Below are 57,671 nucleotides of genomic sequence, written 5' to 3'. Positions count from 1 at the left end.
GTCGGGGGCGACGCCGAACTCCTTCGCGAAGCGGCGCTGGAACCCGATCGCGACGTTGCACAGTCCGACGGCGCGGTGTCCGGCCTCGAGCAGGGCGCGGGTGACGATGCCGACGGGGTTGGTGAAGTCGACGATCCAGGCGTCCGGCTTGGCGTGCTTCCGGACGAGTTCGGCGTACTCCAGGACGACGGGCACGGTGCGGAGCGCCTTCGCGAAGCCGCCCGGACCGGTGGTCTCCTGCCCGATGCAGCACGCTTCGTGCGGCCACGTCTCGTCCTGCTGCCGTGCGGCCTGCCCGCCGATGCGGAGCTGGAACATGACGGCATCGGCGTCGGTGACCCCGGCGACGACGTCGTCGGTGACGTGGATCGTGCCGGGGTGGCCGGCGTGCGCGAACATCCGCTTGGCGACACCGCCGACGAGTTCGCGGCGCACCGGGTCGGGGTCGACGAGCCAGAGCTCGTCGATGGGGAGCTGGTCGCGGAGCCGGGCGAAGCCGTCCACGAGTTCGGGGGTGTAGGTGGATCCGCCACCGACGACTGTGAGTTTCACTGGAGCTGCTATCCCTTCACGCCGGTGAGCGCGATGCCCTCGACGAATGCCTTCTGTGCGAAGAAGAAGATGATGACGACGGGGACCATGACGACGACGGTCATCGCCATCGTCATCGACCAGTCGGTGCCGTGCTGCCCGCGGAACGTGGCGAGCCCGTACGCCACCGGCCAGGCGGCCTGGTTCTCGGACGCGTACAGGAGCGGGCCGTAGTAGTCGTTCCACGAGTGGAAGAACATGAAGATCGCCGCCGACGCGATGCCCGGGCGGGCCATCGGGACGACCACGCGCCAGAGCACGCCCCACTCGCTGCAGCCGTCCATGCGGGCGGCGTCGCCGTACTCCTTCGGGATGGTCATGAAGAACTGGCGGAGCAGGAAGATGCTGAAGGCGTCGCCGAGCAGGTTCGGCAGGATGAGCGGCCACAGGGTGCCGGTCAGGTGCAGGTGCGACCACATCACGTAGACCGGCACCGCGGTGACCTGCGGCGGCAGGAGCATCGCGACGATGATCACCGTGAAGATCAGGTTCGCGCCCCTGAACTTGATCTGGGCGAGCGCGTAGGCCGCCGGCACCGAGCTGAGGAGCATGAACGCGGTGGCGAGGACGGCGTACATCGACGAGTTGCCGAACCACTGCGTGAGCGGCAGCTCGGTGAACACCCGCGCGTAGTTCGAGAAGTCGAACGGCCGGGGCACGATCGACGCCGTGAGGGCCTGGTTGCTCGACATCAGCGAGGTCAGGACCACGAACACGATCGGGGCGATGGTCAGGACGCCGAGGGCCACCAGGGCGGCGTGCTCGGCGATCCACACGAGCGTGCGACCGCGCGGCCTGCCGGTGCGGGGAGCGGAACCCCGGGGCGCCCGGGCGAGCGGGGACTGGGACACAGCGGTCATCAGGACTCCTCCGGCCGGAACACACTGATCCGACGCATCGTGAAGACGAGCACCACGGCGGTGATCACGAACAGGACCACGGCCATGGCGGACGCGTAGCCGAACTGGAAGTTCGCGAACCCGTGCTGGTAGAGCAGCTCGGTGTACGTGAGCAGCGAGGTGCCCGGGTAGCCGAGCTGGGCGGCGGTCCCGCCACCGATCGTCGCCTTGCCGCTCGCGACGCCCGAGGCGACGGCCGCCTCGGTGAAGTACTGCAGCGCGGCGATCACCCCCGTCACGGCGGCGAACCCGATCACCGGGGCGATCGTCGGCAGGGTGATGTGCCGGACCTGCTGGACGCCGTTCGCACCGTCGAGCGACGCGGCCTCGTACAGGTCGCGCGGCACGTCGAGCAGCGACGCCAGGAAGATGATCATGATGTCGCCCATCACCCAGACGCCCAGGATCACGAGCGACGGCTTCGACCACGCCGGGTCGTTGAACCACAGCGGGCCGTCGATGCCGAAGACCCGGAGGATCTGGTTCACCGGCCCGGTGCCCGGGTTGAAGAGGAACACGAACGCCACGACGCTCGCGACCGGCGGGACCAGGGCGGGCAGGTAGAACAGCGTCCGCCAGAACCCGGTGGCCGTCTTGGCCCGGCTGAGCAGCCCGGCCACCAGGAGTCCGCACACGATCCGGACCGGCACCAGGATGACGACGAACCACAACGTGTTCACGACCGCGGGCCCGATCTGCGGGTCCTGGGTGAACAGGAACTTGTAGTTCAGCAGCCCGACGAACTCGGGCTCCTGCAGCTGGTTGTAGCGCGTGAACGAGTAGAAGATCGACGCGACGAGCGGGTAGGCGAAGAAGATCACCAGGCCCGCCAGGGCCGGCGCGAGCATCGTCAGGGCGACGAGGCGGCGCCGGGACTCTGCGGAACGGGGCCGACGTCGCGGAGCCGTCGGGGGCACCGGACCGGACCCCGTCGGGCCCGTGGGCCGGGCGGCGCGGGCGAGCCGCGCCTCCCGGCCGGTCGTCTTGGTGGTGAGGCTCATCACGGACCAGCCAGCTGGTTCGCGTTGTCGATGTCGGAGTCCAGCTTCTTCAGCTTCGCGTCGAGGTCGCCGCCGTTCTGCTGGTAGGCCTGCCAGAACTTCGTGAAGGTGCCGATGTAGGCGGCACCGTCCGCGGTGCCCGGCGAGGTCATCGTGTCCTTGTTGCCCGCGACGTCGACGAAGGTCTTGTAGTTCTCGTCGACCTCGAGGTCGGGGGACTCCAGCGCCGAGGTGAGCGTCGGGATGTTCTTCAGACCGTTGCCCATCGTGACCTGCGCGTCGGTGTTGGTGGACAGGTACTTCAGGAGCGCCCACGACAGCTCGGGGTTCTTGGACCCCTTCGCGATGCCCGCGACGTTGCCCGCGATGTACGTCGAGCCGTAGTTGCCGAGGCCGTCCATCACCGGGGTCGGGGACGTGCCGTAGTCGAGGTCCGGCTTCTGGTCCTTGAGGAACGCCGTGCGGTACTCGCCGTCGATCTGCATCGCGACCTGACCGGTCTGGAACGCGTTGTCGGCCGCGAACTCCTGCCCGAGGCCGGACGTGAAGGCCTTGAGCTTGTCGTAGCCGATCTCGTCGACGAAGCCCTTCTGCCAGGTGATGAGCTTCTTCCACGCGTCGGACGTGCCGATCACGCTGTTGCCGTCCTTGTCGAGCCACGAGCCGTCGACCATCGGCGCCCAGTGCTCGGGGGAGTTCTCGTAGAAGTCGATGAGCGGGTTGAAGCCGAGCTGCTTGATGGAGCCGTCGGCGTTGTACGTCGTCAGCTTCAGTGCGTCGGTCTTGAGTTCGTCCAGTGTCTTCGGCGGAGTCGTGATGCCCGCCTTCTCGAGCAGCGGCTTGTTGTACATCAGGGCGCTGACGTCGGCGAGGGCCGGCAGGGTGCAGCGCGTGCCCTTGTACTGCGTGTAGGACTGCACCGCCTTCGGGATGTCGGACAGGTCGACCTTGTCGCGCTTGATGTACGGCGACAGGTCGCGGAAGGCACCCGAGGAGCAGAAGCTGCCGACGATCGCGGTCGAGTACGACAGGCCCACGTCGATGTTCTGGCCGGACGAGATCGCCTTCTGCAGCTTCTCGTCGTCCTGACCGGCGTGGATGTCGACGGTGACGTCGGGGTTGGCCTTCTCGAAGCCCTCGACGGCGGTCTTCACGACGCCGGCTTCACGGCCGGTGAAGAAGTGCCACAGGGACACGGTGCCCTTGAGCTCCTTCGGGGCGCTCTTCTCGATCGAGTCGGCGCTGCTGCCGGAGCTGCAGCCGGCGACGACGAGGGCGCCGACGGCGGCGACGGCCGTGGCGGTGGCGATGCGGCGGAACACCCGGCGGCGCGGGACGTTCGGTTCGGGGAGGGACAAGGCGGTACTCGCTCTCTGGTCTCGCTCCGTCGCCGTCCGTTTCCGGGCGCCGCCCGTTTCCGGGCGCTGCCCGTTTCCGGGCGCCGCCCGTTTCCGGGCGCTGCCCGTTTCCGGGCGCGACGAAGAGCCCTGTGACAGGGCTGGGTGATGGTGCCTCGAGTGGTGCGGGTGGAACGTTCAGGGGCGCTCGACGGGGTCCGGCGTCGGGGCATCGTCACTGATGCGCTCGAGCCGGTCCGCGAGCGCGGTGCGGACGACGTCGATGAGGACGTGCCGCGCACCGTGCAGGACGGGGGTGTCGGGGACGCCGGGCGCGACCACGGCGGTGGACCAGCGCGAGCGGGTCCGGAGCCAGGCGGTCACGGCGGCGGCCAGGGCGGGGCCACCGGCGATCCCGGTCGGGCCGTGCAGGACGACCGTCTCGGGATCGGCCACGGCGAGGGCGGGGAGCACGTTGTGCCCGACGCGCTCGCCGAGGGCGACGGTGAAGGGGTGCTGCTCGGGCAGGCCGGGCAGTTGCGGGAGCACCTGGCGCCAGTCGGCTGCGGTGCCGTCCGGTGCCGTGATCCCGTGCTCGGCGGCCAGGGCGATGATCGCGGGCTCGGAGATGAGGTCCGCGACGATCGTGGCCGTCGGGTCGATGGAGCGTGCGTCGGCAGGCACGCTGAGGTAGCCGATCTCACCCGCGGCACCGGAGGCGCCGGTGTGCAGGTGACCGTGCAGATCGAGGGCCATGCCGAGGCCCTCGGCCATCCAGAAGAGCGCGAACGACCCGGGAGCCCGACCGGCGCCCATGTTGCGTTCGGCGATGGCAGCGAGGTTGGCGTCGTTCTCGACGACGACGTGGACGCCGAGCTCGGCGGAGAGGGTCGCGCTGACCTGCTCACGAGGCCAGCCGGGTAGTCCGTCGGTGAAGATGAGGGTGTCGGTGGCGTGGTCGACACTCGCCTGCACGCCCACGGCGACGGCGGTGACGAGCTCGGGGTCCACGCTGGCCGCGGCGGCTGCGCGGGAGATCGCTGCGGCGACGATGTCGGCGCCGGGGGAGCGCACCTCGGCCTCGGACATCCGGTGCGTGGCGACCGGGAACGTGCGACCGGCGGCGTCCACCACGGTCGACCGGACGTCGACGAGCTGGACGTCCACCGCGACACCGAGGTCGCGGTCGGTGATCGCTTCGTACACGACGGCGCTCGGCCCGCGACGCCCGGCCTGGGTGTCCGTGCCGGCCTGGCGGATGAGCGCAGCCGACTCGAGCCGGCGGATGATCTCGGCCGCGGTGGGCTTGCTGAGCCCGGTGCGCTGCGCGATCTCGTTGCGCGTGAGCGGGCCGTCGTCGAGCAGCAGCTCGAGGGCCGCCCGGTCGTTCAGGACGCGCAGCAGACCGGGCTGGCCGGGGGTGCGTCCTCGTGTGGTCATGTCGAGGACTGTAACGGACAACCTTCTTTACTGAAAGGTTTGTTTACCGATTCGAAACACGCGTTCTGCTGCGCGAAACGTGCCGCCCCGACAGAGGCCCGCCGACCGCCGGCCGGGTGCCCGCGAGCGACCGGCGCCTACGGCCGCAGCAGCACCTTGATCGCCCGGCGCTCGTCCATCGCCCGGTACGCCTCGGCGGCCTCGTCGAGCGGCAGCTCGAGGTCGAACACGCGCCCGGGGTCGATCGCTCCGGACAGCACGTCGGGCAGCAGTTCCGGGATGTACTTCCGTGCCGGCGCCATCCCGCCCGCGACGGTGATGTTCGTGTCGAAGAGGTAGCGCGTCCCGATCGTCGGCACGCCGTGCGGGACCCCGACGAAGCCGAGGTTGCCGCCCGCGCGCACCGAGTGCAGCGCCTGGTCCATGCTCTCCTCGGTGCCCACGGCCTCGACCGCGCAGTCGGCGAGGTCGCCGCCGAGCATCTCGCGGATCGCCGCGACGCCCTCCTCGCCGCGCTCGGACACGATGTCCGTCGCGCCGAACTCGCGTGCCAGCGCCTGGCGATCGGCGTGCCGGCTCATGGCGATGATGCGCTCGGCGCCGAGTCGCTTCGACGCGAGCACGGCGGACAGGCCGACCGCGCCGTCGCCGACCACCACGACGGTCTTGCCCGGACCGACCGCCGCCGACACCGCGGCGTGGTGCCCGGTGGAGAAGACGTCGGACAGGGTCAGCAGCGACGGCACGAGCGCCGGGTCGACGGGGCCGGGCACCGCGACCAGCGTGGCGGACGCGTCCGGGATGCGGACGTACTCGGCCTGCGCGCCGCCGACCGGGTCGCCGTACGCGTCCTTCCCGCCGAAGCCGGACAGGTGGTCGCAGCCGCTGGTCATCCCGTGGCGGCAGGCCTGGCAGGTGCCGTCGTTCATGGTGAAGGGGGAGATCACGAAGTCGCCCTCGTGCAGGTCGGTGACCGCGTCGCCGACGGCGACGACCTCGCCGACGAGTTCGTGCCCGATCGGCCGGGGCTCCTTCGTCTTCGTGACGCCGCGGTACGGCCACAGGTCCGAGCCGCACACGCACGCGGCGACGACCTTGACGACGACGTCCTTCGGCGTGATCAGGTCGGGCTGGTCGCGGTCCTCGACACGGATGTCGTTTGGGGCGTGGATGATGGCTGCGCGCACGGGAGGCCTTCCGTCGAGATGGTGGGTGTCGGCGCGGTCGACGTCGTCCGGGCCGACGTCGACAGTACCCTCGTGCGGGTGGACGACGACCGGTACGGCGGGGACGTGCTCTCGGGAGACTGGCGCTCCCGCGGGGTGAAGAAGGTGCGGCAGGTGCCGCTCGAACGCGACATGGTGCTCGAGGACCCGGACTCCGGGTGGGCCGGCGCCGTCGTCGGACTCGAGGCGGGCAACATCGCGCTCGAGGACTGGAAGGGCCGCACCCGTTCCTTCCCCTTCACCGGGCAGTTCCTGCTCGAGGGCGAGCTCGTCACGCTGGGCCGCCCGCAGGCGCCGGTCGGCCGGTCTGCCGCAGCCGCTGCCGGCTCGCCGGGTTCGCTGGGTTCCGTTCACTCGGACTGGAGGCCCGGGGCAGCGCCCGCCGTGCGGCAGGCGTCCGACGGTGGTCGCCTCCGCACCGCGTCCGGATCCTTCGCGGTGGAGTCGCAGCGTGCCCGGGTGGCCCTGCCCTCGCGCATCATGGTCGAGGGCAAGCACGACGCCGAGCTCGTCGAGAAGGTCTGGGGCGCCGACCTGCGCGTCGAGGGCGTCGTCGTCGAGGAGCTCTCCGGCGTCGACAACCTGGCTGACGTCCTCGACGAGTTCCAGCCGACCCGTGACCGTCGCGTCGGCGTGCTCGTCGACCACCTGGTGCCCGGGTCGAAGGAGTCCCGCTTCGCCGAGGCAGTGATGCGCGGCAAGTGGGGCGCGCACGTCCTCGTCGTCGGGCACCCGTTCGTCGACGTCTGGCAGTCCGTGAAGCCCGCACGCGTCGGACTGCAGGCGTGGCCGACGATCCCGCGGTCGATCGAGTGGAAGAAGGGGATCTGCCAGGCGCTCGGGTGGCCGAACGCCGAGCAGGCCGACATCGCCCGGGCGTGGCAGCGGATCCTCGGTCAGGTGCGCACCTTCGCCGACCTCGAGCCGCAGCTGCTCGGCCGCGTCGAGGAGCTCATCGACTTCGTGACGGAACCCAAGGCCTGAGAACCCGGCCGATCTTGGTCGGCGAGCGGAATGAGCGGGTGATCCGCGCCTCCGCTCCGTATCGTTGGGGCATGGACGGCATCGACGGACGCGTGCGCAGCGCTGTCGACGTCTGGCTGCGCTGGCTGCCGCGCTGGCAGATCGGGACCGCGCGCCCGCGCACCCGCATCTGCCGGAAGTGCACCGGATCCCCGATCGCGAGTGCCGCCGGCTTCGGGCAGGACGTCCCGCACGCCGTCCAGCACGCGCTCATCGGCCGGATCTCGACCATCGTCGAGGACGCCGTCGACGACTACACCGCCAAGAACCTGCCGCTGCTGCAGCGCGAGCTCGAGCGTGCGGCGGCGCGGAAGCGGCACGCCGGGTACCAGCCGGCGGAGGGGTTGTCGCCCGAGTTCCAGGGCCTCGACGTCGATCCCGAGCCCTCGCCGGGTTCGCCGTTCCTCTTCACGCTCGGGGAGCTGGCGGGGACGGGCGCGGGGGAGCAGACACCGCGGGAGCCGCTGTCGGACGAGGCGAAGGCGGCGCTCCGGCACGAGATCGAGCTGTCCGATGAGTGCGCTCGCTCGACCGGGACGGCGGTGTGCCTGGCGCTCATCGACCACCGGCCGCGCATCGCCGAGGCGGTCGAGCGCCTGGTCGAACCGCAGATCGAGGCGCTCGTGTCCGACATGTTCCGCGGGTTCGACGGTCCGGACGAGGGGCCGCGCAGCGGGCTGTTCTGAGCGCTGTGCGTCGTGCGTCTGGTGCGAGGTTCCGGCGTCCGTGCGAGGCGCAGCACGGTGCACCGAGTACGGAACCTCGCACCGTTCGCGCAGGCTCCTCGCACGGTGCGAGGTCGGCGAGGTCCGTCACTCAGCGGGGGAGCAGGGTGCGGCCGGGCACGACCGTGCCCCGGAGTGAGCGGTGCTCGACGGCACGCGTCGGGTCGTCGATCCGGCCGATGACGAGGTCGATCGCCTCGCGGCCGATGCGTTCGATCGGCTGCTCGAGCGTCGTGAACCCGATCCAGTCGCTCGCGAGGGGGTACACGCCGTCGAACCCGGTGACCGACAGATCGTGCGGGACCCGGACACCGCGGCGGGCGAGCGCCTCGCACACGTCGAGCATGAGCCGGTCCGTCGGGCACATCACCGCGGTCACGTCCGACTCGTGCATCGCGTCGACCAGATCAGCGGCGAGGTCGTCGGGCGGCCGCACGAAGCTGGCGTCGATGTCGATGACCCGGACACCACGCGCGCGGAGCCGTTCGACCATCGCCGTCGAGCGGGCGTGCTGCGTGATCGCGTTGTCGAGTGGGACGGTGAGCACCGCGACCGTGCCGTGGCCGGCGTCGGCGACGGCGTCGGCGATGGTCGCGCCACCGTCCACCTCGTCGCAGTACACGCTGGACAGTGCCGGGTGGAGTTCGGGCCGACCGGCGACCACGGTGGCGATCCGCGGGGCGAACTCGGCGATGTCGGCCGACGGCATCAAGCCGCTGCAGACCACGAGGCCGTCCACCCGCATCGACACGAGTGCGGCGAGTGCGGACTTCTCGTCCTCGACACGGCCGACACCCGTGGTGGTGACGACGCGGTAGCCCAGCTCGGACGCGCGGCGCTCCATCACGGCGTGCAGTGCGGTGTAGACCATCGACGACGCGTCGCGGACGAGCATGCCGATGGTGTGCGTCCGACCGCTGACGAGCCCGCGTGCCATGGCGTTCGCGACGTACCCGAGCTCGGCTGCGGCGCGCTCGACCCGCTCACGGGTCTCGTCGGAGAACCGTCCGGTGCCGGAGAGGACACGGCTCACCGCGGACTTCGAGACGCCTGCTCGTGCGGCGACGTCGAGGATGGTCGGCTGGGACCCGCGGCTGCCGTTCACGCGGCTGCCGTTCACGCCTCGGTCGCGGCGGCGTCCTGCCGGGACCGCGACGCGGTGAAGCGCAGCACCCCGCGGGCGATCGCGCGCCATCCGAGGAGGAACACCCCGAGCACGATCGTGGCGACGATGACGAAGGAGATCGGCAGCGGGTTGCCGTCGACGTCGCCCTGAACCGTGGCGACGCGGATCGCCATGCCGACGAACACCGTGAGGATCCAGACGACGACGCCGGTCGGCCAGAAGCGCAGCGGGCGGGCCCAGGCTCCACTCGTCACGTACCCGATCGCCCAGCCCGCCAGGAACGGGTAGACGGTGGTCCAGATCCCCAGTGCGGTGTTGCCCTCGCCGTGGGAGGAACGGCCGATGAGCGCGAAGACGACGATGAGGACGACGTCGATGACGGCTGCGAGCCAACCCCAGGTGCGTGTGTTCACCCGGACAGTCTCGCAGCCTCCGGTGGTGGGACTCATTCCTCCACACGGCCTGCGGGCGATGATCCGTCCACAGGGCTCGTGTCCGGCGCTGCGTTCGTCCACCGGGTTCCCGACCATCGGGGCATGTCGATGAACCTCAAGCTCGCACCAGTCCCCGAAGTCCTCACCTACCGAACATCAGCGCAGCGGCCTGACGAGTCCGACGTCATCAGACGACGGGCGGCGGCAGGAGAGCTCATCCGGGTCGCACGCGGTCTGTACGCGGAGGCCGCTGGATGGGCAGCACTCCGGACCACCGAGCAGCACCACGTCCGCGTGCGCTCGTTCGCCGACCGCATTCGGCCAGGAGACCTGGTGTCCCACGTGTCCGCGGCGGTGGTCTTCGGCGTGCCGCTCCTGACCCCGCCACCGACGCGGATCCACGTGACCTCGAGCGGCGGCGACCGGCGGACCACCAACGCGACCTTCATCGTGCACGCGGACCTCGACCCCGAGCGGAACCGACGAGCAGTGACGACACCGGATGGGCTGGTGCTGTGCGGGCTGGAGCGGCTGGCGACGGATCTGGCGCTCACGCTGCCCTTCACCGATGCGATCGTCGCCCTTGACTCGCTCCTCCGCCGTGCGGTGGAGCGAGACCTGGTCCGGTCGGCCGTGGAGCGGCGGGGACAGAAGGGCCGGCGGCGAGCACTGCGGGCCGTCGACTTCGCCGACGCCGCGTCGGACTCACCCGGGGAGTCCTACGCACGCGCCCGGTTCGACCAGTTCGGTACGCCGACCCCCGTCCTCCAACACCGGTTCCGGACGGCGGGCGAGCCGGACATCGTCGTGGACTTCTGGTTCCCGGAGTCCGGGGTGGTGGTGGAGTTCGACGGTGCCGTCAAGTACCAGCGCCGTGAGTACCTGCGCGGGCGTACCCCTGAGGAAGCACTACTCGACGAGAAGATCCGAGAGGACCGTCTCCGCGCGTTCCCCGAGGTCCGGATCGTGCTCCGGCTGACCTGGTCCGACCTGCGGAACGAGTGGACCCTGCGGGCGAAGCTCCGTCAGGCTGGCGTGCGGATGTCGCGCTGAGACCGCTCGACCGCGCACCGTGCGACTTTGTTCCGGCCCTGCAGGCGGCGCACGGTGCGAAGTCGCGCGGTCGGCGGCAGGAAGTCAGCTCGGTACGAGGTCATCGGTGGGTCCGACCGACTTCGCACCGTGCGCCTTTCGTCGGTCGGGGGTGCGTTGCCCGCTTGGTGCGAACTTGTAGGCGGGCACGGAGCGGTCAACCTCGCACCAGGTGGCGAGGCCGGCACGGTGCGGGCGCGCCGCCGCCGACCCCGCCGCCGCCCCCGACCCCGCGCCCCCGCCGCCCCAGCCGGCCACGCACCCCCGGAGTTCACCCGGCGGCGACGCCCGCGGCACCCGGCGTTCACCCGGCAGCGCCACACTCGACCTCGGCGCGGGAACGTTCCCACGCGGCCAGCACTACCCCCACCCCGCACGACCCCCACCCCACGGAACAGGGAGAACCCACGTGAAGACCCGAGTCCTCGCCGGCCTCGCCATCGCGGCGGCCGCGACCGTCGCACTGTCCGGCTGCGTCCAGAGCGCCAACGCCTCGAACGCCGCGGACACGAGCGGCGGCACCACGAACCTCACCGTGTTCATCAGCGGCGACACGAACGTCCAGGACCTCTGGGACAAGTCGCTCATCCCCGCCTTCGAGAAGGCGAACCCGAAGATCCACGTCAGCACGAGCATCGACCTGCACGGCGAGCACGACGCGCAGACCCAGGCGAACCTGGCCACGGCGGTCAAGGCCGGCAAGTCCGTCGCGTACGACCTGGTCGACGCCGGCTTCGTCTCCACCGCGGGCAAGGCCGGACTGCTCAGCACGGTCAGCGACAGCACGATCCCGAACCTGAAGGACGTGCCCGAGGCCACGAAGCAGCAGGGCGGCGACAGCGCGATCCCGTACCGCGCCTCGAGCGTCCTGCTCGCCTACGACTCGAGCAAGGTGACGGACCCGCCGGAGAGCCTCGACGACCTCCTCGCCTGGATCACGGCCAACCCCGGTCAGTTCGCGTACAACTCCCCGTCGTCCGGCGGCTCCGGCGGCTCGTTCGTGGCCACGGTGCTCGCGAAGTACCTGACCGCGGATGAGCAGGCGACGATGCAGACGACGTACGACAAGTCGCTCGAGTCGAAGTGGGACAAGGGTTTCGCAGCGCTCAAGGACCTCGGCCCCTCGACGTACCAGAAGGGGGTCTACCCGAACGGCAACGACCAGGTCGTGCAGCTGCTCGGCAGCGGCCAGATCGCGATGGCGCCGGTGTGGAGCGACCAGTTCATCACCTCGCAGAAGACCGGCGTGATCCCGAAGACCGTCAAGGCGATCCAGATCACCGACCCGTCGTTCACCGGCAGCGCGAGCTTCCTCGGCATCCCGAAGACCGAGCCGAAGGCCAAGAAGGCCGCCGCCGAGCAGCTCGCCGACTTCGTGCTGAGCTCCAAGGGGCAGCAGCTCGTCGCGAGCGCCGTCTCCGGCTACCCGGTCATCCCGCTCGACAGCCTGCCGGCGTCGGTCGCGGAGCAGTTCGCCGACGCGAACCCCTCGCAGCTCCGCCTCGGGTTCCAGAGCGACTTCGCCGCCGACATGAACGCGGCGTGGGACGCGAAGGTCCCGCAGTGACCCAGACCGTCCAGGACGGCCCGGCGACCGACCGGGAGGCCCGTGGCGACTCCGCCACGGGCCTCCCGCCCGTCCCGTCGCCCGCCCACGGCACGGCGGACACCGCAGGTCGGCTGTCCGTCCAGGAGCGGCTCGACCGCCGTCGGCGGTGGCAGGGCCTCGCCCTCGTCGCGGCGCCCGTCCTCGTCGTGGTCCTGTTCGTCGGCGTGCCCGTCGTGAACGCCGCCCTGTTCAGCCTCGGGTTCACCGGCGGCCTGAACCAGGCACTCGCAGACATCGGCGGCGACACCGTGCGCGGCTTCTCGTTCGCGGTGTACGGCACCCTGCTCGGCAACGCCACGTTCCTGCGCGACCTCGTCGCGACGCTCGGGGTCACCGCGTTGTCGACCGGCCTGACCGTGGCGCTCGCCGTGGCGGTGGCGGTGATCCTCCGGCTCCGCGGTGGTTTCCTCGGCAAGAGCCTCAGCGTCCTGGCCGTGGTCCCGCTCTTCGTGCCGGTGGTCATCGCGAGTTGGTCGGTCCTGACGTTCACCGATGCGCAGGGCTTCCTCCGCAGCCTCGGTGCCCAGTTCGGCCTCGACGTCCCGGTGTGGGGGTACACCCTCGTTGCCGTGGTGTTCGGCAGCGTCTGGACGAGCCTGCCGTTCGCGGTGCTGATGATCGCCGGCGCGCTGCAGGGCACCCCGGACGCCCTGGTCGAAGCTGCGAAGGACGCCGGCGCGAGCACCTGGCGGGTGGTCTGGCAGGTGCTCCTGCCGATGGCGGCGACCCCGCTCGTCATCGCGACGACGTTCACCGTCATCGGGGTCCTCGGGTCGTTCACGGTGCCGTACTTCACCGGTCCGAACGCCCCGACGATGCTCGGTGTCGACATCTCGAAGTACTTCCAGGCCTACAACCGCCCGCAGCAGTCGACGGCGATGGCGTTCATCGTGTTCGCCTTCGCCGCGGCCGCGAGCGTGTTCTACCTGCGCTCGACGGTCCGGGCGAACGCCGGCGAGCTGCGGAAGCAGCAGCAGAAGCAGGAGCAGCCGTGATCAAGCGACTCACCGGGAACACCCTGGTCTGGGCGACCGCCGTCGTGCTGGCCGTCTTCGTGCTCGGTCCGCTCCTCTGGCTGGCGGCTCGTGCCTTCGCCACGACGTGGACGTACCCGAACCTGTTGCCCGACGGCTGGACGCTGCAGTGGTGGGGCACCGTGTTCGAGGACCGGAGCCTTGCGGTCGCCGTCCAGAACTCGCTCGTCCTCGCCCCGCTGACGGTCCTCATCGCCGCGGTGGTCTGCCTGCCGGCCGCGTGGGCGATCAGCCGCATCGAGTTCCCTGGGCGACGGCTCGTCCTGGTCGGGCTGTTCGCCACGAACGCGTTCCCGAAGATGGGCCTCTTCGTCACGATGTCGGCCATGTTCACCGCGCTGAACCTCATGAACACGGTCACCGGCATCCTCATCGTGCACGTCCTCGGGTGCGTGGTGTTCATGACGTGGCTGCCCGCCGCCGCGTTCTCGGCCGTGCCGCGGTCCCTCGAGGAGGCAGCACGCGACGCCGGAGCGAGCCGCTGGCGGACCTTCTGGCGGGTGACGTTCCCGATCGCGTGGCCGGGGATCCTCGTCGCGATGGTGATGTCCTTCCTGGCGTCGTTCGACGAGGCGCAGGGCACGTACCTGGTCGGCGCCCCGACGTACATGACGATGCCGACGGCGATGTACTCGCTCGTCCTGAACTCCCCACGGCAGGTCTCGGCGGTGTTCGCGATCGCGCTGAGCATCCCGTCCGTGGTCCTGCTGCTCCTCGCCCGGAAGCACATCATGGGCGGCCGCCTGGCGGACGGCTTCCAGATCCGATGACCCGGCCGCAACCGACCGAGCTGACACCCGGACCGACACCGATGACCACCACCAGCACGAAAGGCGACCAGATGACGGACGCAACGCTCGTCGCGGAACGCACCACGGGCCTCCCGGCCGACGGCAGCACGACCGACCGGTCCCGCACCGGCGGACTCAGCATCCGCGGACTGCGCAAGACGCTCGGCGGACGCGACGTCGTCGCCGGCATCGACCTCGACGTGGCGAAGGGCGAGCTCGTCTCGCTCCTCGGGCCGTCCGGCTGCGGCAAGACCACGACGCTCCGGATGGTTGCGGGGTTCCTGCCCGCCGAGGGCGGCGTCGTGACGATGGGGGACCGCGACGTCACGTCGATCGGTCCGGAGCGTCGTCCGAGCGCGATGGTGTTCCAGAACTACGCACTGTGGCCGCACATGACGGTGACGCAGAACGTGGCGTTCCCGCTGCGGACCAGACGCGTGCCGAAGCAGCGGGTGGCGGAGCGGGTGCGCGACGCACTCGAGCTCGTCGGTCTGAGCCACCACGCCGTCTCGAAACCGACCGCGATCTCGGGCGGTGAGCAGCAGCGGGTCGCCCTGGCGCGGGCGATCGTGCAGGAGCCCGACGTCCTGCTCCTCGACGAGCCGCTGTCGAACCTCGACGCGAAGCTCCGGGTGAGCGTCCGCGACGAGATCCGGCGCATCCAGCAGCGTCTCGGCATCACGACCGTGATCGTGACGCACGACCAGGACGAGGCGCTCAGCATCTCGGACCGGATCGCGGTCATGCACGACGGCCGCATCGAGCAGATCGCGACGCCCACCGAGCTGTACGCCCGCCCCGCCACCGGGTTCGTCGCGTCGTTCATCGGGTCGACGAGCCCCGTCACCGGCCGGTTCCTGGCCGGCACGTCGGTCAGCCCCACCGTCGCGGACACGGTCCTGATCCGACCCGAGCAGGTCGTGCTCACCGACGACTCGCCGATCCGTGCGACCGTCGCCCGCGTGCTGATGCGCGGGCACTTCGCCGAGGTCGTGCTGGCCGCCGACGGCGCCGAGCTCCGCGCGTTCGTCACCGGAGCACCTCCGGCGGTCGGCACCGAGACCGGGGTCCGCCTCGGCGAGGTGCTCGTGTACCGCGACGGCGCCCTGCTCGAGGGCACCCGATGAGCGCCCCGGTGTCGGCGCCCGCCGACCAGGTGGTCGCCACCAGCCCGACCGGGAGGCCCGGCCTGCGTCCGCCACGGCTCGTCGCCCACCGCGGTGCGCCGCGGGTCCGGCGCGAGAACACCCTGCCCGCCATCGCGGTCGCCGAGGCGCTCGGCGCCGAGGTCATCGAGGTCGACGTCCGTCGCACGGCCGACGACGTCGCCGTCCTGCTGCACGACGAGACCCTCGGCCGGATGTGGGGCGACGCCCGACGAGTGTCCGACGTCGCCTGGTGCGACGTCGCCCGGCTCGGCAACGGCCTCGACCGGATCCCGCGGCTCGACGCCGCACTCGAACGGCTCGACGGCTGCCACTCGGTGCTGCTGATCGACCTGACGGACGCGGCCGACGGACTCGTCGCTGCCCGCACCGTCGCGGGGTCCACCGCGTCCACCACCGTGGCGTGGTGCGGAGCGCCGGCGGCGATGGCCGCGGTCCGCTCGGTGCTGCCCGACGCCGACGTCTGGCTCGCGTGGGAGTCGCTCGACCCGCCCGCTCCGGCAGACCTCGAGGCGTTGACCCCGTCCACCCTGAACCTCGACATCGCGTTCCTCACCCCGCGCACGATCGAGGCTGCGCACGCCCTGGGGCTGCGGGTCGCCGTCTGGACCGTCGACGAGGCCGAACCGGCGCTCTGGGCGGCACGGCTCGGCGTCGACTCGATCACCACGAACGACGTCGGTGCGATCGGCGCCGCGCTGTCGTCGGCGGAGCGGGACGGCTGGCCGGAACGGGACCGCGAACCGACCGAGACCGAGGTCGCCTCGCGCGCCCAGGCCCTGGCACACCGCGTCGCGCACGAGGTCATCGCCTTCACCCGCGAGCACCCCGTCAGCGAGGTGCGGACCAAGGCGAACCCCGCAGACCTCGTCACCGACGTGGACCGACTGGTCGAGCAGCACGTCCGGTCCCGCGTCCGGATGGCGTTCCCGACCCACGGCTTCACCGGCGAGGAGTACGGTGACGCACCCGGCGACCGGCACCGCTGGTACCTGGACCCCGTCGACGGCACCACGAACCTGGCGAACGGCGTGCCCTGGACGTCGATGTCGCTCTGCCTGACCCGCGGTGGTCGGCCGCTCGTCGGGGTCGTCGCGGACCCGTGGCGGGGCGAGGTCCTCGAGGCGCGGCGCGGACGCGGTGCCACCCTGCGCGACCGTCCGCTGCAGCTGGACGACACCCCGCGACCGCTCGCCGGGGCGGTCGTCGGCACCGAGCTCGACGGGCACCGGCCGTGGCCCGGGTTCGGTGCGTTCCTCGACGCCCTGGCCGACCGGTCGTGCACGCTGCGGGTGCAGGGCTCCGGCACGTTGACCATCGCGCAGGTCGCGGCCGGCCGGGGGATCGGCGGGTGCGTGTCGGCGTTCAACCCGGTCGACCACGGGGCCGCCGTGCTGCTCGTGCACGAGGCCGGCGGGATCGTGCTGACCCGCTCCGGTCCGGTCGAGGGCTTCCCGCCCATGGGGGAGCCGTTCCTGGTGGCGCACCCCGGGGCCGCGGACGAGCTGCACGCGGTGTGGACGGCCGCGCTCGCCGTGGGCGCGGCGGCGCACGGCGTGGGCGCGGCGGCGGGCTGAGCCGGCGCGTGCGCGCGGCAGGTGTGGCCGGCGCACGGTGCGGGGTCCGCGTTCTGGTGCGGGGTTGGCCGCTGGGTGCGGTGCTGTAGGCGCGCACGGTGCTGCCAACCCGGCACGGGTCGTGCAGGTGCGCACGGTGCGGACTGGAGGCGCGGGTCGGGTCGGGTACGGGCCTCCCGTCGGGTGGGTGGTGCGCACGGTGCGGGGTCCGCGTTCTGGTGCGGGGTCGGCCGCTGGGTGCGGCGCTGTAGGCGCGCACGGTGCTGCCAACCCGGCACGGGTCGTGCAGGTGCGCACGGTGCGCCCGCGGGCGCGGCGGCGCACGGCTGACTCTGAGCGGGCGCTCAGTCAGCGGCCGACCGCGCTCCATAGGGTGGCAGGCCACGGGCGGTCCGACCGGATCACCCGTGCACCCGAAGGAGCATCGACCATGGGATTCCTCGACCGCCTGCTCGGACGTCCGGACCGCGACCGCACCGGTGACGCGCGGCAGTACGACGCGCAGCAGAACCAGTGGGGGCAGCCGCAGCAACCGCAGCAGCAGGGCTACCGGTACGGCCAGCAGTCGTACCACCAGCCCGCGCCGACGGGGGTGCCGGCGGCCCAGCAGCAGGGCGGCCAGTACGGCGTGCCGCAGTGGGGCGGTGCACCCGCGCAGCAGCAGGGCGCGACGACCGACGACGAGCGCGCGGTGGAGCGGTACCGCTACCTGCTCCGCACGGCGCCGCCCGAGCGCATCGAAGAGGTCCACGCCGAGGCGTTCGCGAAGCTGACCGACGAACAGCGCCGCATGGTCTACGACGAGTTCACCCGCACGGCGCCTCCCGGTGAGGCCCCTCGCGGCGACGACCCCCGCTCGCTCGCGCAGTCGGCGACGCGGTCCGAGATCCGCCAGCCGGGCTTCATGGAGCGCTCGCTCGGAGGCGTCGGTGGTGGCGGCCGCTTCGGTGGGCAGCGCGGCGGACCGTCGTTCGGCAGCATGATCGGTGCCTCGATCCTCGGCACCGTGGCCGGCTACGTCATCGGGTCGGCGATCATGAGCGCCTTCCTGCCGGACCCCGGATCGTTCGATGGCGGTACTGACGCTGCGGGTGACGGTGGTTCGGAGGACACTGGAGCCGACTCCGGTGACGGCGGCGCGTCCGATGGTGGCGCGTCCGACGGCGGCGGGTTCGAGAGTGCGGGCTGGGGCGACAGCGGATCCGACTTCGGCGGTGGCTCCAGTGACTTCGGTGGTGACTTCGGCATCTGAGAGACGGCCGTCGCTCCACCGGACCCCGGTACCCACCGTGTCCGACGAAGGAGCGACATGGCCATCATCGAAGCCTCCGGGCTGACCAAGACCTACCGGTCGAAGTCCGGACCGGTGCACGCACTGGCCGGACTCGACCTGTCCGTGCCCCAGGGCACCGTGAAGGCGCTGCTCGGGCCGAACGGCGCGGGCAAGACCACGACCGTGAAGGTGCTCACCACCCTCATCACCCCGGACTCCGGGACGGCCACGATCGACGGCATCGACGTGATCGCCGATCCGCAGGCCACCCGGCGGTCCATCGGGGTGTCCGGGCAGTACGCCGCGGTCGACGAGAACCTGACCGGCTTCGAGAACCTCGAGATGATCGGGCGGCTCTACCACCTGGGCCGGAAGACGTCGCGGGAGCGTGCCCGTGAGCTCATCGACGTGTTCGACCTGGCCGAGGCCGGGGACCGCCCGGTGAAGGGCTTCTCCGGTGGCATGCGGCGACGGATCGACCTCGCCGGTGCACTCGTGATGAACCCGCGCGTGCTGTTCCTCGACGAGCCGACCACGGGCCTTGACCCGCGCAGCCGGTTGGCGCTCTGGGGCATCATCGAGGACCTGGTGGCCCAGGGCGCCACGGTCCTGCTCACCACGCAGTACCTCGAAGAAGCCGACCGGCTCGCCGACGACATCGCGGTCATCGACGACGGCCGGGTCATCGCCGAGGGCACCGCCGACCACCTCAAGGCGCAGGTCGGCGGCCACCGGGTCGTCGTGACCCTGGTGGACGAGACCGACGGTGACGCGGTGACGACCGTCCTGCGGCGCTACGGCGTCGGCGACGTCGAGGCCTCTGGCGACGGCCGCACCCACGCCATCGCGGTCGAAGCCGGCCCCGCCGCGCTGCAACGGGTGCTCGCCGACCTCGGTGACGCCGGCATCGAGCTGCACGACGCGGGCATGCGCCGACCGACCCTCGACGACGTGTTCCTGCGGCTCACCGGCCACGCCGCGACGGAGGACGAGGCCGACGAAGCCGCCGGCACCAAGCAGAAGGAGACGGCCCGATGACCGCCACCACCATCGCGCCGGGTCGGCAGCTGCCCGTCGTCGTCACCTCGCCGGTCGCCATCTGGTTCGAGGACGGCTGGACCGTCACCAAGCGGAACCTCATCAAGATCAAGCGGTCGCCGGACATGCTCGTCTTCGCGGTGCTGCAGCCCATCATGTTCGTCCTGCTCTTCAGCCAGGTCTACGGCGGCGCGATCGCGGTCGAGGGCACCGACTACACGCAGTTCCTGATGGCGGGGATCTTCGCGCAGACCGTCGTGTTCGGGGCCACGTTCTCGGGGTCGGCGATGGCGCAGGACCTGAAGGAAGGCCTGATCGACCGGTTCCGCACGCTACCGATGTCGGCGTCCGCGGTGCTCGTCGGCCGGACCAACTCCGACCTCGTGCTCAACTCGATCTCGATGGCGATCATGATGCTCACCGGGCTGGCCGTCGGGTGGCGGGTGAACTCGTCGCCGCTCGAGTTCCTGGCCGGCATCGCCCTGCTGCTGCTGTTCAGCTACGCGTTCAGCTGGGTGATGGCGCTGCTCGGGATGAGCGTCAAGACGCCGGAGGTCATCAACAACGCCTCGTTCATGATCCTGTTCCCGCTGACGTTCATCTCGAACGCCTTCGTGCCGAGCGACACGCTGCCCCTGGTGCTGCGGGTGTTCGCGGAGTGGAACCCGGTGTCGTCGCTCGTGCAGGCGGCCCGCGAGCTGTTCGGCAACGTCGGGTCGGCGCCGGTGCCGGACATCTGGACGATGCAGCACCCGATCGTGACGGTGCTGATCGGGATCGCCGTGATGCTCGTCGTGTTCGTGCCGTGGGCCGTGAACAAGTACACCCGCATCAGCGCGAAGTAGCAGTCGTCCACAGGGGCCGTCCGGGTGCGCGCGTGCGTCACCCGGACGGCTTAGCATCGTCCACGTGACCGCGACAGACGCCGAGCGGGCCGCCCAGCGCGACGCCACGGAGCCACCCCTCGACCGCAGCACCCGACTGCGTCGCTGGATGCTGCAGGGCGCCCACCAAGGGGCATCCCACCAGGGTCCGCACCAGGTCGAGGTCGAGAAGACCCACCCGTGGTGGCGGGTCATGTGCCTGACCGGCGTCGACTACTTCTCGACCCTCGGGTACCAGCCGGCGATCGCCGCGCTCGCCGCCGGCCTGCTGTCGCCGATCGCCACGATCGTGCTCGTGCTCGTCACGCTGTTCGGCGCGCTGCCGGTGTACCGCCGGGTCGCGAGCGACAGCTTCCGCGGTGCCGGGTCGATCATGATGCTCGAGAAGCTCCTGCCGTGGTGGGCCGGCAAGCTCCTGGTGCTCGTCCTGCTCGGGTTCGCCGTCACCGACTTCATGATCACGATGACGCTGTCGGCGGCGGACGCCACGGCGCACATCGCCGAGAACCCGTACACGCCACACTGGTTCACCGAGATCCCCGTCCCGCTCACCCTCGCGCTGCTGCTGTTGCTCGGCGTCGTGTTCCTCCGCGGCTTCAAGGAGGCGATCGGCATCGCCGTCGGCCTCGTCGCGGTGTTCCTCGCGCTGAACGCCGTCGTCGTGGTGGTCGCGCTCTGGCACGTCTTCGAGCACCCGATGGTCGCCAGCGACTGGTGGTCGGGGCTCACCGCGCAGCACAGCAACCCCCTCGTCATGGTCGGCATCGCGCTCGTCGTGTTCCCGAAGCTCGCGCTCGGCCTGTCCGGGTTCGAGACCGGCGTCGCGGTGATGCCGCAGGTGCGCGGTGACGCGTCGGACGACACGAGTGCCCGGCCCGAGGGTCGGATCCGCGGCACGAAGCGGCTCCTGACCGTCGCGGCCGTGATCATGAGCTCGTTCCTGATCACCTCGTCGATCGCGACGACGTTCCTCATCCCGCAGCACGAGTTCCAGCCGGGCGGCGGTGCGAACGGGCGGGCCCTGGCCTTCCTGGCGCACCAGTACCTCGGCGGGGTGTTCGGATCGATCTACGACTTCTCGACCGTCGCGATCCTGTGGTTCGCCGGCGCGAGCGCGATGGCCGGCCTGCTCAACCTGGTGCCGCGGTTCCTGCCCCGTTACGGCATGGCGCCGCAGTGGGCGCGGGCGACCCGGCCGCTCGTCATCATCTTCACGCTCATCGCCTTCCTGATCACGATCGTGTTCCGCGCGAACGTCGACGCCCAGGGCGGGGCCTACGCCACCGGCGTGCTCGTCCTGATCACGAGCGCCGCGGTCGCGGTCACCCTGTCGGCTCGTCGCCGGCAGCAGAAGAAGCGCACCATCGCGTTCGGCGTCATCTCGGTCGTGTTCGTCTACACGACGGTCGCGAACGTCATCGAGCGGCCCGACGGCGTCCGGATCGCGGCGATCTTCATCATCGCCATCGTCGTGGTGTCGCTCGTCTCGCGGGTGCGCCGGTCGTTCGAGCTCCGCGCGTCGTCGATCGAGCTGGACGCCACGGCCCGGCAGTTCGTCGAGGCCGACGCCGACCAGTTCAGCGCGGTCTGCATCATCGCGAACGAGCCGGGTGCCGGTACCGCCGAGGCGTACCGGGCGAAGGGGCGCGAGGAACGGCGCGACTCCGGCATCCCGGCGCGCGTCCCGACGATGTTCCTCGAGGTGCTGCCCGCCGACTCGTCCGACTTCGAAGAGGACCTGCTGGTCGAGGGGCACGTCGTGCACGGACACCGTGTGCTCCGGGTCCGGTCCGGCAACGTGCCGAACACCATCGCCTCGACCCTGCTCGCGATCCGGGACACCGCCGGGGTCGTCCCGAGCATCTACTTCGAGTGGAACGAGGGCAGCCCGATCCGGAACGCCCTGCGGTTCCTGTTCACCGGGGCCGGAGACGTCGCGCCCGTCACGCGCGAGGTCCTGCGCGAAGCCGAACCGGACGTCCACCGCCGGCCGTCCATCCACGTCTCGTGACGGGTCCCGCCAGCGCGCGCCGGGTCCCGACGCCCGCCGGTGGGCTCGCCGCGGTGGTCGTCGCCGCCGCGGTCTGGGGGACCACCGGCACCGCGACGCACTTCGCCCCGGGCGTCCCCGCCTTCGTCTTCGGCGCGGTCACCTTCGGGATCGGTGGACTCGTGCTCGCCGCCGTCGCCGGACGTGGCACGCTCCGCGCCGTCGCCGAGCGTCGCACGCGGGGGTGGGCGCTGCTCGGCGCAGGGGCGCTCGTCGTCTACGCGGTCGCTTTCTACGCGGCCCTCGCCGACGCGGGCGTCGCCCTCGGCACCACCATCGCCATCGGGTCGTCACCCGTGTTCGCCGGGCTCGTGGAGTGGGTGTCGGACAGGAGGCCCGTCACCGGCAGGTGGATCGTCGCCACGCTGGTGAGCGTGGCCGGCATGGTCGTCGTGACCCTGGCGCGGTCGGAACACGACGGCGGTGGTGGTGCGCTCGCGCTCGGGATCGCCAGTGCCCTGCTCGCCGGGCTCACGTACGCGCTGTACTCGTGGGCGGTGGCGCGGGGACTGCACGCGGCGGCCGGGGCGGTGTCGGTGCCCGGCGGGCCCGGGGTCGAAGCCGTCGCGGCGGGGCTGCCGAACGGCCGCGGGCTCGTCGGCGCCGTGTTCGGCATCGCTGCCGTGCCGCTCATCGTACTGGTGGTCCTCGCCGGCGCACCGTACCTCGGCGAGGGCGGCAACTGGCCGGTGTTCCTGTACCTGGCCCTGGTGCCGACGGTGCTCGGGCACTCGCTGTACGCCGTGGGGTTGCGGTCCGTCGGCGCCGCGGTCGCGACCCTGGTGTCGTTGCTCGAGCCCGTGGTCGCGGCGGTGCTCGCCGTGCTCGTCGTCGGGGAGCACCTCGGCACGACGGGATGGCTCGGCATCGCACTCGTGGTGGCCGGGCTCGCCGTGCTCGCGGTGCCGGGGCGACGCCTGCGCTGACGCGCGTCGGGCACTGACGCGCGTCGGGCACTGACGACGTCAGTCGTCAGTCGTCAGTCGTCGGCGAGGATCTGGTCCCGCACCTTCCGCCGCAGCACCTTGCCGATCATCGAGCGCGGCAGGTCCTCGACCACGACGACCCGACGCGGCACCTTGTACGCCGCCAGCTGGTCACGCGCCCACGCCCGCAGCGCCGCGGCGTCGAACGAGGACGGGTCCTTCGGCACGACGGCGGCGACGACCTGCTCGTTGCCGCCCTGCGTGATGCCGACGACCGCGACCTCCTTGACGCTCGGGTGCTTGAGCAGTGCGTCCTCGACCTCGGACGGCGACACGTTGAAGCCGCCCGTGATGATGAGCTCCTTCAGACGGTCGACGATCCGGACGTAGCCGTCGGCGCCGATCGCCACGATGTCGCCGGTGCGGAACCAGCCGTCGGGGGTGAAGACCTCGTCCGTGGCCTCGGCCTTGCCCCAGTAGCCGCGGAACACCTGCGGCCCGCGGACCTGCAGTTCACCGGGCTCGTCGACGCCGAGCACCTTCGTGCTGTCGTCGGGGTCGACCACGCGGGCCTCGGTGGAGGACAACGGCAGACCGATGGAGCCGAGGCGACGTTCCGGGGACACCGGGTTCGCCATCAGCACGGGGGAGCACTCGGACAGCCCGTAGCCCTCGACCAGGTACCCGCCGGTCCGGGCTTCCCACGGCTCGACGATGTCCTGCGACAGCGGCATGGCGCCCGAGATGCCGATCTCGATGCCCTCGAGCGAGACCTTCGCCGAGTCGGCGGCGTGCTGCAGTCGGGCGTAGATCGGCGGGACGGCGGGCAGGAACGTCGGCGGGTGCTTCTTGATCGCGGTGAGCACGAGCGCCGGGTCGAACGTCGGGAACAGCACGAGCCGCGAGGCCATGCTCATCGCGAAGGTCAGGCACAGCGTGAGGCCGTAGGCGTGGAACATCGGCAACACCGCGTACACGACGTTGTCGCCCCGACGGATCTGCGGCACCCAGGCGCGAGCCTGCGCGGCGTTGGCCAGCAGGTTCCGGTGCGTGAGGACCGCGCCCTTCGGCGTGCCGGTGGTGCCCGAGGTGTACTGGATCAGGGCGATGTCGTCCGTCGACGGGCGCGGGTGCCGCTTCGACAGCTTGCGGGTGTGGACCAGGTCGTCCCACTTCGTCGTGCCGCGCACCGCGGTGGTGAGCTTCGCGCGGGACTCGCGGGCCTTCGCCACCGGCAGGGCCAGGGCGAGCCGGGTGCTGCGGGGCATCGCGCGGGTCAGGTCGACCGACACGATCGCGTCGAGCTTCACGTCGGCAGGGAAGTCCTGCAGCGTCGCGACGGACTTGTCCCAGGCGATCGCGACCTTGGCGCCGTGGTCCTCGAACTGGTGGCGGAGCTCGCGCGGCGTGTACAGCGGGTTGTGCTCGACCACGATCGCGCCGAGGCGCAGGACCGCGTAGAACGCCACGATGTGCTGCGGGCAGTTCGGCAGCACGATCGCCACCCGGTCGCCGGCACCGACGCCGAGTTTGCGGAGGCCGTTCGCCGCGCGGAGGATCTGCTCCTGCAGGTCGGCGTAGCTGGTCGTCCGCTTGAAGAACTCGAGCGCGACCCTGCCCGGGAACCGTCGCGCCGATTCCTCGACCAGGTCGATCAGGGAACCGTGCTGTTCCTCGATGTCGTGCGGGACCCCCGGGGCGTACGAGGCAAGCCAGGGACGAGGCGTGTCGATGCTCACGCGTCCCAACCTAGCGGGCCACCCCGGCGCCCGCTGGGAAGCACCGGCCGGCATCGGCCAGCATCGGGCGCCATCGGGGTGCACGAAGCCGGGCGCGCTCCCAGGGGACGGACGGACGATGACGCCATGCCCTCCGTCTCCGATGCCTTCCGCTCCCGCCTCAACGACACGTTCACCGGTGGGGCGACGAGCAAGCCGGAGTGGATCGACGAACTCGAGGACGGCACCGACGCCGGCTTCTTCGGCCCCGGTTCCGCGACGTGGGCGGTGCACGGCGGCAAGCAGACGATCGTCGCCGGGGTCCGCGCACTCCTCGTGCAGGCCCTGCACCCGGGAGCCCTCGCCGGTGTCGCCGACCACTCCCGCTACCGCGAGGACCCGTTCGGCCGCCTCGCCGGCACCATCCGCTGGATCTACACGGTCTCGCACGGCGACACCGCGACCGCCCGTGGTGCGAGCGAGTGGGTGCTGCGCCTGCACGAGCGCGTTCGCGGCCAGTACGTCGACGGCCACGGCATCGCACGCGACTACGCGGCGAACGACCCCGACCTGGCGCGCTGGGTGCACCTCGCCTTCACCGACGCGTTCCTCCGCGCTGCGCAGCGCTGGGGCGGTCCGATCCCCGGCGGTGCCGACGCCTACGTCCGCGAGTGGGCCACCGCCGGCCGGCTCATGCGCGTCGAGGACGCCCCGGAGTCGGAGGCCGAGCTCCGCGCCCAGATGGACGGGTACCTCGACCGCGGCGAACTGGCCGTCACGGCCCGCACCCGCGACGTCGTCAAGTTCATCAAGAACCCGCCGCTCGCGCTGATGCTGCGGCCCGGCTACCAGGCGCTGTTCCAGGGCGCCGTCTCGACGCTCGACCCCCGCCACCGCTCGATGCTCGGCCTGCGGGCCCCCGCGATCGGCCCCGTCGAACTGCCCGTCGGCCGGGCGACCGGACTCGTGCTCGACGGGATCGGCGGGGTGCTCGGCAACCAGACGGGGACGGAGCGCGCCGCGCTCGTGCGCATCGCGCGCCTCGAACGCGAGCGCGGCGCCGTCGCCTGAAACGTCCGCGTGTCACGTGTCGTGGACGGGACCGGAGACGGACGGGAGGCCCGTGGCCAGTTGGCCACGGGCCTCCCGTCCGCTTGTGGGTGCGTCAGAAACCGGACGGCACCCGGGGCGTGTACGCGGACTCGAGTCGCGTCACCTCGTCGTCGGTCAGCGTGATCGCGGCGGCCGCGACCGCGTCGTCGATGTGGTGCTCCTTCGTCGCACCGACGATCGGCGCGCTCACCGCGGGCTTGCCCGCGACCCAGGCGAGGGCGATCTGCGCCATGCTCACGCAGCGCTCACTCGCGATGGACTCGACGGCGCCCACGATCGCGCGGTTCGCGTCCTCGTCCTGGCGGTAGAGCGTCTTGCCGAACTCGTCGGTGCTCGCGCGCGACCCGGAGCCCTCGGCGTCCCACGGCCGGGTGACCTTGCCGCGGGCGAGGGGGCTCCACGGGATCACGCCGACGCCGGTCGCGTGCGCGAAGGGGTGCATCTCGCGCTCTTCCTCGCGTTCGAGCAGGTTGTACTGGTCCTGCATGCTGACGAAGCGCGTCCAACCGTGCAGGTCGGCGACGTGCTGCATCTGCGCGAACTGCCACGTCCACATGCTGCTCGCGCCGAGGTAGCGGGCCTTGCCGGCCTTGACGACGTCGTGCAGGGCCTCCATCGTCTCCTCGATCGGGGTCACCGGGTCGAAGCGGTGGATCTGGTACAGGTCGACGTAGTCGGTGCCGAGACGGGTCAGCGAGGCGTCGATCTCGTGCATGATCGCTGCGCGGGAGAGCCCTGCGCCGTTCCGACCGGGCCGCATCCGGTTGAAGACCTTGGTGAGGACCTGGACGTCCTCGCGCGGGGCGAGCTCCTTGAGGAGCGTGCCGGTGATCTCCTCGCTGGAGCCGTCGGAGTACACGTTCGCCGTGTCGAAGGTGGTGATGCCGGCGTCGAACGCGCGACGGACGAAGGGGCGGGCCTCGTCGATGCCGACGCTCCACGCGTGCGAGCCACGGTCGGGGGCGCCGTAGGACATCATGCCGAGGATCACGGTGCTGATCTCGAGGCCGGAGGCGCCGAGGCGGGTGGTGTCGGTCGTCGCTGCGTTGCTCGGTGCTGCGTTGCCTGGTACTGCGGTGCTCGTCGCTGCGTTGCCTGGTGCGGCGTTGCTCGGTGCTGCGTTGCCTGATGCTGCGTTGCTCGGTGCTGCGTTGGTCATGCGCTCACCTTGGCATCGCGGCCTGTGACGGCGAGCAGGCGGACCTGGAGTGGGGCGTCTTGGTCGACGTCGACCGGGGCGGCGTACAAGCCGGTAGCCGCGAGGTCCTCGATCTGCGGCTCGAAGTACTCCCACACCGCCTGCACGAGCTCGTCCGGCAGGGACTCGTCCGTGCCGGTCGCCCGCGCCAGGTCCCACGTGTGGATGGTGATGTCGCTGGTCTGCTCGGTGAGGTACTGACCAGCTGGCACGACGTCGGTGCTGAGGTGCACGGGGGTGTCCTGAGGGGCGTTCCGCCAGGCATCGGTCGCCGCGGTCGCGAAGCGCTGCCACTCGGACACGAGGTCGTCGCCGATGGACTCGAGGTCGGCCTCGGCCTGGGCGTAGTCGCACCCGGTGAGGAGCTTCGGGATCCAGCGCTGCTCGTCCACCACGTGGGTGACGAGGTCGCGGGTGGTCCACTCGGAGTCGGGGGTGGCGGCGTCCCAGTCCGTCACGGCGGCGACGCGGCGGCCGAACTCGGCTGCCGCGAGGGCCTGCATCGCGATCCAGTCGGTGGCCATGGTGGTGCTCCTGTTCGTCGGGCTGGCGTGCGGTGCTTCGTGCGGGTCGTGCGGGTGGTGCGGGTGCGTGCGTGCGGGTGGTGCGGGTGCGTGCGTGCGGGTGGTGCGTGTCGTGCGTGTGTCGTTGTAACTCGGGGGCCGGTGTGCGGATTCCCGCGCGTGCGGGCGTGCCCCTGTCCGCTGCCCAACGCTACGCCGAGGAGCCCGGCCGAGCGGGCGAAATGCCGCAGTCGTGCGCGTACCCACCGGACGTTTCCGCCCGTTCACGCCGGCGCGGGGTCGGTGCGCACGGCACTCGCTGACACCGGAGGGGCGTGCCAGCGCGTGGTCCCTGGGCGAGCGGGCGGAATGCCGGGGTCGAGTTCGAGATGAGGCCGGTATTTCGCCCGTTCGCCCGGTTGCGCTCGCGATGGAGCACCCGCGCGCGTCGCAGCGGGCAGCGGGCGGCGGGCAGCGGGCACGCGCGGCCGCCCGAAGCACCGCGGGGACGACGAACGCCCCGGCTCCGTGGGGAGCCGGGGCGCGTGTCTCGGGTTCGGGTGGTGCTGTTCGGTGCCTTCAGTCAGGCAGCGAGTCCGAAGGGACTCAGGCCGCCTGGAGCACGAACTGGACGTCGAGGTTGATGGTCACGTCGTTGCCGAGGGTGAAGCCACCGGCCTCGAGCGCTGCGTTCCAGTTCACGCCGAACTCGGTGCGGTCGATCTTCGTGGTCGCCTCGGCGCCGAACTTGACCTGGCCGTAGCCGTCGGTCGTGAAGCCACCGAGCTCGGCCTTGAGGACGACGGGCTTGGTGACGCCACGCAGGGTCAGGTCACCAGCGATGTGCAGGTCGTCGCCCTTGGCCTCGATGCTCGTCGAGCGGAAGGTGAGCTGCGGGTGCTCCTCGGTGAGGAAGAAGTCGCTCGTCTTCAGGTGCTGGTCGCGCTGCTCCTGGCCGGTGTTGATCGACGCGACGTCGATGTTCGCCTCGACGGTCGACTCGAGGGGGTTCTCGGCGGTGACGACGGTGGCGTCGAACGTCTCGAACTTGCCCTTGACCTTGCTGATGGCGAGGTGGCGGACCGAGAAGGTGACCTCGGAGTGGGTGGGGTCGATCTTCCAGGTGCCGGTCTGGTAGCCGGGAATGGTCGTGGCGGTGAGCGTCATGGTGGTCCTTCTTCCGAACGAGAGTCTGTGGTGCGACGCGATCCATGCGCCTGCATCAACCTGATACTACGCCAGTGTGCACCCTTTTGGTTGAAGCGTCAACCATTGTTCACCGAAGCGTCGCGAAGCGGTGGTCGTGCGGTGCGCTGAGCCCGGCCTGCAGGAGGCGTCTCACACGCTGTACGAATCGATCGACACCTCGGCCGACGTCGTCCGCCGTGGCTCGGACCAACCACCAGTCCACGTCCTTCAAGTGCTCGCCGCGGGTGAGGTCCTTCCGGAAGGTGGCCGGGTCGGTGCGGTGGAGATCGCTCTCGTACTCGATCGCCACCCGTGCTGCGGGGTAGGCGAGGTCCACGCACGCGATCCACCTGCCGTCCACGATCACGTCGTGGTTCAGGGCGGGTTCCGGGAGTCCCTGGCGGACGAGGGTCAGCCGTGCCCTGGTCTCACCCGGGGAACGAGAACCCGGCCTGATCTCGGCGAGAGCGTGGCGCAGCTTCACGACGCCCCGGAGCCCGCGCCGCCGGCCGACTGCCAGGATCAGCTCGTCGAGGGTCGCCCATCCGAGCCACCCGACGAGGGCGTCACCCGCGATGATCAGTTCGTCGAGCGTCAACATCGTGCTCAGCGCGACGAACGTGTCCGCTGGCGTCGTCAGACGCACACCTCGGCTGGTGGTCGCACGGACCCTGCCGTGGTGGGCGCGGTGTCCGACGGCGCCGCGGACACGGAGCGCCTGATCGACCCCGATCGTCGTCACGTGGAGCCGCGGCGTGCCCTCGAACCGGCGGGGGAGCGGGATGCCGAGGATCGCGGCGGCCGTGACGTGGCTGAACACCTGGTCGGGGCGCAGCCGGGGAGCCAGCGCCCGGGCGCGTTCGTCAACGGTTCGCGGCGGAACCGCGGATCGGGTGCCGTGGAACGGGCGGACGAGGTCACGTGCTTCGAGGCGGCCGCGGGACACCCCTCGATGCAGTGCGTCACGGACGCGGAACGAGGCGTCCCGCAGTGCCAACGGGAGGCGGCGTCTGGCGGTCATCTCCACATCGTGGAGCCGAGCGGGCGCGACGGTGGCGAGTCGTGCCTCCAGTGTGGACGGCCCGCGATCCTGGCGCCCCTGTGGAGGAATCTCGCCGCGGTCGAGCGGGCGGAACACCGGGGTCCGGCTGCGTGGCGACCGCGGCATTTCGCCCGCTCGCGGGGGCGCCCGCCGGCGCGGACCGCAGCGCTGCCCGCCCGGCCGGTCCGCGCAGCGGTCGGGACCGCGGCGACGGCGTCAGCCCGCCCGTCGCGGGGAGGTTGCCGCGGTCGCGACCTCAGCGACGACGCGAGCGGGCGTATTGGCCGGGTGTCGCCGTCGGGCACGCCGGCATTTCGCCCGCTCGCGGGACCGGCCCTCGCGAGATCCGCGCTCGCGGCGGCCGACCGCACCGCACCCCGCTACGCACCGCACCCGCCCCACCCCGCGGCGGGCGGCAGGCACTCGCGGGGCCCCTCACGTGTCGGCGGGCTCCAGTAGCGTCGGGACCATGGAATTCAGGTACCTGGGCAACTCCGGACTCAAGATCTCCGAGATCACCTACGGCAACTGGCTGACGCACGGCTCGCAGGTCGAGAACGACGTCGCCTCCCAGTGTGTGCGGGCAGCGCTCGACGCCGGCATCACCACGTTCGACACCGCGGACACGTACGCCAACACCGCCGCCGAGACCGTCCTCGGCGAAGCACTCAAGGGCGAGCGGCGTGCGGGGCTCGAGGTCTTCACGAAGGTCTACTGGCCCACCGGCCCCAAGCAGCACAACGACGTCGGCCTCAGCCGCAAGCACATCCTCGAGTCGATCAACGGCTCGCTGACCCGCCTGCAGACCGACTACGTCGACCTCTACCAGGCGCACCGCTACGACCACGAGACCCCCCTCGAAGAGACCATGCAGGCCTTCGCGGACGTCGTCCGCCAGGGCAAGGCGCTCTACATCGGCGTCAGCGAGTGGAACGCCGAGCAGATCCGCGCCGGCGCCGCGCTCGCGAAGGAGCTCGGCTTCCAGCTCATCTCGAACCAGCCGCAGTACTCGATGCTGTGGCGGGTCATCGAGGGCGAGGTCGTCCCCGCCTCGAAGCAGCTCGGCCTGTCGCAGATCGTCTGGTCGCCCATCGCGCAGGGCGTGCTGACCGGCAAGTACAAGCCGGGTCAGCCGCTGCCCGAGGGCTCGCGTGCCACGGACGAGAAGGGCGGCGCCGACATGATCAAGCGGTTCATGCGCGACGAGGTCCTCGAGGCCGTGCAGCGCCTGCAGCCCGTCGCCGACCAGGCCGGCCTCACGCTCGCGCAGCTCGCGATCGCGTGGACGCTGCAGAACGACAACGTCGCCAGCGCCATCGTCGGCGCGTCGCGTCCGGAGCAGGTCACCGACAACGTCAAGGCCGCGGGCGTCACGCTCGATGCCGACGCGCTCGCCGCCATCGACGAGGCGCTGGGTGACCTCCCGGAGCGCGACGCGGCCAAGACCGTGTCGCCGGCGCAGCGTCCCGCCTGAGACGCGACCCACCATCGGACGGGAGGCCCGTGGCGACGCCGCCACGGGCCTCCCGTCCGCTTTCCTGGCCACCTGCACAGACCGGTCCGGTCTGCACAGACCGGCCGTCTGTACCCCGTGTGAACAGCACGTGTCGTGGAACTGGCAGAGGCCTGGGTAAGCCCGTACCCCACCCAAACCGCAGTCGCGTTACCCCCGAATCGGGGGCATGACCCGAACTGATACCCCCGTTCTGGTGTCACCCGACACCGGTACGGTGCCGACCGTGCGACCCGGCACGGTCTCGCGCCTGCTCGCCACCGCGAGGCAACTCGCGTCGTTCGGCACGATCGGTGCCGTCTGCTTCGTCATCGACCTGGGCATCTACAACCTGCTGCGCGCCACCGTCATGCCCGACGGTCCCATCGCCGCGAAGATCGTGTCGGCCGTCGTGGCGACCGCCGTGGCGTGGATCGGCAACCGCTTCATCACGTTCCGCGCCGAGCGCCAGACCGGCCGCCGCGAGACCGTGCGCGAGGGGCTGCTCTTCGCTGCCACGAACCTGATCGGGCTCGGCATCGCCGCGGCCTGCCTGTTCGTCTCGCACTACGTCCTCGGGTTCACCTCGACCTTCGCCGACAACGTCGCCGGCAACGGCGTCGGCCTCGTGCTCGGAACCGCCTTCCGGTTCGCCGCGTACAAGGCCCTCGTCTTCCGTTCCACCGATGCTCGTCGCACGAAGGGGCTCGCCGCATGACCATCTCCGCCACGCTGCTGACGGCCGCAGGGCCGCTGCTCCAGCCGAACGAGGGGACCGCTCCGTCGAGCGTCCCGAACCGAGGGACCACCGACGTCCCGACCGGAGGCTCCGGTGCCGTCCAGCAGGCCGCGTGGTCGCTGGGTGAGTGGATCGGCTACTCCGCGCTCATCGCGATCTCCGTGCTGCTCACGATCGTCGCGCTGACGACGCTCTGGTGGATGCTGCACGCCTGGCGCTCGCGGGACGCGCTGAAGTCGACGAGCTTCAGCCAGACCCCGCGCCCGGCCGCGCACCGCTTCACCCTGCTGGTGCCCGGACGGCACGAGCAGGAGGTCATGGGCCAGACGCTCGACATGCTCGCGAAGCAGGACCACCCCGACTTCGAGATCATCGCGATCGTCGGCGAGGACGACCCGGAGACGGACGCCGTCGTGCGCGCCGCCGCAGCCCGCCACCCCGAGCTGATCCGCGTGGTCGTCGACGACACCCTGCCGAAGAACAAGCCGAAGGCGATGAACCTGGCGCTGCAGTACGCGACCGGTGACGTCGTCGGCGTGTTCGACGCCGAAGACGAGGTCTACCCGCACCTGCTCACCCTGGTGGACTCGCGGTTCCAGGAGACCGGCGCCGACGTCGTGCAGGGCGGCGTGCAGCTGATGAACTTCAAGTCCAGCTGGTGGTCGCTGCGGAACGTCCTGGAGTACTACTTCTGGTTCCGCTCGCGCCTGCACTTCCACGCCGGCTCGAAGTTCATCCCGCTCGGCGGCAACACCGTCTTCGTGACGAAGGAACGCCTCGACTGGTCGAACGGCTGGGACGCGCACTGCCTCGCCGAAGACTGCGAGCTCGGCGTCCGGCTGTCCGCCGACGGCGCGAAGGTCGTCGTCGCGTACAGCCCCGAGGCCGTCACCCGCGAGGAGACCCCGCCGACCTTCGCCTCGCTGCTCAAGCAGCGGACGCGCTGGAACCAGGGCTTCCTGCAGGTGCTCGGCAAGGGGGAGTGGAAGAAGCTCCCGTCGTTCCGTCAGCGCTTCTTCGCCCGGTACATGCTGACCATGCCGTTCATCCAGGCGGCCACCGGTCTGCTCATCCCGCTCAGCGTCCTGATGATCCTGTTCGTCAAGGTGCCGACGGCGATCGCCCTGGTGTCGTTCATCCCGGTGGCACCGACGCTCATGCTGCTGGCCGTCGAGGTCGTCGGCCTCAACGAGTTCGGTCGCATCTACAAGGAGAAGGTCCGGTTCCGCGACTACGTGAAGCTCGTGCTCGGTCTCGTGCCGTACCAGATCTTCCTCGCCGCAGCAGCCGTCCGAGCCGTCGTCCGCCACGCCAAGGGGCAGAACGGCTGGGAGAAGACGGAGCACACGGGCCAGCACCGGAACGCTGAGCAGCCCGCTGAGGTCGTCGGTTTCGCGTCGGAGTTGACCGGGTCCGGGTCCGCGGGCGCGACGTCTTCTTCTTCTTCGTCTTCGTCTTCGTCTTCGTCTTCCGAGCGTGAGCTCGCCGGCACGACCACAGGAGGGACCCGATGACCGCCAGCATCACCAACACCACCGGCATCCCGATCCGCGGTGCCGTCGCGGGGAACCACACCGGCATCGGCGCCTGGCTCCGCCGGCACGCCGCGAGCCTGACGTGGCTGCTGCCCGTCGTCGCCGTCACCGTCATCGTGCAGGCCTGGAACATGTCCGGCACCCCGCAGCGGATCGACGACGAGGGCACGTACACGGCGCAGGCCTGGGCGATCATGCACCTCGGCGAGATCACGCACTACACGTACTGGTACGACCACCCGCCACTGGGCTGGATCCAGATCGCCGGCTACACCGGGCTGACCGGGGCGTTCGCGCGCTACCCGTTCGCCGTCGAGGCCGGCCGCGAGGCGATGGTCTTCTTCTCCGCCGTCTCGAGCATCCTGCTGTTCGTCCTGGCCCGCCGCCTCGGTGCAGGCCGGATCACCGCTGCCGCAGCCGGACTCGTCTTCGCGCTGTCGCCGCTCGCCCTGCAGTACCACCGCACGGTCTACATCGACAACGTCGCGACGCCGTGGCTGCTCGCCGCGTTCGTCCTCGTCCTGAGCCGTCGCCAGCAGCTCGCCGGGTTCGCCGGCGCCGCTGCGTGCCTCGGCATCGCGGTGCTCTCCAAGGAGACGTACCTGCTCGCCCTGCCGTTCCTCATCTGGATGGCGATCCGTCGCGCCGACAAGAGCACCCGCCGGTACACGCTGAGCGTCGCCGGCGCCGTCCTCGTCATCATCGGCGGCGGGTACCTGCTGCTCGCCGCGGTCAAGGGCGAGCTGTTGCCGAGCAGCGGTCGGGTCAGCCTGTTCGAGGGCATCACCTACCAGCTCGGCTCGCGCTCGGCATCGGGTTCGCTGTTCGACACGGGCAGCCTGGCCAACGCCGCCGCGTCGCAGTGGTGGGCGCTCGACCCGGTGTTCATCGTGCTCGGCTCGGCCGCCGCGGTCGTCGGGCTCTTCATGCGACGGGTCCGTCCGATCGCCGCGATGCTCGTCTTCCTGCTCGCGATGATGTTCCGCCCGAACGGGTACCTGCCGGTGCCGTACGTCATCATGCTCATCCCCTTCGCCGCCCTGCTGGTCGCCTACACGGCCGAGCGTGCCGTCCTGGCGATCGCCGGTCGGGTCCGCACCCGGACCCGCCTCGGCGCCGGGACCCGTCGTGGTCTCGGCATCACCTGGGCCGTCACCACCGCTGTCGCACTCGTCGTGGCGGTGCCGCTCTGGGGAACACAGCTGCGCGGCTTCGTCCTGGGTAACCTCGACCTGCCGATGCAGCAGGCCGAACAGTGGGTCGGGGACAACGTCTCGAAGTCCTCCCGACTGCTGGTGGACGACGCCATGTGGGTCGACCTCGTCGAGGACGGCTTCGCCCGGAACAACGTGGTCTGGTACTACAAGCTCGACACCGACGGAGCCGTGGAGCGGCAGTCGCCCAACGGGTGGAAGGACTCGGACTACGTCATCACGACGGACTCCATGCGGACCGGCGGCAACTCGTCGTCCGACATCCGCCAGGCGATCGAGAACTCGACGGCCGTCGCGACCTTCGGGTCCGGTGACCAGCAGGTCGAGGTCCGACGCATCCACGCCGAGGGATCGACGGCCGCACAGACCGCGATCACCCGGGCCAGCGACCTGCGGAAGACCATGGGCACCGAGCTGGCGTCGAACCCGGCGCTCCGGGCCGATGACGGCACGAAGTCCCAGTTCCGTGCGGGTCAGGTCGACTCGCGAGCGATGATCGCGCTCGGCCAGGTGCTCGCCGACCAGGACGTCCGCGTCGACCGGTTCACCCCGCTCACGGGCGAGACCGGGCAGCCGTTCCGCACCGCCGTCCTGCACACGAGCGACGCTGCCTCGGCGGAGCGCGTGGCCTCCACCCTCGAGGCGATGCCCGATTCGTTCCGGCCGGCGTCGGTCGAGCGTGAGGGCGAACGCCTCACCGTCACCTACACCCCGGCGGACCCGACCACGACCGCGACGAGCGCCTCGTGACCCGCCGCCCCGCCGCCCGGATCGCTGCCCGGATCGCCGAGCGGGCGAAACACCCGGGTGCTCCGGCCGCCGACCCCGGCATTTCGCCCGCTCGCGGGGACGCTCGCACCCACGGCCCCGGGGCGGCCCGCAGCACCACCGCACACAACTCGACCAGCACCACGACCCGAAGGAGCACGACCATGACCGCACACACCCAGCGACGCCGCACCGTCGTCGTCGGCGCACTCGCAGCGACCCTCGTCGCCGCGACCGTCGGACTCGCAGCACCCCAGACCGCCTCCGCCGCCACCGCCGACGAGGGCTGGCTCCGCGTCGGCCACCTCTCGCCCGACACCAAGGGCGTCGACGTCGAACTGTCCAGCCTGTCCGGCGGCAAGACGATCTTCGAACTCGACGACGTCACGTACGGCCAGGTCAGCAAGTACCAGGAGCTCCCGGTGGGCACCTACGTGCTGTCGATGCGGGCCTCGGACGCCCCGGACTCCACGCCGGTGATCTCCACCGACGTCAAGGTCGACAAGGGCGACGCGAGCACGGTCGTCGCGTACGGCAAGAACACCGACCTCAAGACGACGGCGTTCACCGACGACCTGCAGCAGCCCGGCGACGGCAAGGCGAAGCTCCGGCTGGTCCAGGCCGCCACCACGGCGAAGCAGGTCGACGTGAGCACCTCCGAGGGCACCGCCATCGCCGAGGGCGCGAAGTTCGGGACCGCCACCAAGTACGCCACCGTCGACTCCGGCAAGTGGACGCTCGACGTCTCGGGCAGCGGCCAGCAGGGCACCGCCAGTGTCGACCTCGCGGGCAACACGGTCTCCACCCTGTTCGTCCTCGACGACAGCAAGGGCGACCTGACGGTCGTGCCGGTCACGGACGCCGCAGCCACCGCCGCGACGCCGACCGGCGGCGTGCAGACGGGTGGGGGCGGCGCAGCCGCCGACCGACCGATGACGGAGGCCGTCCACACGGCCATCGCAGCGCTCCGCTCGCTGTACCGCTGACGCCCTGGCCGGGAGGCACGGATCACGTGCGCCGACACGCTCACGTGATCCCGGCCTCCCGTCCAGTGCCATCGTCACCATCCACGGAAAGGCAGGCCAGCATGACCCGCAGAACCTGGATACCCGTCACTGCCGCAGCGGCGGTGGTCGTCGCCGTCGGCGTCGCGCTCATCGCGGTTCGCCCGTGGGGGCAGGACACCGAGGCCTCGAGCGGCTCGGTCGCCACCCCGACCTCGACCAGCGCGCCCGACGCGGCGCGCTCCCCGAAGGAGCTCCGCACGGAGTTCCTCGACCGGTACGTGCAGGACGGCCGTGTCGTCCGCACCGACCAGGGCGACGACACCGTCAGCGAGGGACAGGCCTACGGGCTGCTCATCGCCTTCGCGAACGGCGACCGCGACCGGTTCGACGACATCTGGAAGTGGACGAAGACGCACATGCTGACCGACGACGACCTGCTCGCCTGGCGTTGGACGCCCGACGACGGTGTCGCCGACGAGCAGCCGGCCAGTGACGCCGACCTCGACGCCGCGCGGGCCCTGGTCCTCGCCGGCGACGCGTGGGGCGAGGACCGGTACACGGCAGCCGGCAAGCGCATCGCCTCGGCGATCCTGGAACACGAGACGGCGACCACGGAACTCGGCACGATCCTGCTGCCCGGGCCGTGGGCGGACTCCGAGCCGTACCGGTACAACGCCTCGTACGCGTCGCCGGCAGCCTTCGCGGTGCTGGCGAAGGCCACGGGCGACGACCGCTGGACCGCGCTGAACCGTGGGTCCCGCGCGGCGACCGCGGCGGTGCTCGACGAGTCGCAGCTGCCGAGCGACTGGTCGCAGGTGCATGCCGACGGCACCGTCGACCCGATGCCCGCCACCGGTGGGGACCAGCGCGTGCTGTACGGCTACGACGCGATGCGGACGCCCGTCCGCTACGCCGAGGCCTGCTCCGCCGACGACCGCGCCCTGGCCGGGTCGCTCGCCCCGACCCTGCGTCGGACGACACAGCTCGCCGCGCAGCTCGACCTGGGCGGCACCGCCGTGACCGGGGACACGAACGCCCTGGCGTACACCGCCCGGGCCGCCGCCGAGTACGCGGCCGGTTCCTCCGGTGCGGCCGCCGACGACCTGGAGCGGGCCGACCGGACGGCTGCCACCACGCCGACCTACTACGGGGACGCCTGGGCCGCCCTCGGTTCGACCATGCTCACCTCGGACGTGCTCGGCGGCTGCGCGACGACGGCCGGAGGGGCATCGTGACCGGCCGACGGTCCGCCGGGCGTGGTTCGGTGTTCGGACGTCGTGGCGTGGCGATCGGGGCTGTGCTGGCTGCGGTCGTCGTGGGCGGCGGCGTCACCGGTGTGGCGCTCGCGTCGACCGTCGGCAGTGACGGGTCGGACGGTCGGGCCGGTTCGGCGCCGTCGAGTTCGGCGTCGGCTTCGGCTTCTTCTTCTGCTTCTGCAGGGTCGGGCATCGAGGGGTTCCAGGACCCGGCCGTACCCGCTGCCCGATCCGCGGCGACCCCCGTCAGCGTCTCGATCCCCGCGATCGGCGTGCAGTCGAACCTCGAGGACCTGCACCGCGGCACGGCCGGCGAACTCGACCCGCCCGTCGACTGGGACAGCGCCGGGTGGTTCAGCGACGGCATCGTCCCCGGTGAGGTCGGCCCGGCAGTCATCGCTGGCCACGTCGACAGCCCGACGAGCGCCGCCGTGTTCTTCCGGCTCGACGAACTGGTCGCCGGCGACGAGATCCACGTCGCGATGTCCGACGGCAGCACCCGCACCTTCACCGTCGACCGCTCGGAACGCGCCGCCAAGTCGGCGTTCCCGACGAGCGACGTCTACGGCACCACCCCGACCCCCCAGCTCCGACTGATCACCTGCGACGGCGTGTTCGACACCGCCACCGGGCACTACACGGACAATCTGATCGTGTTCGCAGACCTCTCGTCGGACTGACCCAAACACCGACCGATACATTCGATGTGGAGCACGAGGAGCACCATGAGCGAGACCCTGGTCATCATCCCGACCTACGACGAGGCGGAGAACGTCCGTCCCATCGTCGAGCGCACGCTCGCCGCCACCGACGACAACGTCCACGTGCTGGTCGTCGACGACAACTCGCCGGACGGCACCGGTGACATCGCCGATGCCATCGCCCGTGAGACCGACCGCGTGCACGTCATGCACCGCACGGTGAAGGACGGTCTCGGCGGCGCGTACCTGTCCGGGTTCGCCTGGGGCCTCGAGCACGGCTACGCCAAGCTCGTCGAGATGGACGCCGACGGCTCGCACCACCCCGAGTACCTGCCGTGGATGCTCGAGCTCGCGGACACGAACGACCTCGTGCTCGGGTCCCGCTGGATCAAGGGCGGCAAGGTCGAGAACTGGCCCTGGTACCGCGAACTCCTGTCCCGAGGCGGCAACCTCTACACGCGCCTGGCCCTCGGCATCGCCGTCCGCGACGCCACCGGCGGGTTCCGGGTCTTCACCTCGCGGGCGTTCGAGCGGATCGACCTGGCCGGCGTCGCGTCGAAGGGCTACTGCTTCCAGGTCGACCTGTGCTGGCGTGCTCTCGAGGCCGGTCTGCGCGTCGTCGAGACCCCGATCACGTTCACCGAGCGGGAGTTCGGCGTCTCGAAGATGAGCGGCAACATCGTGCGCGAGAGCCTGGCCCTCGTGACGAAGTGGGGCATCGACCGCCGCATCCGCGAGACCCGTTCCCTGGTCAAGGACCACCGGAAGCTGCCGTCCGTGCGCACCAACGCGCACGCCGTGGCCGACCACGCAGCCTGACCCGCTGGGTCGGCGTCGGCGCTCGGGGTCGGGGTCGGGGTCGGCGGCGGTACCGCGAAAGCGACAGTGTCCCGCGAACTGTTCGCGGGACACTGTCGCTTTCGCGGATCGGCCGCCCGTGGGCAAGCCCGGCCGCCCGTGGGCAAGCCCGGCCCGCCCGGACGGCAGTGCAGCGACTAGCGCAGCACCACCACGCCCCGCCCGCGGAACCGCACGCAGTCCGTCGCGACCTCGGCCGCTCCGAACCGGTAGAGCTCTTCGCCGGTGGCACCGGGGACCGGCACCTCGGCAGCGTCGTCGAGGAAGTTCACCACGACGTGCACGGGTGTCACGTCCGGTCCGAGCAGCCCACGCGTGAGCACCAGCCACCGGCGGTCCTCGCTGAACCGCACGGCGTTCGCCTCGTACCGGTGGTCGACGAAGGCCTGGTCGGTCCGGCGCAGGGCGACGAGCACCCGGTAGGCACGCAGGATCGCCGCACCTCGCTCGGAACTGACGTCGGCCCAGTCGAGCTTCGAGTTCGTGAACGTCGTCGGGTCCTGCGGGTCCGGCACGGCCGACTCGTCCCAGCCGTGCTCCGCGAACTCGCGGATGCGGCCCTCCGCCGTCGCCTTGCCGAGCTCGGGCTCCGGGTGCGACGTGAAGAACTGCCACGGTGTCGTCGCGGCGAACTCCTCACCCATGAACAGCATGGGCGTGAACGGGCCCAGCAGCGTCAGTGCTGCAGCGATGACGAGGCCTTCGTCGTCGAGCGTCGCCGCCAGACGGTCGCCCGCCGCGCGGTTGCCGATCTGGTCGTGGTTCTGGTTCGTGACGACCAGGGCAGTCGCCGGGGAAGTCCCGCGGTCGATCGGTTGCCCGTGGCGCCGGCCACGGAACGACGACCACGTGCCGTCGTGGAAGAACCCGTGGTCGAGCACCTTCGCGAGCGCCGACAGCGGTGCGAAGTCGGCGTAGTAGCCGTTCGTCTCGCCCGTCAGCGCCACGTGCACGGCGTGGTGGAAGTCGTCGGACCACTGTCCGCCGAGCCCGTACCCGGCGGCTTCCCGCGGGCGGAATATCACCGGGTCGTTGAGGTCCGACTCGGCGATCAGCGACAGCGGACGACCGACGAAGGAACCGTAGGCGTCCGTCTCGTCGGCCATCTCGGCCAGGACGTGCGGCCGCGTGGTGTCGCGGATCGCGTGCACGGCGTCGAGCCGGAGCCCGTCGACGTGGTGGTCGCGGAACCACATGCGCACGTTGTCGAGGACGTACCGACGGACCTCGGGGTGCTCGACGTTCACCGAGTCGCCCCACGTGTTCGCGAGCCCCTGCACCAGGTACGGCCCGAACAGCGGCAGGTAGTTGCCGCTCGGCCCGAGGTGGTTGTAGACGACGTCCTGGATGACGCCCAGGCCGAGTGAGTGCGCCGTGTCGACGAAGCGGTCGTAGGCGTCGGGACCGCCGTACGGGGCGTGCACCGCGTACCAGGCGACCCCGTCGTAGCCCCAGTTCCACTCCCCGTTCACACCGTTCACGGGCAGCAGTTCGACGAACTCGACGCCGAGCTCGACCAGGTGGTCGAGCTTCTGTGCCGCCGCGTCGAGGGTGCCCTCCGGCGTGTAGGTGCCGACGTGCATCTCGTAGATCACGGCGCCGCGGGCCGGACGCCCGGTCCACGACTCGTCGGTCCACGCGAAGCGCGCGGGGTCGACGACGGCGGACGTGCCGTGCACCCCGTCCGGCTGGAAGCGACTGCGGGGGTCGGGTCGGACCGCGTCGTCGTCGCCGAGGCGGAACCCGTAGCGGGCGCCGACGACCGGCATGATCGCGTCGGTCGACCACCAGTCGTCGTCGCCCCGGGTCAGCGGGTACTCGACGTCGTCGACGACCAGCCGGACACGGTCCGGCTCGGGCGCCCAGACGGCGTAACGGTCGGGTGCGGTCATGCGTGACCCTCCAGGATGTCGATCTCCGCTTGCGCGTCGGACTCGGTCGCCGAGGTGGTCCGGGCGGTCGACCGGGAGGCCCGTTCCGCGTCGGACGCGTCGGTCACCGTGTCGGCGTGGCCGGGTTCCCCGACCGTGGCGGCCCGTACGAGCAGCGCGACCGGGTAGGTGGTGAGCAGGTCCGCGAGGGCGATGCCCCGGTTGGCCGGGAAGGTCCTGCCGGTGAGCAGGTCGACCCGGTCGACGGGGACGGCGTGCACGAGGGTGTCACCCCAGCCACCGACCCGTTCGAGGCCGATCGGCAGTCGCGTGGCGATCGTCACGGCACCGCCGCGGTCGAACGCGACGACGTGGTCCGCCGCGCTGCCCGTCGCCTCGAGCGCGAGGTACCGCGTGAAGAGCTCCGGGTGGTCGCGCCGGAGACGGAGTGCACGGGCGGTCACGAGGAGCTTCGCGGCGCCGTCGATCCCGATCGCCGGGAGGTCCTCGGGGCCGTCGTCGTCCGGGCCGTCGATCTCAGCGAGGACGTGGCGCCGCTCGGCGTAGTCCACGGCTCGGCGGTTGTCGGGGTCGACGAGGGAACGGTCCCAGAACTCGGAGCCCTGGTAGACGTCGGGGACGCCGGGAGCCGTGAGCTGCACGAGCTTCTGCGCGAGCCCGTTCGACCACCCAGCCGCGTCGATCCGTTCGTCGAGGGCATCGAGCACGGCCACCACGGCGGGCTCGTCGAACGCCGCGTCGACGAGGGCGTGCATGCGCTCCTCGAACGCCGAGTCCGGCTCCGTCCAGGTGGTGCTGTCGCCGGCTTCGCGTGATGCCTTCTCGGCGTAGGCGTGCAGCCGCTCACGACTCGCGGGTCGGGCACCGACGATCGCCTGCCAGAGCAGGTCGGCGAACACGCGGTCCTCGAGCGGGACGAGGGACTGCAACCGGTCGAGCGTGTCGGCCCACTCGCTGCCGAGCTCGGCCAGGACCGCGATGCGTGCGCGGGTGTCCTCGCTGCGCTTCGTGTCGTGGGTGGTGAGCGTCGTCATGGTGTGCGGCCAGCTGCCGAGCCGGTCGCGCTGCGCCTGGTGGAAGTCGGCCACGGACACCGCGAACACGCTCGGGTCACCACCGACCTCGCTCAAGGACGTCAAGCGGGACGTGCGGTAGAACGCGGTGTCCTCGACGCCCTTGGCCATCACCATGCCGCTCGTCTGCTGCAGGCGGATCGCGGCGGCGTTGTCCGGGTCGACGAGCGCCGGGGCGATCCGGTCGATGACGTCGTCGAGGTCGGGACGGGCCTCTGCCGCGCGTTCGAGCGCCGCGATGAGGTGGTGGGCGCCCTCGGGCAGGTAGGTGCGGTACACGTCGAACGACGCCACGACCTCGGCGAGGGCGTCGACGAGCCGTTCGTGCGTGATCGCGTCCGCTCCGGCGGTGACCGGCGCGAGCAGTCGGGCGAGTCGCTCGACCTCGCTGCCGAGGATCCCGTCGGCGATGCCGCGGCGGGTGTCGTGCGTCAGCTGCTGCCAGTCGGCGGGCTCCGCGCCCGATGCCGCGGTCAGCGAGGGTTCACCCGCGGGGTCGACGAGCACTCGGTCCAGGACGCCGAGCGCGTCGTACCCGGTCGTGCCGTCGACCGGCCAGGAGCTCGGGAGTTCCTCGCCGGGTTCGAGGATCTTCTCGACGAGGGTGTACGCACCGCCGGTCAGCTCGGCGAGGTCCTGCAGGTAGCCGGCGGGGTCGTACAGTCCGTCCGGGTGGTCGATGCGCAGTCCGTCGACGAGGCCGTCGCGGAACCAGCCGCCGATGACGCCGTGCGACGCCGCGAACACCTCGGGCTCCTCGACCCGGATGGCCGCGAGCGTGTTCACCGCGAAGAACCGGCGGTAGTTCAGCTCGTGGTCCGCACGCTTCCAGTGCACGAACGCGTAGTGCTGCAGCGCGTGCACGGCCTCGACCGAGTCGCCCGGGTGGGCGGTGCCCGGCGCGGTCGGGTACGCGGTGTCGCCGACCCGGAGCACCGGGTGCTCGGCGTCGGACGTGTCGAGTGTGACCGCGTCGAGCAGCCGGTCGTCGAGGACCGGCACCCGGACCTTGCCGTCGCCGGCGTCCCAGTCGACGTCGAACGCCCAGGCGACGGGGGAGCCCTGGCCGAGTTCGAGCAGGGACCACCACCACGGGTTGACCTCTGGGGTGGCGACCCCGACGTGGTTCGGGACGACGTCGACCAGCACACCGAGCCCGACCGCGTGCGCGGCCTCGGCGAGGACCCGGAGGGCCTCGTCGCCGCCGCGGTCGGTGTCGACGTGGGTGTGGTCGACGACGTCGTAGCCGTGGTTCGAGCCGGGCTCCGACTGCAGGACCGGCGACAGGTACAGCCAGTCGGCCCCGAGGTCGTGCACGTAGTCGACGAGGTCGCGTGCGGCGGCCAGGTCGAAGTCCGCCGACACCTGCAGCCGGTACGTCGAGACGGGCACGCGACGCCCGGCCCCCGTCGTGCCGGTCGTCATCGCGCGGTGCCGCTCGGTGCGGTGGAACCGGCCGGGTTGGCCGGGGTGACGGCGTCCTGCGGGGACCGGGGCTCGGGGGCGCCGTCGTGGTGCTGCACCTCGACCGGGGTGACCGAGACCTCGTGGTTCGGCTCGGCACGCAGGACGATCATCGAGCGCGCGGGCACGTCGAGCGGTGTGCCCGCCTCGACGATCTCGTCGCGGGCACCGGGCTCGGCGGTGTCGATGCGGACCGTCCAGCCGGGTGCGTACTCCTCGGGCGGCAGCGTGAACGTCACGACGTCGTCGTGGGCGTTGAAGTACGTGATGAACGCCACGTCGGTGACGCGTTCGCCGCGCGAGTCACGCCCGCGGATGCCGTCGCCGTTCAGGTACATGCCGACGCTCTTGCCGAAACCGGAGTCCCAGTCCTCCGGCGACATCGCGTCGCCCTCGGGCGTGAGCCAGACCACGTCGGGCAGCGGCTCGTCCTGACCGCGGCGCACCGGGCGCCCGTTGAAGTACCGGGTGCGGCGGAACGTCGGGTGGTCGTGGCGCAGCTTGACCACGTCGGCCGTGAACTGGACGAGGTCGTCGTCGGCGGTGTCCCAGTCGATCCAGCTGAGCTCGGAGTCCTGTGCGTAGACGTTGTTGTTGCCGGACTGCGAACGGCCGAGCTCGTCACCGTGGGCGATCATCGGCACACCCTGGCTGAGGAGCAGGGTCGCCAGGAAGTTCCGGCGGCGCTGGAGCCGCAGGGCGTTCACGGACTCGTCGTCCGTCGGACCCTCGGCGCCGGAGTTCCAGGACCGGTTGTGGCTCTCGCCGTCGTTGTTGTCCTCGCCGTTGGCGTCGTTGTGCTTCTCGTTGTAGGCGACGAGGTCGTACAGCGTGAAGCCGTCGTGCGCGGTGATGAAGTTGATGCTCGCCTTGGGCGTCCGGCCGTCGTGCTCGTACAGGTCGGCCGAGCCGGAGATGCGCGACGCGAACTCACCGAGGGTCGACGACTCGCCGCGCCAGAAGTCGCGCACGGTGTCGCGGTACTTGCCGTTCCACTCGGACCACTGGGGCGGGAAGTTGCCGACCTGGTAGCCGCCGGGGCCGACGTCCCACGGCTCGGCGATGAGCTTGACCTGCGACACGATCGGGTCCTGCTGCACGAGCTCGAAGAACGCGGACAGCCGGTCCACCTCGTAGAACTCGCGGGCGAGCGCCGAGGCGAGGTCGAAGCGGAAGCCGTCGACGTGCATCTCGGTCACCCAGTAGCGCAGCGAGTCGAGGATGAGCTGCAGCGAGTGCGGGTGCCCGACGTTGAGCGAGTTCCCGGTGCCCGTGTAGTCCATGTAGAACTTCTTGTCGTCGTCGACCAGGCGGTAGTACGCCGCGTTGTCGATCCCGCGGAACGACAGCGTCGGCCCGAGGTGGTTGCCCTCGGCGGTGTGGTTGTAGACGACGTCGAGCACGACCTCGATGCCGGCGCGGTGGAGCTCCCGCACCATCGTCTTGAACTCCTGCACCTGCTGCCCCTGGTCGCCCGAGGACGAGTACGAGGAGTGCGGCGCGAAGAAGCCGATGGTGTTGTAGCCCCAGTAGTTCGACAGCCCCTTGTCCTGCAGGGTCGAGTCGTTCACGAACTGGTGCACCGGCATGAGCTCGAGCGTCGTGATGCCGAGTCGCTTCAGGTGCTCGATGACCGCGGGGTGCGAGACGCCGGCGTAGGTGCCGCGCTGCTCCTCGGGCACGTCGGGGTGGGTCTCGGTGAGGCCCTTGACGTGCGCTTCGTAGATGACCGTCTCGCCGTAGGGCGTGCGCGGTGCGCGGTCGCCCTGCCAGTCGAAGAACGGGTTGATCACGACGCCCTTCATCATGTGCGCCGCGGAGTCGTCGTCGTTCGTCGAGTCCGGGTCGCCGAACGTGTAGGCGAAGAGCGACTGGTCCCAGTCGATCTCGCCGCTCGTCGCCTTGGCGTAGGGGTCGAGCAGCAGCTTCGACGGGTTGCAGCGTGCGCCGTTGTCGGGGTCGTACGGGCCGTGGACACGGAAGCCGTACTCCTGGCCGGGGCCGACGTTCGGCAGGTACGCGTGCCAGACGTAGGCGTCGACCTCGACGAGGGGGATGCACTCTTCGTTGCCGTCGGTGTCGAACAGACAGAGTTCGACGCGCTCGGCGACCTCACTGAAGAGCGCGAAGTTCGTGCCGCTTCCGTCGTAGGTCGCCCCGAGCGGGTACGGGTTGCCGGGCCAGGTGTGCAAACGGTCCTCCAGGTGATGGTCGCGCCAACATATCGGTGACACCCGTCCGCGTCCGCAGACAAGCACCAGCTGTGTACCCGTGCGCGCGTGGCCCGCCCTGTGGAGGAACGGACGAGTAGCGTCGCGCGCATGGCCAACATCGTCACGCAGATCGCAGACAAGGTACGCCCGATCGGCGTCTCCACGAACTACGGAGACCCCGTCGAGGTCGGCGACCAGACCCTCATCCCGGTGTCCCTCGGCTGGTTCGGCTTCGGGGGCGGCGGGGACGACGAGAACGGCGGCGGCGGTGGCGGCGGCGCGTCGATCCCGGTCGGCGCGTACATCCGTCGCCCCGGCAAGGACCTCGAGTTCGAGCCGAACCTCATCTCGCTCGTCGCGGTGAGCATCCCGCTCGTCTGGGTGACCGGCACCGTGCTCCGCAAACTGGTGCGCGTCCTGAAGAAGTAGCGACACACCGGACGGGAGGCCCGTGGCGGACCCGCCACGGGCCTCCCGTCCGATGTGTGGTCGCGACCCGTCACGTGGTCGCGACCACGTCTAGACTGCTGGGACACACACGGGAGTCCGGGACCGCCGGGCTGAGAGGGAGCGAGTGGCGCTCCGACCGTCGAACCTGATCCGGATCATGCCGGCGCAGGGAGGAGTCCAGCACCATGTCTTCTGGCACGTCATCAACCGTCCACACCGCCCCGCGGCGATCGCTGCGCTGGCGGGTCGTCGACATCGTCGTCGCGAGCGTCCTCGCGGTGGCGCTCGGCGTCGTCTTCCGGCTGTGGGAGTTCGGCTACGAACCCATCAGCGCCGTCATGGACCTCGTCCTCCCGGGAACGAAGGCCCTGTTCGGCGGCGTGTGGTTGCTCGCCGGGCCGCTCGTCGCGATCGTCGTCCGCAAGCCCGGCGCCGCGCTCTACGGCGAGATGGTCGCCGCGTCCGTCGAGGCACTGTTCGGCACGCAGTGGGGGTGGCTGACGCTCGAGGCCGGACTGGTCCAGGGACTCGGCGCCGAGATCGTCCTCGCACTCTTCCTGTACCGCGTGTACCGGCTGCCGGTCGTCGTCCTGGCGGGCGCCGCAGCCGGCCTCGCGCTCGGCATCAACGACACCGTGCTGTGGTACCCGGGTCTCGACGCCGCGTTCAAGGTCGTCTACGTCGTCTGCGCGATCGTGTCGGGCGCCGTCATCGCGGGCGCCGGCTCGTGGCTGGTCGTCCGGGCGCTCGCACGCACCGGCGTGCTGTCCTCGTTCGCGGCCGGCCGGGAGCACAGCCGGCGTCGGCCGCGCGAACTGGTGTGACGGTGTCCGCTCCGTCGTCGACGTCCCCGGATGTCGTCGGCGTGCGCGCCGCGCGCATCGCGTTCCGCGACTGGGGGTGGCGTTACCCCGAGCGTGCCGAGTGGGCCGTCCGTGGCGTCGACCTGACCGTCGAGCCGGGGGAGCGGGTCGCGATCGTCGGGCCGTCCGGCTCCGGCAAGTCGACGCTGCTCCGGGCCGTGGCCGCCGTGCTGCCCGACGAACCCGACCCCACCGACGACACCGCTGCTTCCGTGCAGGGCTCGGTCCTCGTCGACGGTGCCGACCCCCGCGCGGTCCGCGGGCGTGTCGGCCTCGTCATGCAGGACCCCGAGGCGCACACCGTGATGTCGCGGATCGGCGACGACGTGGCCTTCGGGTGCGAGAACCTCGGCGTCCCGCGCGCCGAGACCTGGGCACGGGTGCGGTCGGCGCTCGCGGTCGTCGGGCTCGACCTGCCCCTCGACCGTTCGACCGCGATGCTCTCCGGCGGCCAGCGGCAACGACTGGCGCTCGCCGGGGTGCTCGCGATGCGGCCGGGAGCCCTCGTGCTCGACGAACCCTGCGCGAACCTCGACCCGGCCGGCGTGGCCCAGGTGCACGACGCCGTCCGCGCACTGCTCGACGAGACGGGGGCGACCCTGCTCGTGGTGGAGCACCGGATCGGCACCTGGCTCGACCTGGTCGACCGGCTCGTGCTGCTCGAGCCGGGCGGCGGGGTCGTCGCGGACGGCGCGCCTGCCGAGGTGCTCGGCCGCCACGGCGACGCGCTCACCGCGGCCGGGGTGTGGGTGCCCGGTGCCGAGCCCGAGCGTGGCGCGGCCCGCGGGCGGCCTGCTGCGGCTGCGGCTGCGGCTGCGGCTGCGCGAACGGGCGAAATACCCGGGTCGGCTGCCGAGGGGACCGCGGCATTTCGCCCGCTCGGCGCGGGGGCGGGCTCGGGCGGCGGCGAGGGGGCGGGCTCGGGAGCGGGCGCGCTGCTCGAAGCGCGGGACCTCGGGACTGCCCGGGGCAAGCGACAGCGGGTGGGCAGCGGGATCGACCTCGAACTCCGAGCCGGGCAGGTCCTGGCGATCACGGGGCCGAACGGCATCGGCAAGTCGACGCTCGGCCTCACGCTCGCGGGGCTCCTGCCTCCGGTCGCGGGGGAGCTCGCCGCCACGACGGACCTCGCCGCTGGCGTCCCGCCGGCGCCGCACACGTGGTCGAGCCGCGAACTCGCCGCCCGCATCGGCACCGTCTTCCAGGACCCCGAGCACCAGTTCGTCGCCGGCTCCGTCCGCGAGGAGGTCGAGGCCGGCCCCCGCGCGATCGGTGCTCCGGATGCTGCGGGTCGGGCGGACGTGCTCCTCGGCGAGTTCGGCCTCGCCCACCTCGCCGACGCCAACCCGTTCACGCTGTCCGGCGGCGAGCAGCGACGGGTCGCCATCGCCGCGGTCGTCGCCGCACGGCCGCCGGTCGTCGTGCTCGACGAACCGACCTCCGGGCAGGACCGGTCCACGTGGGACGCCGTCGTCCGGCACCTCGGAGCACTCGCCGACGACGGCACCACCGTCGTCGCCGTCACGCACGACCGCGACCTGATCCGGGCGCTCGACGCCGACGAGGTCGTGCTCGCGGCGGACGGCGCCCGGCGCGTGGAAGGCAACCAAGGGCGCGTGGAACGCGACCAGGGGGGTGCGACGGCGACCACCCCGGAGACGGTGCCGACGACGGCGGGCCGAGCCGCGCCTCCAGGCCGAACCGACCGAGCCGACCGAGCCGCCGTCCAACCGGTGGCCTCGCTCGTCGGCGTCCTCGCGCTCGGCGTGTGCCTCGTGCTGAGCCTGGACGTCGTGTCCGCAGCCGTCGCCCTCGCGGTCGAACTCGCCCTGCTGCCCCTCCTGCGGCTGCCGGTGCGGACCCTGCTGCTGCGGGTGTCACCGGTCCTGGTGGCCGTGCCGCTCACGGCGGTGAGCATCGCGCTGTACGGGCGGCCCTCCGGACGGGAGTGGTTCGACTTCGGCTTCGCCCACGTCACGGACGGGTCGCTCACGCTCGCGTTGGCGACGGCGCTCCGCGTGCTCGCGGTGGGGCTGCCCGCGGTCGCGTTGTTCATCCGCGTCGACCCGACCGACCTGGCCGACGGGCTCGCGCAGGTGCTGCGGCTGCCGGCGCGGTTCGTGCTCGGGGCCCTCGCGGCCATCCGGATGATGACGCTGCTGGTGGACGACTGGCGGCAGCTCGCGATGGCGCGGCGCGCTCGCGGGCTGGCCGACACCGGACGGCTGAGGCGTGGGGCATCGATGGCGTTCGCGCTGCTGGTCCTGGCGCTGCGACGGGCGACGACGTTGGCGGTGGCGATGGAGTCGCGCGGGTTCGGGGCTCCCGGGCGACGCACGTGGGCGCGGGCCGCACGGTTCGCGTGGCCGGAGTGGGCGATGGTCGCGGTGCTCGTCGGGATCGGTGTCGCGTCGATCGCGGTCGCCGTGGCAGCGGGGACCTGGCGTGCGTGAGTCGGCGGGCCCGGCGGACCCGGTGGACCCGGTGGACCCGGCGGACCAGGCGGCCCCGGCGCACCCGGCGGCCCCGGCGGGCGGCGACGGTCTCGCCGCAGGTGTCGCCGCAGCCGCGGCCGGTGCTGCGGCGGCGTCGGGCGGGCGCCTCGTGGTCCTGGTCGACGGCCGCTCCGGCACCGGCAAGACGACTCTCGGCGACCAGCTCGCGCAGCTGCTGGGGGCGCAGGTCGTGCACCTCGACGACGTCTACCCGGGGTGGGACGGACTCCGCGCGGCGGCCGACGCCGTGGTCCGCGACGTGCTCGGGCCTCCCAGCGGGTACCGCCGGTGGGACTGGGTGGCCGACGGCCCGGCGGGGTGGACCGCGGTCGACCCCGACCTGCCGATCGTGATCGAGGGCTGCGGGGCGGTGTCTCGGGCGTCGGTGCCGCTGGCCTCGTTGGCGGTGTGGCTCGAGGCCGACGACGCAGTCCGCTGGGACCGGGCGATCGGCCGCGACGGCGACACCTTCGCGCGCGAGTGGGACCGGTGGGCGGCGCAGGAGCAGGACTTCATCGCCGCCGAGGACCCGGCATCCCTGGCCGACGTGGTGCTGCGGACGTAGCGGACCGCCCGGCGCGGCCAGCTGGCCGCGCCGAGCCTCGGGCTGAGCGACAGTTCACGGACGCCCGAGCGCGAGAACTGTCGCTCACCGCGAAACTCGGCCCCGCGCAGCGCCCTGCGCAGCACCGCCCCGCGCAGCGCCCCGCGCAGCGCCCCGCGCAGCGCCCCGCGCAGCAGCACGGCCCCGCGCGACCGGGTCCACCGCGAACACCGCCGCCACGATGGTCAGCACCGCGTACACCCCGAGGTACCCGCACAGGATCCACGGCGAGCCCCCACCGAGCTCCACGAACACCGCAGCGAGCAGCGGCGTCAGCCCGACGGAGAAGATCGACCCGATCTGGTACCCGAGCGACATCCCCGAGTACCGCCGACCGGTCGGGAACTGCTCCGCGAACCAGGCTGCCTGCGGCCCGTAGATGCTGTCGTGGAAGACGCACATCCCGATCAGCGCCACGAGCGGCAGCAGCACGAGCGGCCCGGCGTCGAGGAACGCGAAGAACGGCCAGATGAGCACGGCGATGCCGACGGCCGACCAGATCGTGAGCACGCGGCGTCCCACCCGGTCGGACAGCCACCCCCAGAACGGCGTCGACACGAGCGACACCGCCGAGATGACGAGCACCGCCTGCAGCCCGGCGTCCGAGCCCGACGGTCCCCGTACGGCCGCGAGGTAGGTCAGCGAGTACGTCGTCAGGATCGAGTACAGCGCGGGCTGCACCAGCCGCAGCCCGGCGGTCACCAGGATCGCGCGCGGGTGGTGTCGGATCGCCTGCCAGACCGGGAACCGCTCGACCCCGCCGGAGGCCCGCAGCTCCTGGAACACCGGAGCGTCCTGCACGCCGAGCCGGATCACCAGGCCGACGGCCACGATCACCGCGGAGAACAGGAACGGCAGCCGCCACCCCCAGGCGAGGAACACCTCGTTGCCGAGCAGGGACCGCACCAGGGTGAACACGCCGGTCGCGAGCAGCATCCCACCCGCCGACCCCATCTGGGTGAACGCCCCGAACAGCCCGCGGTGCCGTTCGGGTGCGTGCTCGACGGACAGCAGCGCGGACCCGCCCCACTCCGCGCCGGCGGCGACGCCCTGCAGCAGCCGCAGGAACACCAGCGCGACGACGGCACCGACCCCGATGGTCGCCGCCGACGGCACGACCCCGATCAGGGTCGACGCGATGCCCATCAGCACCAGGGACGCGACGAGCAGCTTCTTGCGTCCGATGCGGTCGCCCAGGTGTCCGGCGATCACCCCGCCGAGCGGCCGCGCGACGAAGCCGACCCCGTAGGTCGCGAACGACGCGATCACCCCGATCGCCGGCGTCACCGACGGGAAGAACGTGGGCGCGAAGACCAGGGCGGACGCCGTCGCGTACAGGTAGAAGTCGTAGTACTCGACCGTCGTGCCGACGAACGAGGCGAGGGCGACGCGACGGCGGGTCGCGCCCGTCGTCGGTTCGGCACGGCGGACGGGAGGCGCGGCAGCAGTGGTCGGTGTCGGCATGCCTCAGCAGCATGGTCGGCTCCGACGTCCGGTGGAACCAGCCGCGTAACGCGGTGTCACCTCACTGCCCCTCGTGACGGCACCACGGGGAACATGGGGTGCATGAGCGATGCACCGAACCGCCCGCTGCGCTTCGCGGCCTTCGTCATGAACACGACGTCGCACATCCAGCACGGCCTCTGGCGGCACCCGGACGCCCGTCAGGCCGACTTCGACGACGTCACGCTCTGGACCGACCTGGCGAAGACCCTCGAGCGCGGCAAGTTCGACGCGATGTTCTTCGCCGACGTCGTCGGGACCTACGGGCCGGGACGCGGCGACTACTCGACCAACCTGCGCGAGGGGCTGCAGATCCCCTCGAACGACCCCTCGGTGCTGCTCTCCGCGCTCGCCGTGTCGACCGAGCACCTCGGCCTGGCGTTCACGTCGAGCGTCATCCAGTCGCACCCGTTCGACTTCGCCCGCAAGGTCTCCACCCTCGACCACATCACCCGGGGCCGGATCGGCTGGAACGTGGTCACGAGCGCCCTCGACAGCGCCGCCCGGAACTTCGGCGCCGACCGGCTCGAGGAGCACGACGAGCGCTACGTCTGGGCCGAGGAGTACCTCGAGGTCTGCGCGAAGCTCTGGGAGGGCTCGTGGGAGGACGGCGCCGTGCTGAAGGACCCGGTGCGTGGCTACGCCGACCCCGACAAGGTGCACCGCATCGACCACCACGGGAAGCGCTACGACGTGCAGGGGCCGCACCTGAGCGCGCCGAGCCCGCAGCGGACGCCGGTGCTGTTCCAGGCCGGCTCCTCGCCCGCCGGCCGTGCCTTCGCCGCACGGAACGCCGAGGCCCAGTTCATCCTGACCTCGAACCGCGACGCCACCGAGCAGCTCATCCGCGAGACCCGCGACCTCGCCCGGGCAGCCGGGCGTCGGCGAGAGGACATCGCGTTCTTCCTCGGGCTGACCTTCGTCACCGGGTCCACCGAGGCCGAGGCGAAGGCGAAGGAAGCGGAGATCGACGAGTACCTGGCGGCCGACGGCTTCCTGGTGCACTCGAACCTCGGCTTCGACCCGGACACCGGCGAGACCCTCGACCCGGACACCCCGCTGGCCGAGGTCCGCACCCACGCCGGCCAGTCGCACCTGCAGTGGCTCCGCGAGGCCGCCGGCGACCGCGAACCCACGATCGCCGACCTCGCTCGCCTGTCCGCCAAGCTCCGTGCCCGGGTCGTCGGCACGCCCGACCAGATCGCCGACGAACTCGCGGACTGGCAGCGCGTCGGCGTCGACGGGGTGAACGTCATCAACTGGACGCTGCCCGGCTCGTACGAGGAGTTCGTCGACCACATCGCGCCCACCCTGCAGGAGCGTGGGCTGATGCAGTCCGAGTACCGCGAGGGCACCCTGCGCCAGAAGCTCTTCGGGCACGCACAGCTGCCGGACTCGCACCCCGCTCGGCAGTGGCGCGGCGCGTTCGCGGGCGGCGCGAGCGCGACCGTGACGGCGCCTGCGGACGCTGCACGTGCCGTGGAGGTGACCGCATGACGGACGCGACGACGACCGACGGACGGGTGACGGGCCTCCCGGCCGATCGTCTGGCGACCCTGCGCGAACGCTTCGCACCCGTGTTCGCGACCATCCGCGAGGGCGCGGTCGAGCGTGAGCTCGCTTCCGGCAGCCCCGGCGACCGGCCGTTGCCGCACGCCGAGGTCCGCGCACTCGCCGACGCCGGGTTCGGCCGGCTGCGCGTCCCCGAGGACCGCGGCGGGTTCGGCGTGACCCTGGTCGAACTCGTGCAGCTGGTGGCGGACCTGGCGGCCGCGGACTCGAACATCGCGCACCTGTGGCGAGGGCACTTCGGGTACACCGAACTCGTGCTGCTGCGGCCATCGTCGGCCGGACGGGACGAGTGGCTGCAGCGCATCGTCGACGGGGCGATCGTGGGGAACGCGACCTCGGAGCGGACCGGCACGACCCTGGCCGACATCTCGACGACGGTGACGCCTGCTGGCGATTCCCTCCGTCTCGACGGGCGGAAGTTCTACTCGACCGGCACGCTCTACGCCGACTGGATCTACCTGGCCGCGGACCGCTCGGGCGACCGCGTGACGTTCGCCGTGCCGGTCGACGCGCCAGGCGTGACGAGCGTCGACGACTGGGACGGGTTCGGCCAGCGGCTGACCGCGTCCGGCACCACGGTCTTCGAGGACGTGGCTGTCGACCCCACCGTGGTGTCGGCGTACAAGGACGCGCCGCTGTCGCACATCCAGGCCTTCTTCCAGCTGTACCTGCTGGCCGTGCTGGCCGGGATCGGACAGGCGGTGTCCGACGATGCGGTCGCCTTCGTGCGGCCGCGGACCCGGACGTACATCCACGCGAACGCGGCGACTCCGGGGGAGGACCCGCAGGTCCTGGCGGTCATCGGTCGGTTGTCCGCCGGGGCGTTCACCGCGCGGTCGCTCGTCGTCGCTGCGGCGGGGCTGCTCGACGCGGTGGTGGCGACGAACGAGCCCGGGGTCGGGGTCGAACACGCACTGCTGGACGCCGCCGAGAACGCGGTCTACCAGGCGCAGGTCGAGATCGGGCCGCGGGTACTCCGGTCGTGCTCCGAGCTGTTCGAGGTCGGCGGGGCGTCCGCGGCCGACCGGACGCGCGCGCTGGACCGTCACTGGCGGAACGCCCGCGTCGTGGCGTCGCACAACCCGGCCGTCTACAAGGAGCGGCTCGTGGGGGAGTACGCGCTGCACGGGCGGGGGCCGGTGGGCGCGTGGGAGAAGTACCACGAGGTGGGGCCGACGCGGTTCTGAGGGGGCGCTGCCGCGCGCGGCGCGAGTTTTCGCGGTGAGCGACAGTTCTCGCGCTCGTGGGCCCGAGGAATGTCGCTGAGCCCGAAACTCGGGCGCCGGGTGCGCCGGGTGCGCCGGGTGGGCGCCTACGCCCAGCCGAGCTCGTGCAGCCGCTCGTCGTCGATGCCGTAGAAGTGCCCGATCTCGTGCACGAGGGTGGTGTGCACCTCGTCCTTGAGCTCCTCGACGGTGTCGCACTCGGCCAGATGCTGCTTGCGGAACACCACGATGCGGTCGGGCAGTTCGCCGAAGCCGTACTGCCCGCGCTCGGTCGCCGCAATGCCGTCGTACACGCCGAAGAGCTCTTCGCCGTTCTCCGGTTCGTCCTCGACCACGAACACCACGTTGTCGAGCCCGTCGACCATCTCGTCGGGGAGCAGGTCGAGTTCGTCGGTCACGAGCTGCTCGAAGTCGTCGGCGGACATCTCCATCACGCAGGGATCGTCCCACACCGCCCTGACCACTCGCGGCGAAGCCGCACGGCGCCGGAGGCGCCCAGACAAACACAGAGGGAGAGCCCCGGTTGCGTCACACGCAACAGGGGCTCTCCCTCGACTGGGGTGAATAACGGGTCTCGAACCCGCGACCTCCTAGACCACAACCAGGCGCTCTACCAACTGAGCTATATCCACCATGCACACACCGGCGGACCGGCGCGACCACTCAATAGTAGTACATGCTGCGGGCGGTGCCGACCACCCGTGTCGTCACTCGGCTGCGGGCTGCGCCAGGCGCGGTTCCCACTTCTCGACGACCTCGGCCTGGACGGCACGCACCTCGTCGGTGGTCGGCCCCGGCTCGGCGACGAAGCCCGCGCGGCGGTAGTACTCGAGCTCGCGGATCGACTCGAGGATGTCCGCGAGGGCCCGGTGCCCACCGTGCTTCTCCGGCGAGTTGAAGTACACGCGCGGGAACCAGCGGCGGCAGAGCTCCTTGATGCTCGACACGTCGACGCTGCGGTAGTGCAGGTGGCCGTCGACGCGGGGCATGTACTTGGACAGGAACGCGCGGTCGGTGCCGATGGTGTTGCCGGCCAGGGGAGCGGTGCCCTCCGCCGGGACGTGCTCGAGGATGTACTCGAGCACCTGGTACTCGGCGTCCGCCAGGCTGACGCCGTTCGGGATCTCCTCGATGAGTCCCGACGTGACGTGCATGTTCGTCACGAACTCGTTCATGTTGTCGAGCGCGGACTGGTCCGGCTTGATCACGATGTCGAATCCGGGGTGCACGGGCTCGAGGTCGAAGTCGGTGATGACCACGGCCACCTCGACGAGTTCGTCGACCTCGAGGTCGAGGCCGGTCATCTCGCAGTCGATCCAGACGAGGCGGTCATTCGCGGTTGCCATGTGCACGATCCTATTCCCGGCCCGCGCACGCCCCGTGCGCAGGTGGTGCGCGGCCGGTGCGCGGCCGCGTCCGCGGCCGCGGCCGCGTCCGCGGCCGCGTCCGCGGCTGCGTACGCGGCTGGTGCGCGCTGGTGCGCGGTCGCGTCCCCGAACCCGTGAGCGGGCGAAATGCCCGGGCCGCGTCGCGAGGCACACGGGTGTTTCGCCCGCTCGCGGGCGCGGCGGTGCCGGAGGCGCGTGGGGCGGTGGTGGTGACGGCCTGGAGGCCCGGTGGCGGTCCGCTGGGCGGGCGTCGGGCCTCCCGGCTGGTCGCGTCCAGTGCGCAGAGCGCGAGCGGGCGAAATGCCGCGGTTGCGTGGCGGGACGGCGGGGTATTTCGCCCGCTCGGCGAGACGCTCAGCGAGACGCTGGGGAGGGGGCTGCGCTCCGGCCGCTCCGCGCCATCGCGAGCGGGCGAAATGCCCGGGCTGCGTCGGGAGGCACCCGGGTGTTTCGCCCGCTCGCGGAGGCGGAGGGGGCCGTGGTGGTGACTGCCTGGAGGCCCGGTGGCGGTCCGTCGGACTGGTGCCGCGCCTCCAGGCTGGTCGCGCTCAGTGCGCTCAGTGCGCACAGCGCGAGCAGCGCGAGCAGCGCGAGCGGGCGAAATGCCCGGGTCGCGTTGCAGGGGGCCCAGGCATTCCGCCCGCTCGCGGCCAGCTGGTCGGACGACGGCGGGCGCACGTGCGTGCGCCCAGTGCGCAGAGCGCGAGCGGGCGAAATACCCGGGACGCGTCCGGAGACACCCGGGTGTTTCGCCCGCTCGCGCAAGAGGGGGCGGGGCGTGGAAGGGAAGGGCGCGGGGGAGCTAGGACATCTCGCCGGCGCCGATGGCCTCGGCCTCGACTCGCTCCGGCTCGGCACCGTCGTCCACGCGGCGCAGGACCTTCGTGGTGCAGAGGATCACGACGAACGCGACGGCGACGGACGCTCCGGCGAAGACGTACGCGGCCGAGGGGGCGTACGCGTCGGCGAGCAGGGTCGCGACGGGCGGGGCGATGGCGCCGCCGATGAAGCGGACGGCCGAGTAGGCGCTCGAGGCGACCGAGCGGGGCAGGTCCGTGGCCTCCATGACGCACTCCGTGAGCACGGTGTTCAGCACACCGAGCACGAGTCCACCGATGATGACGCAGATGATGAGGCCGACCTGCGAGTCCACGACGACGGCCGCGGCGAAGAGGTCGAGTGCCAGCAGGGGCAGCGCGATCTTCAGCACCGTCGTCCTGCGGAGACGGGCGGTGAGCATCGGGGCGACCCAGACGGAGGTGATCGCGAGACCGAGGCCCCAGCCGAAGAACGTGAAGCCGATGCCGAGCGCACCGAAGCCGAGCGGGAACGGCGTGTAGGCGAGCAGGACGAA

General features: G+C 71.4%; 48 protein-coding genes, 1 tRNA gene and 1 riboswitch (2 of these 50 only partly in view). Of the genes, 28 read left to right on the top strand and 21 right to left on the bottom strand.

Annotated elements, in window-relative coordinates:
- The 6 genes from M4960_RS15025 to M4960_RS15000 form a co-directional block, all read right to left on the bottom strand.
- On the bottom strand, positions 1-552 hold the start of the coding sequence (locus tag M4960_RS15025) for a 6-phospho-beta-glucosidase (RefSeq protein WP_123340745.1). It extends 756 nt beyond the left edge of the window; only the first 552 of its 1,308 coding nucleotides appear in the window; it begins with the start codon at positions 550-552; the stop codon falls past the left edge of the window.
- A gap of 8 nt (positions 553-560) precedes the next feature.
- A complete protein-coding gene (locus M4960_RS15020) occupies positions 561-1,451 on the bottom strand; it encodes a carbohydrate ABC transporter permease (RefSeq protein WP_248704656.1) in 891 nt (296 codons plus the stop codon).
- Positions 1,451-2,491: a carbohydrate ABC transporter permease gene (locus tag M4960_RS15015; RefSeq protein ID WP_200849231.1), complete on the bottom strand. Its 1,041-nt coding sequence runs from the start codon at positions 2,489-2,491 to the stop codon at positions 1,451-1,453. Before M4960_RS15015 ends, M4960_RS15020 begins: the two co-directional genes overlap by 1 nt.
- The gene (locus tag M4960_RS15010) at positions 2,491-3,849 is read right to left on the bottom strand and encodes an extracellular solute-binding protein (RefSeq protein ID WP_248704655.1); all 1,359 of its coding nucleotides are present in this window, start codon (positions 3,847-3,849) and stop codon (positions 2,491-2,493) included. The genes M4960_RS15015 and M4960_RS15010 overlap by 1 nt, the downstream gene beginning before the upstream one ends.
- A gap of 177 nt (positions 3,850-4,026) precedes the next feature.
- Positions 4,027-5,268, bottom strand: a complete 1,242-nt coding sequence (locus tag M4960_RS15005) for an ROK family transcriptional regulator (RefSeq protein WP_248704654.1) — start codon at positions 5,266-5,268, stop codon at positions 4,027-4,029.
- Between the two features lie 137 nt (positions 5,269-5,405).
- Entirely contained in the window at positions 5,406-6,455 is a 1,050-nt protein-coding gene (locus M4960_RS15000) for a zinc-binding dehydrogenase (protein WP_248704653.1), read from the bottom strand.
- Between the two features lie 78 nt (positions 6,456-6,533).
- Here M4960_RS15000 and M4960_RS14995 point away from each other — a divergent pair, with 78 nt between their 5' ends.
- On the top strand, positions 6,534-7,478 hold the full coding sequence (locus tag M4960_RS14995) for a DUF3097 domain-containing protein (RefSeq protein ID WP_248704652.1): 945 nt from the start codon (positions 6,534-6,536) through the stop codon (positions 7,476-7,478).
- A gap of 71 nt (positions 7,479-7,549) precedes the next feature.
- Positions 7,550-8,203, top strand: coding sequence for a spermidine/putrescine ABC transporter substrate-binding protein (locus tag M4960_RS14990; protein ID WP_123294054.1), 654 nt, complete (start codon positions 7,550-7,552; stop codon positions 8,201-8,203).
- Positions 8,204-8,333: 130 nt separating this feature from the next.
- On the opposite strand, the gene M4960_RS14985 is transcribed toward M4960_RS14990, so the two are convergent.
- Both M4960_RS14985 and M4960_RS14980 read right to left on the bottom strand, forming a co-directional pair.
- Positions 8,334-9,347 carry a LacI family DNA-binding transcriptional regulator gene (locus M4960_RS14985; protein WP_194673589.1) on the bottom strand — a complete coding sequence of 338 codons (1,014 nt, stop codon included), beginning with the start codon at positions 9,345-9,347 and terminating at the stop codon, positions 8,334-8,336.
- An 11-nt stretch (positions 9,348-9,358) separates the two neighbouring features.
- The gene (locus M4960_RS14980; protein ID WP_248704651.1) at positions 9,359-9,781 is read right to left on the bottom strand and encodes a DUF3054 domain-containing protein; all 423 of its coding nucleotides are present in this window, start codon (positions 9,779-9,781) and stop codon (positions 9,359-9,361) included.
- A 123-nt stretch (positions 9,782-9,904) separates the two neighbouring features.
- On the opposite strand from M4960_RS14980, the gene M4960_RS14975 reads away from it, so the two are divergent.
- The 11 genes from M4960_RS14975 (at position 9,905) to M4960_RS19810 (ending at position 23,242) form a co-directional block, all read left to right on the top strand.
- Entirely contained in the window at positions 9,905-10,855 is a 951-nt protein-coding gene (locus M4960_RS14975) for a hypothetical protein (RefSeq protein ID WP_159573434.1), read from the top strand.
- Positions 10,856-11,303: 448 nt separating this feature from the next.
- Positions 11,304-12,461 carry an extracellular solute-binding protein gene (locus M4960_RS14970; protein ID WP_131845379.1) on the top strand — a complete coding sequence of 386 codons (1,158 nt, stop codon included), beginning with the start codon at positions 11,304-11,306 and terminating at the stop codon, positions 12,459-12,461.
- The gene (locus tag M4960_RS14965) at positions 12,458-13,498 is read left to right on the top strand and encodes an ABC transporter permease (RefSeq protein WP_131845380.1); all 1,041 of its coding nucleotides are present in this window, start codon (positions 12,458-12,460) and stop codon (positions 13,496-13,498) included. The genes M4960_RS14970 and M4960_RS14965 overlap by 4 nt, the downstream gene beginning before the upstream one ends.
- Positions 13,495-14,307 (top strand): ABC transporter permease, encoded by an 813-nt coding sequence (locus tag M4960_RS14960; RefSeq protein ID WP_123340755.1) that lies wholly within the window; start codon positions 13,495-13,497, stop codon positions 14,305-14,307. The genes M4960_RS14965 and M4960_RS14960 overlap by 4 nt, the downstream gene beginning before the upstream one ends.
- Before the next feature lie 71 nt (positions 14,308-14,378).
- Complete coding sequence (locus M4960_RS14955) at positions 14,379-15,455, top strand: ABC transporter ATP-binding protein (protein ID WP_248704650.1); 1,077 nt, start codon at positions 14,379-14,381, stop codon at positions 15,453-15,455.
- Positions 15,452-17,071, top strand: a complete 1,620-nt coding sequence (locus tag M4960_RS14950; RefSeq protein WP_248704649.1) for an inositol monophosphatase family protein — start codon at positions 15,452-15,454, stop codon at positions 17,069-17,071. The genes M4960_RS14955 and M4960_RS14950 overlap by 4 nt, the downstream gene beginning before the upstream one ends.
- A gap of 430 nt (positions 17,072-17,501) precedes the next feature.
- A complete protein-coding gene (locus tag M4960_RS14945) occupies positions 17,502-18,323 on the top strand; it encodes a hypothetical protein (RefSeq protein WP_248704648.1) in 822 nt (273 codons plus the stop codon).
- A 57-nt stretch (positions 18,324-18,380) separates the two neighbouring features.
- Positions 18,381-19,382 carry an ATP-binding cassette domain-containing protein gene (locus M4960_RS14940; protein WP_173169532.1) on the top strand — a complete coding sequence of 334 codons (1,002 nt, stop codon included), beginning with the start codon at positions 18,381-18,383 and terminating at the stop codon, positions 19,380-19,382.
- Positions 19,379-20,227 (top strand): ABC transporter permease, encoded by an 849-nt coding sequence (locus M4960_RS14935; RefSeq protein ID WP_123294045.1) that lies wholly within the window; start codon positions 19,379-19,381, stop codon positions 20,225-20,227. The genes M4960_RS14940 and M4960_RS14935 overlap by 4 nt, the downstream gene beginning before the upstream one ends.
- Before the next feature lie 148 nt (positions 20,228-20,375).
- Entirely contained in the window at positions 20,376-22,277 is a 1,902-nt protein-coding gene (locus tag M4960_RS14930) for an amino acid transporter (protein ID WP_216834741.1), read from the top strand.
- A complete protein-coding gene (locus tag M4960_RS19810) occupies positions 22,274-23,242 on the top strand; it encodes a DMT family transporter (RefSeq protein ID WP_248704647.1) in 969 nt (322 codons plus the stop codon). Before M4960_RS14930 ends, M4960_RS19810 begins: the two co-directional genes overlap by 4 nt.
- Before the next feature lie 53 nt (positions 23,243-23,295).
- On the opposite strand, the gene M4960_RS14920 is transcribed toward M4960_RS19810, so the two are convergent.
- Positions 23,296-25,035: a long-chain-fatty-acid--CoA ligase gene (locus M4960_RS14920; RefSeq protein WP_254067073.1), complete on the bottom strand. Its 1,740-nt coding sequence runs from the start codon at positions 25,033-25,035 to the stop codon at positions 23,296-23,298.
- 72 nt (positions 25,036-25,107) lie between these two features.
- Here M4960_RS14920 and M4960_RS14915 point away from each other — a divergent pair, with 72 nt between their 5' ends.
- Complete coding sequence (locus tag M4960_RS14915) at positions 25,108-26,031, top strand: oxygenase MpaB family protein (protein ID WP_123673206.1); 924 nt, start codon at positions 25,108-25,110, stop codon at positions 26,029-26,031.
- Positions 26,032-26,125: 94 nt separating this feature from the next.
- On the opposite strand, the gene M4960_RS14910 is transcribed toward M4960_RS14915, so the two are convergent.
- The 4 genes from M4960_RS14910 to M4960_RS14895 all read right to left on the bottom strand — a co-directional run bounded on the left by M4960_RS14910 (position 26,126) and on the right by M4960_RS14895 (position 29,983).
- Complete coding sequence (locus M4960_RS14910) at positions 26,126-27,052, bottom strand: aldo/keto reductase (RefSeq protein ID WP_248704660.1); 927 nt, start codon at positions 27,050-27,052, stop codon at positions 26,126-26,128.
- 176 nt (positions 27,053-27,228) lie between these two features.
- Entirely contained in the window at positions 27,229-27,795 is a 567-nt protein-coding gene (locus M4960_RS14905) for a TIGR03086 family metal-binding protein (RefSeq protein WP_123294035.1), read from the bottom strand.
- A gap of 585 nt (positions 27,796-28,380) precedes the next feature.
- Positions 28,381-28,941 carry a YceI family protein gene (locus M4960_RS14900; protein ID WP_111086826.1) on the bottom strand — a complete coding sequence of 187 codons (561 nt, stop codon included), beginning with the start codon at positions 28,939-28,941 and terminating at the stop codon, positions 28,381-28,383.
- Positions 28,942-29,050: 109 nt separating this feature from the next.
- The gene (locus M4960_RS14895; RefSeq protein ID WP_123294034.1) at positions 29,051-29,983 is read right to left on the bottom strand and encodes a hypothetical protein; all 933 of its coding nucleotides are present in this window, start codon (positions 29,981-29,983) and stop codon (positions 29,051-29,053) included.
- Positions 29,984-30,473: 490 nt separating this feature from the next.
- Here M4960_RS14895 and M4960_RS14890 point away from each other — a divergent pair, with 490 nt between their 5' ends.
- From M4960_RS14890 to M4960_RS14855, 8 genes are all read left to right on the top strand, one after another.
- Positions 30,474-31,478: an aldo/keto reductase family protein gene (locus M4960_RS14890; RefSeq protein WP_131845390.1), complete on the top strand. Its 1,005-nt coding sequence runs from the start codon at positions 30,474-30,476 to the stop codon at positions 31,476-31,478.
- 265 nt (positions 31,479-31,743) lie between these two features.
- On the top strand, positions 31,744-32,214 hold the full coding sequence (locus tag M4960_RS14885; protein WP_243649870.1) for a GtrA family protein: 471 nt from the start codon (positions 31,744-31,746) through the stop codon (positions 32,212-32,214).
- On the top strand, positions 32,211-33,749 hold the full coding sequence (locus M4960_RS14880) for a glycosyltransferase (protein ID WP_248704646.1): 1,539 nt from the start codon (positions 32,211-32,213) through the stop codon (positions 33,747-33,749). Before M4960_RS14885 ends, M4960_RS14880 begins: the two co-directional genes overlap by 4 nt.
- Positions 33,746-35,734, top strand: a complete 1,989-nt coding sequence (locus M4960_RS14875; RefSeq protein ID WP_248704645.1) for a glycosyltransferase family 39 protein — start codon at positions 33,746-33,748, stop codon at positions 35,732-35,734. Before M4960_RS14880 ends, M4960_RS14875 begins: the two co-directional genes overlap by 4 nt.
- Before the next feature lie 182 nt (positions 35,735-35,916).
- Positions 35,917-36,738 carry a DUF4397 domain-containing protein gene (locus tag M4960_RS14870; protein ID WP_123294030.1) on the top strand — a complete coding sequence of 274 codons (822 nt, stop codon included), beginning with the start codon at positions 35,917-35,919 and terminating at the stop codon, positions 36,736-36,738.
- A 101-nt stretch (positions 36,739-36,839) separates the two neighbouring features.
- Complete coding sequence (locus M4960_RS14865; protein ID WP_131921632.1) at positions 36,840-37,994, top strand: glycosyl hydrolase family 8; 1,155 nt, start codon at positions 36,840-36,842, stop codon at positions 37,992-37,994.
- Between the two features lie 47 nt (positions 37,995-38,041).
- Positions 38,042-38,695, top strand: coding sequence for a class F sortase (locus M4960_RS14860; protein WP_248704644.1), 654 nt, complete (start codon positions 38,042-38,044; stop codon positions 38,693-38,695).
- 45 nt (positions 38,696-38,740) lie between these two features.
- Complete coding sequence (locus tag M4960_RS14855) at positions 38,741-39,535, top strand: polyprenol monophosphomannose synthase (RefSeq protein WP_133936836.1); 795 nt, start codon at positions 38,741-38,743, stop codon at positions 39,533-39,535.
- A gap of 176 nt (positions 39,536-39,711) precedes the next feature.
- Here the strand turns inward: M4960_RS14855 and treZ are convergent, their stop codons facing one another.
- From treZ to glgX, 3 genes are read right to left on the bottom strand one after another with little or no spacing between them, the layout of a single operon-like run.
- A complete protein-coding gene (treZ, locus tag M4960_RS14850; RefSeq protein ID WP_248704643.1) occupies positions 39,712-41,466 on the bottom strand; it encodes a malto-oligosyltrehalose trehalohydrolase in 1,755 nt (584 codons plus the stop codon).
- Positions 41,463-43,964 carry a malto-oligosyltrehalose synthase gene (treY, locus tag M4960_RS14845; RefSeq protein WP_248704642.1) on the bottom strand — a complete coding sequence of 834 codons (2,502 nt, stop codon included), beginning with the start codon at positions 43,962-43,964 and terminating at the stop codon, positions 41,463-41,465. The genes treZ and treY overlap by 4 nt, the downstream gene beginning before the upstream one ends.
- A complete protein-coding gene (gene glgX / locus M4960_RS14840) occupies positions 43,961-46,195 on the bottom strand; it encodes a glycogen debranching protein GlgX (RefSeq protein ID WP_123294024.1) in 2,235 nt (744 codons plus the stop codon). The genes treY and glgX overlap by 4 nt, the downstream gene beginning before the upstream one ends.
- A gap of 129 nt (positions 46,196-46,324) precedes the next feature.
- Here glgX and M4960_RS14835 point away from each other — a divergent pair, with 129 nt between their 5' ends.
- From M4960_RS14835 to M4960_RS14820, 4 genes are all read left to right on the top strand, one after another.
- Complete coding sequence (locus tag M4960_RS14835; RefSeq protein WP_111086838.1) at positions 46,325-46,645, top strand: hypothetical protein; 321 nt, start codon at positions 46,325-46,327, stop codon at positions 46,643-46,645.
- Between the two features lie 99 nt (positions 46,646-46,744).
- A riboswitch (TPP riboswitch) is annotated at positions 46,745-46,856 on the top strand.
- Positions 46,852-47,490 carry an ECF transporter S component gene (locus M4960_RS14830; protein WP_123294023.1) on the top strand — a complete coding sequence of 213 codons (639 nt, stop codon included), beginning with the start codon at positions 46,852-46,854 and terminating at the stop codon, positions 47,488-47,490. Its footprint overlaps the riboswitch before it by 5 nt.
- 41 nt (positions 47,491-47,531) lie before the next feature.
- The gene (locus M4960_RS14825; protein ID WP_248704641.1) at positions 47,532-49,982 is read left to right on the top strand and encodes an ATP-binding cassette domain-containing protein; all 2,451 of its coding nucleotides are present in this window, start codon (positions 47,532-47,534) and stop codon (positions 49,980-49,982) included.
- On the top strand, positions 49,975-50,589 hold the full coding sequence (locus M4960_RS14820) for an ATP-binding protein (RefSeq protein WP_248704640.1): 615 nt from the start codon (positions 49,975-49,977) through the stop codon (positions 50,587-50,589). Before M4960_RS14825 ends, M4960_RS14820 begins: the two co-directional genes overlap by 8 nt.
- Positions 50,590-50,673: 84 nt before the next feature.
- Here M4960_RS14820 and M4960_RS14815 read toward each other — a convergent pair whose 3' ends face one another.
- Positions 50,674-52,092, bottom strand: a complete 1,419-nt coding sequence (locus M4960_RS14815) for an MFS transporter (protein ID WP_248704639.1) — start codon at positions 52,090-52,092, stop codon at positions 50,674-50,676.
- A 102-nt stretch (positions 52,093-52,194) separates the two neighbouring features.
- Here M4960_RS14815 and M4960_RS14810 point away from each other — a divergent pair, with 102 nt between their 5' ends.
- Positions 52,195-53,628: an LLM class flavin-dependent oxidoreductase gene (locus tag M4960_RS14810; protein WP_248704638.1), complete on the top strand. Its 1,434-nt coding sequence runs from the start codon at positions 52,195-52,197 to the stop codon at positions 53,626-53,628.
- Positions 53,625-54,890, top strand: coding sequence for an acyl-CoA dehydrogenase family protein (locus tag M4960_RS14805; RefSeq protein WP_248704637.1), 1,266 nt, complete (start codon positions 53,625-53,627; stop codon positions 54,888-54,890). Before M4960_RS14810 ends, M4960_RS14805 begins: the two co-directional genes overlap by 4 nt.
- A 125-nt stretch (positions 54,891-55,015) precedes the next feature.
- Here M4960_RS14805 and M4960_RS14800 read toward each other — a convergent pair whose 3' ends face one another.
- The 4 genes from M4960_RS14800 to M4960_RS14785 form a co-directional block, all read right to left on the bottom strand.
- The gene (locus M4960_RS14800; protein ID WP_123341128.1) at positions 55,016-55,360 is read right to left on the bottom strand and encodes a metallopeptidase family protein; all 345 of its coding nucleotides are present in this window, start codon (positions 55,358-55,360) and stop codon (positions 55,016-55,018) included.
- A 125-nt stretch (positions 55,361-55,485) separates the two neighbouring features.
- Positions 55,486-55,561: transfer RNA gene (locus M4960_RS14795), tRNA-His, on the bottom strand.
- Between the two features lie 75 nt (positions 55,562-55,636).
- Positions 55,637-56,275: an oligoribonuclease gene (orn, locus tag M4960_RS14790; protein WP_123294017.1), complete on the bottom strand. Its 639-nt coding sequence runs from the start codon at positions 56,273-56,275 to the stop codon at positions 55,637-55,639.
- Between the two features lie 844 nt (positions 56,276-57,119).
- Positions 57,120-57,671 carry the 3' portion of an MFS transporter gene (locus tag M4960_RS14785; protein WP_131878453.1) on the bottom strand. Its footprint extends 690 nt past the window's final position, so the window shows 552 of its 1,242 coding nt (coding positions 691-1,242); its start codon lies off the right edge, out of view; its stop codon occupies positions 57,120-57,122.

The sequence above is a fragment of the Curtobacterium sp. MWU13-2055 genome, from assembly GCF_023242305.1.
Lineage (GTDB): Bacteria > Actinomycetota > Actinomycetes > Actinomycetales > Microbacteriaceae > Curtobacterium.
This window is presented reverse-complemented; position numbering and strand designations above follow the sequence as displayed.

Bases quoted from the DNA above. Each gene is read 5' to 3' on its own strand.
- M4960_RS15020 (WP_248704656.1), bottom strand. From the start codon at position 1,451: ATGACCGCTGTGTCCCAGTCCCCGCTCGCCCGGGCGCCCCGGGGTTCC.
- M4960_RS15015 (WP_200849231.1), bottom strand. From the start codon at position 2,491: ATGAGCCTCACCACCAAGACGACCGGCCGGGAGGCGCGGCTCGCCCGC.
- M4960_RS15005 (WP_248704654.1), bottom strand. From the start codon at position 5,268: ATGACCACACGAGGACGCACCCCCGGCCAGCCCGGTCTGCTGCGCGTC.
- M4960_RS14990 (WP_123294054.1), top strand. From the start codon at position 7,550: ATGGACGGCATCGACGGACGCGTGCGCAGCGCTGTCGACGTCTGGCTG.
- M4960_RS14975 (WP_159573434.1), top strand. From the start codon at position 9,905: ATGTCGATGAACCTCAAGCTCGCACCAGTCCCCGAAGTCCTCACCTAC.
- M4960_RS14955 (WP_248704650.1), top strand. From the start codon at position 14,379: ATGACGGACGCAACGCTCGTCGCGGAACGCACCACGGGCCTCCCGGCC.
- M4960_RS14950 (WP_248704649.1), top strand. From the start codon at position 15,452: ATGAGCGCCCCGGTGTCGGCGCCCGCCGACCAGGTGGTCGCCACCAGC.
- M4960_RS14945 (WP_248704648.1), top strand. From the start codon at position 17,502: ATGGGATTCCTCGACCGCCTGCTCGGACGTCCGGACCGCGACCGCACC.
- M4960_RS14940 (WP_173169532.1), top strand. From the start codon at position 18,381: ATGGCCATCATCGAAGCCTCCGGGCTGACCAAGACCTACCGGTCGAAG.
- M4960_RS14935 (WP_123294045.1), top strand. From the start codon at position 19,379: ATGACCGCCACCACCATCGCGCCGGGTCGGCAGCTGCCCGTCGTCGTC.
- M4960_RS14930 (WP_216834741.1), top strand. From the start codon at position 20,376: ATGCTGCAGGGCGCCCACCAAGGGGCATCCCACCAGGGTCCGCACCAG.
- M4960_RS14920 (WP_254067073.1), bottom strand. From the start codon at position 25,035: ATGCCGGCCGGTGCTTCCCAGCGGGCGCCGGGGTGGCCCGCTAGGTTG.
- M4960_RS14915 (WP_123673206.1), top strand. From the start codon at position 25,108: ATGCCCTCCGTCTCCGATGCCTTCCGCTCCCGCCTCAACGACACGTTC.
- M4960_RS14910 (WP_248704660.1), bottom strand. From the start codon at position 27,052: ATGATGTCCTACGGCGCCCCCGACCGTGGCTCGCACGCGTGGAGCGTC.
- M4960_RS14905 (WP_123294035.1), bottom strand. From the start codon at position 27,795: ATGGCCACCGACTGGATCGCGATGCAGGCCCTCGCGGCAGCCGAGTTC.
- M4960_RS14900 (WP_111086826.1), bottom strand. From the start codon at position 28,941: ATGACGCTCACCGCCACGACCATTCCCGGCTACCAGACCGGCACCTGG.
- M4960_RS14895 (WP_123294034.1), bottom strand. From the start codon at position 29,983: ATGACCGCCAGACGCCGCCTCCCGTTGGCACTGCGGGACGCCTCGTTC.
- M4960_RS14890 (WP_131845390.1), top strand. From the start codon at position 30,474: ATGGAATTCAGGTACCTGGGCAACTCCGGACTCAAGATCTCCGAGATC.
- M4960_RS14880 (WP_248704646.1), top strand. From the start codon at position 32,211: ATGACCATCTCCGCCACGCTGCTGACGGCCGCAGGGCCGCTGCTCCAG.
- M4960_RS14875 (WP_248704645.1), top strand. From the start codon at position 33,746: ATGACCGCCAGCATCACCAACACCACCGGCATCCCGATCCGCGGTGCC.
- M4960_RS14870 (WP_123294030.1), top strand. From the start codon at position 35,917: ATGACCGCACACACCCAGCGACGCCGCACCGTCGTCGTCGGCGCACTC.
- M4960_RS14865 (WP_131921632.1), top strand. From the start codon at position 36,840: ATGACCCGCAGAACCTGGATACCCGTCACTGCCGCAGCGGCGGTGGTC.
- M4960_RS14855 (WP_133936836.1), top strand. From the start codon at position 38,741: ATGAGCGAGACCCTGGTCATCATCCCGACCTACGACGAGGCGGAGAAC.
- treZ (WP_248704643.1), bottom strand. From the start codon at position 41,466: ATGACCGCACCCGACCGTTACGCCGTCTGGGCGCCCGAGCCGGACCGT.
- treY (WP_248704642.1), bottom strand. From the start codon at position 43,964: ATGACGACCGGCACGACGGGGGCCGGGCGTCGCGTGCCCGTCTCGACG.
- M4960_RS14835 (WP_111086838.1), top strand. From the start codon at position 46,325: ATGGCCAACATCGTCACGCAGATCGCAGACAAGGTACGCCCGATCGGC.
- M4960_RS14830 (WP_123294023.1), top strand. From the start codon at position 46,852: ATGTCTTCTGGCACGTCATCAACCGTCCACACCGCCCCGCGGCGATCG.
- M4960_RS14815 (WP_248704639.1), bottom strand. From the start codon at position 52,092: ATGCCGACACCGACCACTGCTGCCGCGCCTCCCGTCCGCCGTGCCGAA.
- M4960_RS14810 (WP_248704638.1), top strand. From the start codon at position 52,195: ATGAGCGATGCACCGAACCGCCCGCTGCGCTTCGCGGCCTTCGTCATG.
- M4960_RS14805 (WP_248704637.1), top strand. From the start codon at position 53,625: ATGACGGACGCGACGACGACCGACGGACGGGTGACGGGCCTCCCGGCC.
- M4960_RS14800 (WP_123341128.1), bottom strand. From the start codon at position 55,360: ATGGAGATGTCCGCCGACGACTTCGAGCAGCTCGTGACCGACGAACTC.
- orn (WP_123294017.1), bottom strand. From the start codon at position 56,275: ATGGCAACCGCGAATGACCGCCTCGTCTGGATCGACTGCGAGATGACC.